Here is a 51392-nt window from a genome sequence, read left to right on the forward strand (position 1 = left end):
GGGTGGGGAGGTAGCCGTGGGATTTCATGGTGTGGTGTCTGCGGCATAGTGCCCAGATGTTGGTTGCGCCAGCGTCCGCGCCGCTGCCTCCAGCTCGCGGGCGACCTCCAGCTGTCGGTGCTGTTCGTTGATTGCCATGAGGGTTCCTAGTCGCCGTAGACGTTGCGGCGTGGGCCTGCTTTGAGTGCGAAGATCACCAGGCGGTCCTGCTGGATGTCGGCAATGACGCGGTATCCGCCGCCGATGCGGTAGGACCACAGCCCTTTGAGGTTGCCGGTCATGGGCTTAGCCGTGGCGGTGGGATCTTCGAGTTCGGCAGCTTCTTCGAGCTTGGCGATCATGCGGCGGACGATCTGGCGGTCCGGGTCTTTCTTGAACGCTTGGAGGACATTGGGCGTGTACTCAATCGTCCAGGCCAAGCTCTGCCTTCATTTCCTCGTGAGAGATGGTCTTGAGCCGTCCGGCGCGCTGGTCCTCCACATCTTTGAGGATGGAGTACTCCCACTCGATGCGGTCGATTTCCCGCTCGATCATCTGGTTGATGTAGAAGCTCTGAGGTCTGCCGGTAGTGGTCGCCAGCTTCTTGATGCGGTCCTCAAGGTCGCCCTTGAGGCGGATGGTTGTGGGCATCTCGCCACCTCCTGAATACCTGTATTCCGTGTATTCATTCTCTCATAGTCTGAGGTGCCTGCCTACCTCTCTGGCGGGCTTGTTCAGGGGTGGTCAGGTGGTTATCCACTTGGGTTGGTCAGGTTGGTCACCGTGGTATTACCGCCATGACGCTAGCTGAACTCGCAGTGGGCCCGATGGTTGCTCACAATGGCCAGGAACGAGCACTGCGCCTGGCCCACCTCCAGCGGGCCGAGTCTGCTTTTTGACCCGATGCCGTTCGACGCCGCCGCAGCCCGGGCTTTCGCCCCGATCGCCGCTGGGCTCCGAGCGTCGGGTAAGAAGCGTGCTGCGCGCGCCCACGACACACTGACCGCTGCAATGGCCATTTCACGAGGCCTGCCCCTTTATACCCACAATCCAGACGACTTCAGCGCCATCAGCGGATTGGATCTGAGATCAGTCTGATCTCGCATATCCTTGAGGGGTTATGTCCGCTGAAAGCTCCGACTCCCCGGTGACCGCTGCTTCAGCCACGGTTGCCCCTCCACTGCCGGCCGCCCAGGCGCTTGCGGCCCACGTTGACACCCTCCGGCAGGCGCGGGGCCCCGGTGCCGCTGCGCGGACAGAAGCGCCGCTGAGCGACTCCCAGCTGTTGGCTCACGCCCTGGCGTCGAGGCGAATCTCCGCCAAGCGAATCACCGAGGGCCGGTGGGTGTTCGAGTTCCAGGGCAATGTGATCGGCGGATTCGCCAACCGGGTGACCACACTGGTCAGCGCCCACTCCCGCCGCCTGCTGCGGAACCGCAGACACCTCATTGCCCACCTGGACCTCATGGAGGTTCCGCACGCCCTTGAGCACGAAGACGCCGCCGAAGAGTTCCAGCCCCCGCTGCCCCTGGAGCTGGAACCGCCCGCCAGAGACAATGACCATGCGGCGGTTCTCCAGGCCTACTGTGTCGGTAAACAAGCAGTCAGCGTGATCGCCGTCGTCCCCAACCCGGAGGTGGCTCAGAAGAACCAGACGGTCGATGTGACCGGCAGAGTTGCTGATGATATCGCTCAGCTGGCCGTTGACGGGCTGCGTGCGGTGCCGGGGCTGCTGGCCGGGGCGGTGAATCTCTGGGTGAAGTCGCTGGACACTGCCGAGGGCGGCGTCGTGATCGGGATCGATGAGTCGGCCAGCCTGGTGCCGCACCACTACCCCGGGCTGGGGCCGGGGCGTCCGGTGGCAGACGCGGTGGCGGAACATATTCTCTTCACCGCAGCCCTGTAAGACTATTGTGAACACCATGGCCGAGACCTACTTTCCCGCAGCTGAAGGCAGCGCCCGCCGCCGCGCAGGCGCCCCGCCGCCTCCCCCTGCGTCCTCGGCAGAACGCCCCAGCGTCGCCCTGGGGGAGGACCCATCGGTGACTTCTCGGTTCATCGCGGAGCAGGTGGAGCCGCAGTATCAGGCGCTGCGCCGGTGGAGCTCGACCATGCCGCATGATGAGCTCCTGCAGCGCGCAGCTCGCCGCCGCCGAATGACCATCAAGAAGATCACCGACTCCAACCAGCTGTTCTTTCTCTCCGGGGTACTGGTGGGCGGCATGGATGGGGTGATTACCTCGCTGGTGAGTCACCAGGCCAGGCGAGTTTCCCGCTCCAAAGCGATGACCAAGCGCTACTTGAACTCCGCGGAGGTCCCCACGCCCAAGGGCAAGGCGATCAACCCCACCGACTTCTCCCGTGCAGTGAAGTACATGAAGGCCCTGGGCAAGCAGGTGGCGGTCAAGCCTTCCGCGGGCCGCGCGGCGAAGGGCATCTCGGTCAAGGTCACCCGTGAGGCAGAGCTTCGCAGGGCGTGGCAGGCAGCGATGGCGGCGCGCTCGGCCACCTCCGAATCCCGGTACCTGATCATGATCGAGGAGTATGCACCGGGCCTGGATGTGCGCTGCTATGTGGTGGGCGGCGAGGTGGTCGGTGCCGTGGTCCGGCTGCCGCTCTACGTGGTCGGCGATGGTGTCTCCACAGTCGGAAGCCTGGCGGATGCGGAGATTGCCCGCCGCCGGCCCAATGAATACCTCAAGCCGCGCCAGCCCGAGGTGACCGATGCGTTCCTGGCACCGATGGCGGTCACCCGCGATACGGTGCTTTCGGCAGGCACGCTGCAGTACCTGACGCCGATCGCAGACACTGCCCGTGGAGGCGGCATCGCGGTGGATGTGTTGGACCTGCTCGGCGATGAGCTCAAGGATCTGGCGGTGGACGGACTCTGGGCGATTCCCGGCCTGGGTGCGGCTGCGGTGGACCTGCTGGTCCCGGACCTCGGCAGTGCTGATGAGGCGGTGGTGCTGGAGGTCAATCCGTATGCCAACATCATGCAGTTCCATTACCCCAGCTACGGGCAACCGCGGAAGGTCAACGACGCGATCATGGAGGAAATCCTGGAGCGCGCTTCCCGGTAGGCGGGGTCACACTCCGGTGTCGCCGGAAGCGGCGTCGGACAACTTATCCACAGATTTCGACCGGGGCCTGGTGCCAGGGTCCGAGTCTGGTTAGTGTATGTGACACAGTTCTTAGCTGAGGTTGGGGGCTGTGGCGTACGGAATAGCTGCGGTGATGCCGTGAGGGGCCGGCCGTGCCGCGCAACAGGGCGAACGGATAAAGGGCTGTGACTGATAAGAGAGTACTGGGGACTCTGCTGGCTGTGGTGGTGGCTGCCAGCGCGGCGGGCTGTGCCGGAGGCGCCGGGGCCGATGACGCTCAACAACCGACTGTTGTGGAGTCTCTTCCCGCTGCGGGGGCGGACGACGGCGCCCCGGGCGGCGGTCAGGAGAACGGGGGACCTGCGGAGGTCGGTTCGGAGAAGCAGGACGCAGAGGAACCAGGCACGGAGCCGACTCCGGTCCCGGCTTCATCCGACGGTCCGGCCCAGAATTGGCCAGTTCCTGAGCCTCCAGAGGAAATCTACGAACCCACCGAGGAAGGCGCCGAGGCGCTGATCCAGCACTGGTTTGACGCACGTCACTACGCCAGAGTCACCGGAGACACAGAGCCCCTGGAGTACTTTTCTCACGAGGAGTGCGTGCTGTGCCAATCCCATCTCGAAAGACTTGATGAGGTGTTCAGCAACGATGGTTGGTACGTCAGTGACCCCGATGATGTTGGAGATACGTACCTTCGGATGGAGTCGGAGACTGTGGCTACCGGACTCCTCGCGCTGCACGAGTCCGACTTCGAGTCGTTCTGGGAAGGTGCTTCCTACGGGGTTACGGAGGCTGAAACTGCGGGTGCGCATCAGTTTCGCGCAGTCCACGAAGACGGACGCTGGCGGGTCGCAGGCATGAGTTTAATCGGTGAATACGGTGCTCAGACGGTCGATCGACGTGAGAGCAACGGAGATGGACTTCGCGAGCCAGAGTCCGCCATCCACACGAACAAGGCTGAAAATCCACAGGAGGACGGTGCCGACTAATGAGCATATCTGAGGCGATGCTCGGGGCGACTCTTCTTTACGGAGGACTGGTAGTTGCTGCATCTGACGAGCAATCTGGGCATGATTTCACGATAGGTTTCGGTGACTATGCGGTCGAAATAGACTTGCAGATTCGGCACCCTGGAACAGAACTGACTGATCTAAATGAGGTCCCAGGCGATGCAGGGGCACTTTTCGATGAGTCGTCTGGTGGGGATTCTCCTGAGGGTGACGGAGCCCAAGCAGATTATGAAAGTGACGAGGCCCAAAGTTCGTTGTACTGCATAGGAGATAACGGCGAAACTGACCTCGATTGCCTGGAATTCTCTTCTGCAGTCACGAACCCATCGACCGGTGAAAGCTGTGTTCTTTTCCAGGATCCTAACGTCCTTGGTGCGCCCGCGTGCCTCGACGATCTGCCTGCGCCGGAGGTGGAGCAGGCGCTGATTGAGGAGTCTGTGGCCGCTGCTGAGTCGCAGTGGGAGCAGATCTTGATTCAGATGCCTGGAGAAGTCGAGCAGACTTTCGCCACGCTCCCCATTGACGGGGGTCAGGTCTCCTTCGAAGAGGAGCTGCGCGGTTTCGGCTATATCAACCGGCACACCAATGTCTTCGTGGACACAGAGCCGCAGACCTTCACCGAAACCCTGCTCGGCATCGAGGTGGAGGTCCGGGCCATACCCGTGGAGCATGTCTTCGACTACGGTGACGGCACGGTTCGCGCCCTCCATGAGCCGGGGGGACCGGCATCAGCTCTCGGCAACTTTGGAGACACCGGCACGCCTGCGGACATCGAGACCCCCACCTCCCACGTGTATCAAGACACTGGTGTTTACCCCGTGGAGGTCACCACCACGTTCATCGGGGAGTACCGGCTTCCGGGCGGAGCTTGGATGCCAGTCAGTGGCTCAACCGATGTGCCCGCCAGCCCAGGGGAGGCGGACATCTGGCGGATCGACCACCGCCACGTCTCCGAAGAATGCCAGCAGTCAGACCATTGGGGATGCTCTGGCCCGGTCGAGCTGGAGCCTGGCGACCAGCCTCCTAGGATCTTCGCTGACCAATACGACGAATGAGACCGCCATATCGGCCCTGAGCCAAGGGCGGGGCAGAAACACCGCGGGTTTGGGCGACAGCGCGGGATATACCCCGCTGCGTTGTTCACAACGCGCTCTGGAAGTGCGGTTAGGGCTTGGCGCCGCCCTCGTTGGTCCAGTCGTCAGTCCCCTTGTGATCGGTGGACGTGAACTCCCCGGCCTTCTCCTCCACGATGTCCTCAGCCTCGTCGACCACGTCTGCGACTGCCTCCTCCGCCTCTTCGGCCTTTTCGGACGCTTTCTTCACCGCATCAGAAGCAGCCGCTGCCGCCTTCTTGGCACCTTCGGCCACATCGTGGCTGACCTTGGTGGCAGTGTCAGTCGCCTTCGAGACGAAGTCCTGCACGTCCTCGCGCTCCCAGGTTTCCTGCGCGGTCCTCTTGACGTTCTCGATGCGGGCGTCAACCTTGTCTCGGCCGGTCTTGGTGCCGATCAGGTATCCGATGGCAACTCCGGCGCCCAGTGAAACCAATCCCATGATGTGCTCCTGTCCTTGAGGTGTAGCTGGTTACTCCCAACCTAACCGGGCATGCTCCAGCTGTCACGGGGGTGATGCCCCTATTCGTCCCTGAGATGGCCCTGATTTTCGTTGCGCGAAACCTAGGGAGAGAATCACCTCAGCTGTACCGACCGGCCCGCGAAGTGCCCACAGACCCCCTGGCACACGGCCAGTACGACGGCGCACCAGAGCACCACATCCCACGAACCCGCCCCCTGATACAGCGCACCGGCGAGCACCGGCCCCGTTGCCGCCAACAGATAGCCCACGCCCTGGGCCATGCCGGAGAGCTTGCCCACTTGGCGGGGAGTCCCCGCGCGCAGGGTGATGAAGGCCAGCCCCAGCAGCAACGAGCACCCGGTGGAGATACCGGCGCACAGCGCCCAGAGCGGCATCAGCTCGGGTGCGAAGATGATCCCGGTCAGGGCCAGCAGCATGAACCCGCACACCACCGCGGAGATCCCGCGTTGGTCGGCCGTGTTCTGCATGATGCGCCCGACGATCAGACTTGCGACCACACCCACCGCCTGGAAGGTGCCCAGCCACAGCCCCGCGGTGGCCTCATTGATGCCGTGTGAAGTCTGAATAGCCGGAAACCAGGTCAGCAGAGTGTAGAACAGGGTGGACTGCAGAGCGAAGAACAGGGTGACCTGCCAAGCCAAGGGCTGGCCCCACACCGTGGTGGGCAGCCCGCCGCCAGACAGCGTAGCCTGGCTGGCCGGGGTCCGGTCTGCCGCCGGAGCCTTCCGCATTGACCAGGCGGCGGCCGCCAGGAGGGCGAACGCCGCCGGTGCGGCGAAGGTCAGCTGCCAGCCCAGCGCGTCGGCCACCGGGACCGCCGTGCCGGAGAACACTGCGGCCGCGCCGACCAGCGCTGCGGTGTACACCCCGGTCATCAGCGGAACACGGTCCGGGAAGTCTCGTTTGATCACTGCCGGAACCAGCACGTTTCCCACACCGATCGCTGCGGAGAGCAGCGCTGTACCCGCGTACAGTGCGACTGCCTGTGGGAGCAGCTCGGTCCCCGGTGCAGAACGGAGCAGCGAACCAGCGGACAGGACCAGCAGCGAGATCAGGATGGTGCGCTCCAGCCCGAAGCGCCGGCTGAACAGATGGACCACCGGGGAGACCACGCCGAAGGCCACAATCGGCACAGAGCCCAGTGCGCCCAAGGCCATCGGGCTCAGCCCGGTGTCGGTTCCCAGCCGCTCGATCAGCGGGCCGACCACAGTGATGGCCGGCCTCAGGTTGGCCGAAACCAGCAGGACTGTTGCCAGCAGCATCAAGCTGCTGGTGGAGCGGGAGGGCATAGGTTACACCTTAGGGGATATTTCGCAATGCGGAATCTGTGTCAGGAGGCAGGTGCGGCGTCGTCTTTCTCCGGTCGCTCCACCAGGGCCAGGTACCCGCGGTGTCCCAGCTCCACCAGCCCGCAGCCCAGCAGGGCGGCCACGAACGTGGCGGCCAGCAGTTCGGCACCGGGCAGGGCGAAGAGGTGGTAGCGCTGGGAGATCGGCACTAACAGCACCAGGCCCAGCAGGAGATACATGGAACTGACCAGCGCCATCCTGGGGACCGTCAGCGGGCGCAGCGCGGTGTTGAGCACCCACAGGCCCACCAGCGATAAGCAGATGAAGCTGGCGGTCTGGATCTCTGCGGCGCCGCTTTCGAACCGGCGGCCGAAGGCCGAGACCACGATCAGACTGATTGCAATGGCCAGCGACGGCGGAATGGCGAACAGGGCCGAGCGCTTGAGGAACCCCCGCCGATAGCGCTGAACATTGGGCATGATGGCCAGCACGAACGCCGGGAAGCCGAGCATGATGAAATCAGCGGAGGAGAATTGGCGCGGTAAAAACGGAAAGGTCCAGAACGCCAGGGCGAAGAACAGGCCAAGGATGATCGCATATGCGGTCTTGGCCAGGAACAGATTGGCCAGCCGCTCAGTATTGGCAATGACTCGCCGGCCCTCGGCCAGCACCGCCGGAAGCCTGGAGAACTTGCCGTCCAGCAGCACCATCCGGCTCACCGCCTTGGTGGCCGGAGCCCCGGAGCCCATAGCGATGCCCAGATCAGCCTTCTTCACGGCCAGCGCGTCGTTGATGCCGTCACCGGTCATCGCCACCACATGACCGTTGGCCTGCAGCGCCTGGACCATCGCAGCCTTCTGCTGAGGCGAGACGCGGCCGAATACGTGGTGAGTGGCCACCGCTGAGCGCAGCACCTCCGGATCTTCGGCGAGGGTGGAGGCGTCGATGCCGTCGCCGTCGAACTCCATTCCCATCTCCCGGGCCACCGCAGCCACGGTCTTCGGATTGTCCCCGGAGATGACCTTGAGGCTGACCTGCTGCTCACGGAAGTAATCCAGCGTGGAGGCCGCATCACGGCGAACATTCTCCTTGAACGTGACCAGGGCAACGGGGCGCAGCCCACCCGGAAGGGCCTCACCGGTGTCCTGGGCAGCGCCGTCGAACGGAGCCCAGCCCAGCAGAAGCGTGCGCAGGCCCTGTGCGGCGATACCGTCAGTGTGCCGCAGCAGCTGGTCCACATCGATCTCCGGGGAGACCGGGGCCTCGCGGAGGATCTCCGGGGCACCGAGCACCCAGTGCCCGGCCAACGGACCGGCGTGCGGCTCGAAAGTGACCGAGGACCAGCGGCGGGCCGAGGAGAACGGCACCTCAGAGGCCGGCCGGTATGCCGGCAGGGAGGTGAAAGGCACAGTGAGCGCCGCGGCGGTGGGGTTGGCGGCCTCGCCGTGGCCGAAGTGGGCCAACACCTGCTGCCAAGGCTTGGCCCGGCCCGCCTCGGCGGCCTGCGGGCCGGTGCTTGGTTCCCAGCCTACCGGCAGCCCGGCCCGGTCCACTGCGGTGGAACCGTGGAAGACAACCGTGCCGTCGGTGAGGGTCCCGGTCTTGTCCAGGCAGACCACATCCACCCGTGCCAAGATCTCCACGGCCGGCTGTTCCTGGATCAGCACCTGCTGGCGGGCCAATGTCACCGCCGCCGCAGCGAAGGCGATAGTCGTCATCAGCGCCAGGCCCTGGGGGACCATGGCGGTCACCGAGGCCACAGCGGTGACCAGGGCCTCACGCCACTGACCGGACTCCCAGGCGGTGCGCCAGCCACCGTGGGCGTGCATCTGGCCGTTGAAGACCACAGCGGTGATCGGGATCAGCACGATCGAAAGCCAGAACGCGATGCGCTCCAGGGCACGGCGGATCTCCGAGTTGATCTTCAGGAACTTTTTGGCCTCAGTGGTGAGTTTGACCGCATGCGCCTTCTCCCCGACGGCGGTGACCACGAAGCGGCCGGACCCGGCCAGCACAGCGGTGCCGGAGAGAATGGGGTCGCCGCGGTGTTTGGACACCGGCACCGACTCACCGGTGAGCATGGACTCGTCAATGTCCAGGTCTTGGGCAGAGAGCACGACGCCGTCCGCTGGGACCTGGTCGCCGGGACGCAGCTCCACCACATCGTCGAGTACCACCTGCTCCCGGTGGATCTGGAGAATCATTGCGTCACGCAGGACCCGGATGTAGTCCTGGTGGAGGAACGCGATGGCGTCCAGCTTCCGCTTGGCCGAATACTCCTGAACCAGCCCGATGATCACATTGCCGACTGCGGCGATCGCGAAGAGCAGGTCCAGCCACCGGCCCAGGAGAATGATGATCAGCGCGCAGATCCCGATGATGAGGTTGAACAGGGTCATCAAGTGGGTGCGCAGGATCTCAGCGATGGAGCGGGAGGTGGTGTGGGGCTGGACATTGGCCAGCTTGAGCTTCAGCCGCTCGGAGACCTGAACCGAGTTCAGACCTTTGGACTCGAGGACGGCCGGATCAGGCGCAGACCGCAGCTCCGCGGGATCGCGGTCCTCGGTCCTTGTTTTAGCCACAACAGGTAAGTCTAAGGTGTGTGCTCCGCTGCCGGGACTACTCGGAGCCGGCCACTGAGACCACCAGGTCCTCGCCGCTGGCCCCGACCTGCACATCCAGGCTGAAGGGCACATCCTCTGTCTCGGTCAGCTGCTCACCGGTGTGAAAGTGGCGGGCCTCAAAGCTGACCTCAGCCACCAGATCCTCAGAGCTGACCTGCCAGCCCTCGGCGTCGAAGCTCAGCTCGAACGCCTCAGGCTCGGGGAAGGTCCAGTCGATGGTGTCGGCATCCACCTGATGGCTGGTCGAGGTACCCACCGGGCAGCCGCTTGGCATGAGCACCTGCTGGTCACACTCCTCGAAGTACTCAGTCAGTTCCTCATGCAGCAGCTGGGTGGCGTCCTCGGAGGCCTCCAGCTCCATGGTCACCAGCTCGGCCGGAGCATCGGAGTCCTCGGCAGCGGTGACCACATGGCTGACTGCTCCGGTCAGCCACTGGGATTCGATGCTGATCTCGGCCACCGTCGGGACAAAGGCTGAAAGCCGGGCGGTCTCCGCATCGAGGTTAACCGGCTCACCGTTGATCTCGATCTGTCCGATCCCGCCCTGAGGGGCACCGGGCACCTCCACCTGGAACCAGGTGAGCCCCGCTGGAGAGATCTCCCAGTTGTCGAAAAACCCCCAGGTGGTCCCAGAGTGGGTCAGCGGCAGCTCGGTGGTGTATTCCTCCTCTGCGGAGGTGAAGCTCAGTTGGGCGCCGTCGCCAGTTTCCGTGATGTCGGGAGATTCAATGAGCTCGGCGGAGCGGGTCAAGGGGTCACCGGTGAGCAGCAGGTGGTCGACCTGCGGCTCCTCGGCGAAGTCTGGCAAGGCGGAGAAGTGTCCGAGTGCCTGACTGCCCTCGCCTTCAGCCAGCGAGTCCCAGTAGGACTGCGCGGTGGCCTCCGGGGCGTAAAGGTGCTCGTTGACCTGCCAGACGGCGAACACGGCGGCCGCGACGGCCGCCACCAGCCCCAACGCCCAGAGAGCCGCAGCCCGGTAGCCGGGCCGTTGGCCAGCCTCTTGATCGGGTGCCGAATGCTCGTCGAGGAAGTCCCGGTTTTCATCGGCAGAGGCCGAGAGGTCCGGAACACGGCGGTGCTGGGGCGGAGGACTTGTCACCCGAATAGATTACCCGTTTGCTGCCATACCGATCTATCAGCACGATCTGCACCCCCAGCGCCTCGCACAAGAGGGGTGAGTCTCCTACGTGGAGAGCGGTTGGGAACTGCTCTGCGCAGAAGTCCTAACTGCTCTAATATCAATTCCTTTCTCCCGTATTGCGTAGAGTGTGGACTCTGGAAGGCCCGCATCGGAGATGATCTGATCGAAGCTTTGGAGTGAGGAGACACGAAAGGTGCCGAACGTGCCGTACTTGGCACTGCTGGCGACGAGTACGCTCAGCGAAGCTGCCCTCATGGCAGCGCGCTTAACGGTCACTTTCATCTCAGAGGGTGTGGTGGAGCCGCGGCCGAGGTCCCATGAGCTGGTAGAGATGAACGCCGTGTCCAGGTTGAACTCAGCAACGGATGCAGCTGCTAGATCCCCGATCGAGGAGCGATTCTCACGGTCAATGCGCCCTCCGACGTGATACAGCTCCACGCTGGGGTGGTCCACGAGAAGTCCAGCTGTGGTGATGTCGTTCGTCACCACAGTCAGATCCTGGACATCCCAAATCAGCGGAACGATCTGCCCCAGGGTGGTCCCGGCGTCCAGATAGATCGTCTGTCCTGGGGTGATGAGCTCGGCTGCAGCTGCGGCCATTGCCCGTTTATTGTCAAGATCTGTGACAGATTTGTCCAGGAATGATGGTTCACTGTGAAGCCTTTCTGCGAGTTTCACACCACTTGGAACTGAATAGACGCGCCCTTGCTGCTCCAGAGCCGCAATGTCCCGGCGCACAGTCATATGGGAGACGCCGAGGATCGGGCAGAGCTCACGAATGCTGAGGACTCCCTTATGGCGCAACTCACGCAAGAGGGCTTCTCTGCGCTCCTCAGGAATCATTCCGCCCTTTCGCTCGTCTTCGTGACCACCATAGTAGCCATTTCGTTGTTCGGATTCTGCACTTGCCTGTGATTCACATCATATAGTATTGTGTGAAATTATCACATAGAGGTGTTCATTTATGAGATGGACGACTTCTGTTGCCATCACATCGAGAAGTCTTGGAGGCATCAATGAGAGCTATGCGGTTCGACAACGACGGCACTGCTGCCGTTGTGGACATCCCCGCACCTGTACCCGGACCTCGGGAGGTGGTCGTCAAAGTACTGTCCACTGGCGCGTGTGGATCAGACCTTGCTGCCCTCCGTGGGACACATCCCTTCCGGTTTCCTCCTCTCATCTCCGGCCACGAGGCCGGTGGCATCATCGAGAAGGTCGGAGCCGAGGTGAAAGATCTTCGGCCTGGGGTCCGAGTGGCCATCGAGCCGCAGAAGCCGTGCCAGGACTGCGAGCTGTGTACGGCGGGGAACTACCATGTCTGCCCGCAAAAGCAGATGCTCGGCATCACGGAATGGGACGGCTCCTTCGCAGAGTACGTCAAGGTGCCTGATTACGCGATCGTGCCAGTCTCTGATGACATCCCCGACTACGCTCTGGCCGTGGTTGAGCCCTTAGCTGTCGCTGCCCACGCTGTACGTCAAGTGAGTCGGGTGCAGAACGGCGATCGGCTCTCTCGCCATCTGGTTCTTGGCGGTGGAACAATCGGCGGTCTCATCACCGCAGTGCTGCAACACCAGCATTCTGGTGAGGTCGTGGTGGTGGAGCCCCGCGAGTACGTTGCGGAGATACTCCGCAAGCTCGGGGCCACAGACGTCCGGAGCCCTGAAGATCCCTGGGGTGAGGATGAGCGCTTCGATGCAGTCTTTATCGCAGCTGGTGTGCCCGAGCTGATTGCTACCGGCATTGCTCGCGTGCGTTCTGGCGGCACCGTGGTCCAGGTCGCGGTCTTCAACAAGGACGTCCCGGTTCCCGTCGGTGAACTGCAGGTGCGGGAGATTACCTTCACTGGCACCGCCATGTACACCCGTGAAGACTTCATCACCGCCTCCGAGATGCTGACCCTCAATCCTGCGATCGCGGAGTCGATCATCACCACCAGAGTCACTCTTGAGGAAGGGGCCCGGCTCATCACACGGATGGCTGCCGAAGGACCCGGCAAAATCATCAAACTGATTATGGAGCCGTGATGCGTCTTCTTACACTGACTCTAGACTGGCTGGAAAAGCTCCTTGCCGTCATTGCTGTCACGGCGCTAGCGCTAATGAGCTTGTCACTCATTTTTCAAGTGATCATGCGCTACGTCTTCGACCGGCCCACCGTCTGGTCTGAGGAGTTCGCTACTCTGAGTTTCGTCGCTCTCGTGATGGCCGCTATCCCCATCGCGCTGCGCAGACATGAGCATATTGCCCTGGAGTTCCTGCTCAACAAGACTCCGCTGGCGATCCGCACAGTCCTCAACGTCGTGGTCGCCCTGCTGACCATCGGGACGTTTGCACTTCTGGCCTACCTCGCGTGGGGCCTGCTGCCTTCGGCAGAACGGCAATTGCTCACCGGTATCACTTTGGCAGTCGGCTTCGATGTCAAGCTCTCCTGGATGTATGCCACCGTACCTGTCGGATTCACCTGTGCCGTCATCTTCGGCGTCGAAAACATGATCAAGGGTCGGCAGAAGGCAGAAGAGGCAGAGGTCCTCAGTCTCGACGATGTTACGAATATCAGAGGAGCAGTCTGATGCCAGCAGTACTTGGCGGCGGGCTCATAGTCCTTCTCATCATCGGTGTCCCTATCGGTATCGCCATCGGGCTGACGTCCATCATCAGTCTGGTGATGTTCACTGACGTCCCACTGGAAATCGCAGCGCAACGACTGATTTCCGGAGTCCGGTCTTTTCCACTGCTGGCGATCCCACTATTCATACTGGCCGGAAGCATTATGAATGCTGGCGGTGTGACCCAGAGGCTCATTGACTTCGCCTATGCCCTCATCGGTCAGATGCGCGGTGCTTTGGCCGGAGTCACAGTGATTACCAATATGATTTTCGGCGGCATCTCCGGCTCCGCGGTGGCTGACGCTTCCTCCGTGGGCCGATTGCTGATCCCTCAGATGCTCAAGCGAGGGTACCCGGCAGGCATGGCTGCCTCAGTCTCCTCGACGGCGTCGACCATCGCCCTTATTCTGCCGCCCAGCATCACCATGATCATCTACGGGGTGACAGCGGAGGTTTCCATCTCCGCTCTTTTCTTCCACGGTCTCTACATCGGGCTGGGTTTCGGCTTGGTCTACATCCTCACCGGGTACATCGTTGCCCGCGTCATGAAGTTACCGTCGGAGAAGCGTGCTAGTGCCAAAGAACTCTGGGTCTCGTTCCGGCGAGCTGCACCTGCGCTGCTCATTCCGGTGGCTGTGCTTGGAGGTATTCGGCTGGGGATATTCACGGCCACCGAAGGCGGAGCTGTTGCAGTGGCAATCGCTCTGTTCTTGGGCCTGGTGGTCTACCGAGAGCTGACCCCGACAACGGTCCACAAAGCCCTGCACGACTCCGCGATTCTGGTGGCGGCCATCATGCTGATCATCGCCATGTCCCAGATCTACTCCTGGGCGCTGACCACAGGCGGGGTTGCCCAGACCATCACTGATGCGGTCTTGGGAATCACCACAGAGATGATCGCCATTCTGTTACTGGTCAACGTGCTGCTCTTGCTGGTCGGAACGGTGGTAGAGGGTAACGCCGCAATCATCCTGTTCACCCCCATCCTCTTGCCTATCGTGACATCGGTAGGCGTGGATCCTGTCCACTTCGGGTTGATCATCGTCATCAACCTGGCCATCGGCCTGATCACTCCACCAGCAGGCATCTGCTTGCTCATCGGGTGCAAGATCGCCGGCATACCCATGGAGAAGTCCCTTCGAGATCTCCTCCCGTGGCTGTTGGTATCCATCGCCCTGCTTCTCACTGTGACCTACACCCCGCTGATCTTCGGGTGGTACTGAGACTCTGAGCGCCGCCGAAGAGACTCGTCATCTTTCTAGAAAACACACAGAGATTCCTCAAGGAGGAGAATCATGAACCACAAAATTCTGACAGGCCTCGCCTGTACCTCGGCTCTGACGCTGGCCCTCACCGGCTGTGGAAATGGAGAAGGAGGGGGCGACGATGGCGCTGCATTGAGCCTCTCTCTCGGCCACTCCTACGGTGTGGACAGTCTCCAAGACCGCGCAGCCAAGGAGTTAGCAGAAAACGTTGCTGATCGCACTGACGGCCGGCTCGAGATTTCTGTGTATCCTGCCTCGCAACTGGGCAGCTGGGAGGAGATGCAGGAAGGCCTCGAGGTTGGCAGTGTCGACCTCGTGATCGAGTCTGTCGGTTCCTTGGAACGGTATACGGATCTTGCTGCCATCGAAGGCATTCCTTTCCTTTACGCCGACGAGGAGCACTTCTTCGAGGTCTGGGACGGGCCACTTGGTGAGGAGATCATTGAGGCTATCCGTGATGACTCAGGGTTCCTGCTCCTTGGCGACATGTACCGTGGACCGCGAGTTCTCAACTCCATTCGCCCGGTCGAAGAACTCAGCGACCTTTCGGGGCTGCGCCTGCGGGTTCCCACGCAGCAGACCTACATCGATACGTGGGAAGCGCTCGGGGCCAGCCCGACTCCGCTTGCGCTCAACGAGGTCTTTTCCGCCATTGAGCAGGGAGCGATCGCCGGTCAGGAGAACCCCATTGACGTCGTGCGCTTCAACTCCTTCTACGAGGTGGCACCGTATGTGACCAACACCAACCATCTCTACGGGAACTTCCACTTCCAGGTGTGGGGAGACACCTACGACAGCTGGGATGAAGAGCTCCGCGAGGTGCTGGATGAGGAGATCGCCGCGATCTCCGAGTGGTACCGAGGGCAGTCAGTCGACGAGCAGGAGGAGAATATCTCCTACCTCGAGGATGAGGGTGTGGAGTTCTTCGACATCGACTATGTCGAGTGGCAGACGCCGACGGACGGTATCGCCGACGAGGCCGACCCGCAAGTCCAGGAATGGGTGGAGCAGATTCTCCACTGATTCCGCCACTGAACAAGCATTCTGGGTGCTCCGGTGCAGAACACAGCTTCTGTGCTGGAGCACCCAACCCGGTTCATCAGGTCAAAGAGAGGTCAGGACGTATGGTACTTCCGATTGGTGTGATTGCTGATGACTTCACCGGAGCGACAGATATAGCAAGTTTCATCGTCGAATCAGGTCTGCGCACTGTACAGCTGAACAACCCCGAGTCGCTGCCGGAGGAGTTGGCAACTGACGTTGTGGTGATCAGTCTCAAGACGCGCTCCATTCCGGTGGAAGATGCGATACAGCAGAGCCTGAAGGCGTTGGAACTCCTTCAGCAGGCTGGTGCCGAACGGGTGATTTTCAAATACTGTTCCACTTTCGACAGCACGCCTCAGGGCAATATTGGGCCTGTCACTGACGCGCTGTTGGAGAAGCTTGACGACAAGTTCACCGTAGTAGTGCCGTCCCTGCCGGTTAACGGACGCACCGTCTACCGCGGTCACCTCTTTGTCCATGAGCAGTTGCTTCAGGATTCCAGCATGCGCCATCATCCTGTGACCCCCATGACAGACTCAAGCCTGGTCCGTCTCATGGAGGCGCAGAGTTCTGGAGCGGCCACGGTTATTTCCTTTGAGGTGGTAGAAAAAGGTGAGGAGGCCGTGCGGGCTGCTCTGGAGGATGCCCGTCGTGGCGGCATCCGGTACGCGGTGATCGACGCGATGACGGATCAGCACCTGGAGATCATCGGCGCAGCGGTGCAGCACCTCAGACTGGTGACTGGCGGCTCCGGTCTGGGATTCGGCATGGCCCAAGCATTGTCAGAACACACGACCGCACAGCAAGGAAATGCCGCCGAGTGGGAGTTCTTGGACGGGCCGGGGGTGGTGCTGTCTGGTTCATGTTCGGAGATGACCAATGCGCAGGTGTGCTTCTACCGAGAGGTCGCGCCTGCTCATGAGATCACTCCCCACCGGCTCTTCTGGGATGCCGAAGCTTACCGCGACCAAGTTGTGGAATGGGTACTCGCCAACAACCGCCACGAGGCACCTCTGGTTTACGCCACAGCGCCAGCAGAGAAAGTCAGGCAGTTACAAGCCGAGTTTGGCGCGGAGCCGCTGTCAGAGGCGATAGAGAGTTTCTTCGGATCAGTTGCTGCAGAGTTGCGCAAGCACGGCGTTCAGCGTTTCATCGCTGCGGGAGGAGAAACCTCCGGCGCGGTGACCCAGGCCCTTGGCATCCCTGGATTCCAGGTAGGGCCGCAGATCGCCCCGGGAGTGCCTTGGACCAGAAGCCTGGACGGGACACTGGATCTTGCTCTGAAGTCAGGCAACTTCGGCAGTGCCGACTTCTTCTCCATCGCAGAGCAAATGGCCGTGGGGGCACGCTGATGCGAGGTTTCGCAGCGAACATTAGCACCATGTTCACCGAACTGCCGTTTCTTAAGAGGTTCCAGGCGGCAGCTTCGGCAGGGTTCTCTGGAGTGGAATGCATGTTCCCCTATGGACACGATGCCTCCGTGCTGGCTCATGCCCGGGAAGATGCCGGGGTCCAGCATGTGCTGATCAACGCTCCCGTGGGGTCAACTGGTGCTACCCATTGGGGATATGCGGCACTGCCCGGCTCTGATGCCGACTATGAGAGGAGTCTGCAGCATGCTGTGGAATATGCCCAGACCCTGGGGTGCCCTCGAATCCACGTGATGGCAGGAGTGACCGATGGCGGCAGCGAGGCCGAGACACGCTATATCCGTCGGCTCCAGCACGCCGGAAGCTATGCGGCCGAATTCGGCATTGACATCCTCATAGAGCCGATCAATACCTTTGATGTTCCCGGATACTTTCTCAGCGACGTTCCCCGGGCACTCTTGATGCTCGAGAAGATCGATCACCCGCATGTGAAGCTGCAGCTGGACATCTACCACGTCCAGATCATGACAGGCGGCCTGACCAGGTTGATTGAGATGGCCGCACCCGTTACTGGACATGTACAGATCGCAGCAGTTCCTGCACGCGATGAACCCTGCGAAGGAGAGATTCATTACCCCTACATATTCACCCTGCTGGACGCCGTTGGATACAACGGCTGGGTCGGGTGTGAATACCGCCCCAAGGCATCCACTGAGGTCGGGCTTGACTGGTTCGAACCATACAGGAGAGGAACAACAGGTGTTATGAACGAGAGAAATTCAGGAGGATGCCGGTAGTGGCAGATGAGCAGACTCTGCGTCAGCAGATCGTCGAATTGGGAACCAGCTTGTTCCAACGCGGGTTTTCTGTGGGAAGCGCAGGCAACATCAGTGCTCGTATTGATGGAGGATACCTGATGACACCCACGAACTCATCCCTGGGGCGCCTGCGTGCTGATGCGCTTTCCGTGCTGAACGAAAAGTGGGAACATGTGGCAGGGCCCAGGCCCTCAAAAGAGGTGGTCATGCATCGTGCGACGTATCAGGCGCGTCCTGCGACTGCTGCAGTGGTGCATCTACACTCGACATACGTCACAGCGCTCAGCTGTCTCAACGGCGAAGCCGCCATACCTCCCCTGACACCGTATTTCATTATGCGCTTGGGCCGGGAGGTGCCCACGGTCCCCTACTACAAGCCAGGATCCGCGGAAATACTCGCCGATATCCTCGACGCGGCGGGCCGGGGGCCGGCGATCATTTTGGCCAATCACGGCTCGATCGTGGCAGGCTCATCACTGGAGGATGCGGTCAACGGTGCCGAGGAGCTGGAAGTCTCAGCCCAATTGGCCTTTCTGGCGGACGGTCGGGATGTCCGCCCCCTGGCCGAAGCTGAAATTCAGGAGCTCCTCAGCTGATCACAGTCCGGTGGAAGTTCTCGTGGCTGCGGCTTGCGGTGGGGCCGCGCTGACCCTGGTAGCGGGACTGGTGCGCCTTCGATCCATACCCCTTGGAGGCCGGGGAGGTCAGCCGGAAGAAGCACAGCTGACCGATCTTCGAACCCGGCCAGAGCTTGATCGGCAGGGTGGCCATATTGGACAGCTCCAAGGTGACCTGACCGGAGAAGCCTGGGTCGATGAACCCGGCCGTGGAATGGGTCAGCAGGCCCAGGCGGCCCAGTGAGGATTTGCCCTCCAGGCGGGCGGCGACGTCGTCGGGCAGGGTGACGGTCTCATAGGTGGCCCCGAGCACGAACTCACCCGGATGCAGCACAAAGGGCTCCTCGGGGTCGGCCTCCACCAGGCGGGTGAGGTCCGGCTGCTCCACCGAGGGGTCGATGTGTGCGTATTTGTGGTTGTCGAACAGCCGGAACATCCGCTCCAGGCGCACATCCACGCTGGAGGGCTGGATCATTGAGTCATCCAGCGGGTCCAGCTGAATGCGGCCGGAGTCCAGCTCGGCGCGAATGTCATTGTCAGAAAGCAGCACGGACCTAAATTACCAGCATGTCCAGCTGGTTGTGATGGGACAGGGCAGATGTCACGGAAGAAGAAGCGGTCACGCGGGAATCCCGTGAAGAGCTCCAGACCCATAGGCAGCCCAGCCAAGAGGATTGACCAGGTGATCAGCGCCTGTGAACGGTGGCTCAGTGAAGGGAACAACACCACCGGCGGGGAGGCGGACCAGGGCATCGCTGAGAGGCACCGGGATTTGGCGGAAATCAGGCTGGTCACCGGGGTGGAGGACTTCCTGGACTGGCTCGGGGAGGGCCGGCACTGTTCTCCCGAGGGCGGGCTGCAGCGCAAAGACATCGCCCCTGTTGCGGCGATGATCGGCCTGAGCGTCAAGGGCACACACACCAAGCACGACGACGCCGGCCACCGCGTTGACCTGCCCGCTCTGGATCGGCTCTTTGATGACGACGTGTCAGCACCGCCTCGGCAGCACCCGGTCATGAGCATGTGGGAGGTGCCGGAGCTGACTGCCTGGTGGCAGGCGATGCAAGCTGTGGGCATCTTCTCCCGCAGCGGAACGCGGGTGCTGCCCGATCAGGGTGCTGAGCTCTTGCGCTCTACCGACGAGCTTGAGGTCTTGGACATCCAGCAGGAGTTCCTGGCCGTCTTCGTCGAGAGGTTCTTCGCGGCCGAGGCTGAGCCCTTCCAACGCGATGACTTCTTCAGAAGCCTCGCGCCGCCGACCATCGCCGCGGCGGCGGCAGAACTGGTCGCTGCACTGTCCCGGGAGGAAGGGGAGCAGCAGCCCCAGCCCAGTGTTCAACAGCATGCCGGGCTCTTTGGTCTTCGGGCACGTATGCTGCTGAGACGTCTGGCTGATGTGGGGCTGCTGCGCGGCCAGGAGAGCGCTTACAGTGTTCCGCCCGGCCTGCGGCAAGCCATCGTGCAAGGGGTGCTCATGACGCGTGATGGGCATCTCGCGGAGGCTGATGAGGATGACGCTGAGGAATAGCTCCGGCAGGAATCCTTGAAAGTCGCATTGCTCGGAGCGGACACCTCCCTGCCGTGTGCACGTTCGGCTGTGCTGAATACTCAGGAGCCGCTTTACTGGGAGACCGCACCGGTGCACTGAGCGCATGCGCGTCGGCGTGCAGGCGTATTGTGGGGGAGGGGCTGAACCCAGGGCCCGGCAAGAAATCAGATACCCGCGGGAGGAGATGCCTATGGCGGCGGTGCTGTCCGGTTTCGCCGTGGTCTGGCTGATCATCGCGGTGGGCTATGTGCTGGGCAGGATCGGTGTCCTGGGCCCCGAGGCCCGGGTGGTGCTGTCCCGGGTGGCGTTCTTCGTGGCCTCGCCGTGCCTGCTGTTCATCACCATCTCTGGCTCCCCGATCCGCGAAGTGCTGGGTCCGCAGTTCGCCGTCGCCGCACTGAGCGCCTTCACCATGCTGGGGCTGTTCCTGCTGCTGGGCCGGTTCCTGCTGCTGCGGGGGCGCTCCGCAGCTGACCTGGTCATGGGCGGCATGAGCGCCTCGCTGGTCAACAGTGCGAACCTCGGCTTCCCGATCGCCGCCTATGTGCTGGGCGACATCAGCCTGGCCGCACCAGTGGTGATGTTCCAGCTGGCGCTCTACACCCCCATCTACGTGGGTCTGCTGGACCAGCTGAGCGCCCGGAAGGGCACGACGCAGCGGGTGCGCCCCCGTGCCCGCACCGAAGTGCTGCGCCGGCTCGCCCAGACACTGGTCAACCCGATGATCGTCGGGTCCGCGCTGGGTCTGCTGTTCTCCTGGCGCAGCTGGGAGCTTCCGGAGCAGCTTCATGAGTCGGTGGAGCTGCTGGCCGGGGCCTCCATCCCGCTGATGCTGCTGGCCTTCGGGCTTTCGCTGGTAGGCGCCCGTCCCCTCAACAAGGCGTCGGGGCGGCGTCGTGATGTGCTGATCGCCGCGGTGATCAAACTGCTGATCCACCCGCTGCTGGCCTATGTGATCGCGGCATTCCTGTTCAGGCTCGACGGGGTGATGCTGCTGGCCGCGGTGGTGCTGGCCTCGCTGCCCACCGCACAGAACGTGCTGGTGGCCGCCGTGCGCTACAGCACCGGCGAGACCATTGCCCGCGACACCGTGCTGGTCACCACCATCCTGGGCATCCCCTCGATGGCTGTGGTCGCTGTGCTGCTGGCCTAACCGCTGAGCCGGTGCTCACGCATCTTGGCCGGCCCCTCCGGATCCTTGACCTTCAGCAGCAGAAGCAGCCCACAGATCAGCACCACGACGATGCCGACGATCAGCGCCTTGTCGGCATCCTCGATCTCAGCCTCCCGGCCCAGCATCACCGTCAGCAGGATCGCTGAGATTCCAGAGGTGAGGAAGCCGACCGAGCGGCCGGCGGTGGCGTAGAGCCCGAAGAGCTCGGCGGCCCGGTCCGGCGGGGCCAGCCGGCCCAGGAACGCGCGCGAGGAAGCCTGGGCAGGGCCGACGAACAGACACAGCGCCAGACCGAACACCCAGAACGCCGCCGTGGGAGTGACGGTGAGGCCCAACAGCTCACGTTCGACGTCGAAGAAATACATCACCACCCCCAGGACCACCAGTGAGGTCACCGAGAAGCGGATCACCGCCCGAGGGCCGAAAAGGTCGTCCAGGAATCCGCCGGCGATCGCGCCGGCTGCGGCCACCACGTTCCCGGCGATGCCGAAGAGCAGGATGTCAGCACTGGTGAACCCGTAGATGGTCACCCCCAGGATAGCCCCATAGGTGAACACCGCTGAGAGTCCGTCACGGTAGACGGCGGAGGACAGCAGGAACCAGAAGGTGTTCCGGTCCTCCTTCCACAGGCCGATGATCACCCGGACCAGGCGGCGGTAGGACTCGGCGATACTGACTTTTTCCGAAACATTGGCCTGATCGGCGGTGCGCACCTTGGTCAGCAGCAGCGGCAGCGACCAGATCAGGAACCAGACCGCGCCGACCACCGCGACCAGGCGAATATTGAAGGCCTCGTCGGTGGGCAGGCCCAGCAGTCCTCCCTCGCCGGCGACCATCCCGAAATAGGCGATGGCCAGCAGGAAGATCCCGCCCAGGTAGCCTGCGCCCCACCCGATTCCGGACACCCGGCCCATGCGCCGATGGTCGGAGATGTCGGTGATCATCGCGTTGTAGTTCAGGCTGGCGAACTCGTCGAACAGCGTCATGGTGGCCATCAGGGTCACCCCCAGCAGCAGGTAGCCGGTGTCCGGCTTGACGAAGAAGTGTGATGCGCACAGGACGATCACCAGCAGGGTGTTGACCCTCAGCCACAGCTGGCGCCTCCCGGCCTTGTCCGCGCGCTGGCCGATCACCGGGGCGGTGAGCGCGATGATGACTCCTGCGATGAGGTTCGCTGTGGTCAGGTACTGTGAACCCTGTCCGCCCGGGCCCACGGCGTCGGCGATGTAAGTGCCGAAGACAAAGGTGACCATCAGCGCTGAGACCGTGGAGCTGCCCCAGCTCCACAGGCTCCACTTGACGATCAGCGATTTGTTCAGCGGCGCAGTGCTGGTCCCGGCGGCGGGCGCAGGTCCCGCTCGCCTCTCGGCGGACTCGCGTCCGCCTTCGCGCCCTAAAGGGGCTCCATCGGCTGCTGAGGCGCGGCTCATGAAGCGAATCGTACCCCGGGCCTGTTAACATGGAGGGAACCTCCAGGAACATGGCCTAACTTTTGCCTTCTGCACCGGCCGCGTGCAAGGTAGTGCTTCGACCGTCCGTCCGTTGTTGTCAGAACGTTGAAAGGGTACCTCTATGCTCACCGTGCTCGCTGTGCTCTTTGCAGTGAGCATCCTGGCCCCGGTTCTCTACTCCTGGTGGGGGCGGAACACCTTCTACGTCCTTGCGGCGGTGTTGGTGGGTGCCTTCGTCTGGACCCTTGCCTATGTTCCGGAGGTGATCGGGGCCGATCAGGCCGCTGCGATCGGTGAGCCGAACGCGCCGCCGGCAGAGGTCGTCGAATGGATCACCCAGCTCGGTGTTGAGCTGGCCTTCCGCATGGACGCTCTGGCGCTGGTGATGTCCATGCTCATCACCGGTGTGGGCGCGGCGGTCATGCTCTACTGCGCCCGCTACTTCGCCGCAGATGAACGTGCCGCCGGTCCTTTCGCCGCCCAGCTCTTCGCTTTCGCCGCCGCCATGCTGGGACTGGTGCTCTCCGATGATCTGGTGATGCTCTTCATCTTCTGGGAGCTCACCACCATCTTGTCCTTCCTGCTGATCGGCTATTCGGCACACCGCATCTTCGCCCGCCGCTCCGCCATCCAGGCGCTGGTGGTAACCACCTTCGGCGGCTTGGCCATGCTGGTGGGCCTGCTCTGGATCGGTGAGCTCGCCGGCTCCTACCGGCTCTCCGAGATCCTGGCCCAGTCCTCCGAACTGAGCGGGACTGCGGTGGATCTGGCCATGGTGCTGATCCTCATCGGTGCGATCTCCAAGTCCGCACTGGTGCCCTTCCACTTCTGGCTTCCGGCCGCGATGGCCGCCCCCACACCGGTCAGCGCCTATTTGCACGCCGCCGCCATGGTCAAGGCCGGTGTCTACCTGGTGGCGCGCTTCGCCCCCGGTTTCCACGACACCGCCTTCTGGCTGCCGATCGTGCTCATCCTGGGTCTGGCCACCATGCTCGTAGGCGCCTACCGGGCCCTGCGGCAAACCGATATCAAGCTCGTGCTCGCCTACGGCACTGTCTCCCAGCTGGGCTTTCTGATCATGGTCAACGGCCTGGGCACCGAGGACGCCGCCCTGGCAGGCATCGCTATGCTGCTGGCCCACGGGCTGTTCAAAGCCGCGCTGTTTATGGTGGTCGGCATCATCGACCACAAGACCGGCACCCGAGACCTGCGCAAGCTCTCCGGGGTGGGGAAAAGCCAGCGCCCGCTGCTGATCATCTCAGTGGTCGCCGCTGCCTCCATGGCCGGGCTGCCCCCGCTGTTCGGATTCGTGGCCAAAGAGGTGGTCTTCGAGTCCTTCTACGGCTACGCCGAGGTCAACGGTTTCTGGGGCTGGCTGGTCCTCGCCGGCGTCGTGCTGGCCTCGGCGGTCACCGTGGCCTACTCAGCACGTTTCCTCTGGGGCTCCTTCGCCACCAAGCACAAGGAGCCCACCACCTTCCACGGCCGGCCCGACGCGGTGTTTCTGGTCGCCCCGGCCGGGCTGGCTGCCCTCACGCTGATCTTCGCTCTGGTGCCGGGACCCCTCCAGACCCTGATTGAACCTTTCGCCACCCTGTTCGAACCAGCGGATCCAAACATCGACCCCACCTACCTGGCCCTCTGGCACGGACTGACCCCGGTGCTCGGGCTCTCCGTGCTGGCCTGGGTGCTCGGCCTGGGAGCCTTCTGGCTGTTCGGGCGGATCCCGGACCCCCAGCGGACGGTGCCGGAGTCGCTGGACGCCGAACGGATCTACCGCAGCTCAATCCGCGGCCTGGACGACACCGCTGCCTGGTTGACCGCCAAGACACAGCGCGGTTCGCTGGGTTGGTACCTATTCATCATTATCGCCGTCGCCACGGCCTTCCCTACTGGGGTGGTGGCGCTGACTGGCCAGACCGTCCCGGACCACGTGATTCTGGCCGAGGAGCCGCTGCAGGCGATCCTCGGGGTGCTCATCATCGCCGGTGGGCTCGGTGCCATCTGGGCGCCCAAGCGTTTTATGGCCGTGCTGATGGTCAGCCTCTGCGGCTGGGGCATCGCCGGGCAGTTCGCCCTGCAGGGGGCACCGGATCTGGCGCTGACCCTGCTGCTGGTGGAATCCATTGTGCTGGTGGTCTTCGTCCTGGCGCTGCGCACCCTGCCGGCCGGAATCTGGACCAAGAACCCGACCCGATTCCGCGCTGGACGTGCCCTGCTGGGTGCGGCGTTCGGGCTCATGGTGATGACCGCCGCGGCCCTCTCCATGGACCAGAGGGTCGAAGAGCCGGTCAGCGTGGAGTACCCCTGGATGAGCTACGACGTCGGTCACGGCACCAATATCGTCAACGTCACCCTGGTGGACATCCGCGTCTGGGACACCTTCGGCGAGATCACCGTGCTGGCAGCTGCCGCCACCGGTGTGGCCAGCCTGATCTTCGTGAAGCGGCGCGACGTCCAACGCCGCCAGCTCCACGAGGTGCCCACCGGATCGGTCGGCCGGGTGCTCTCGGACAAGGCGCTGTCGCCGAGCCAGGTCAAGGAGATCCAGGTGGCGCGCAGCTTCGCCACCGTGGCCCGCGAGGCCTGGCTGGTGGCTGGCCGCACTGTGGCCCCCGAGCACCGCTCGATCATCTTCGAGGTGGTCACCAGGCTGATGTTCCACGCGATCATCCTCCTTTCGCTCTACCTGCTGCTGGCCGGGCACAACACCCCAGGCGGCGGTTTCGCCGGAGGCCTGCTGGCCGGACTGGCCTTCGTGCTGCGCTACCTGGCCGGCGGCCGCTACGAGCTTGAGGCTGCCATCCCGTTCTCCGCAGGTGCCCTGATGGGCTGGGGGCTGGCAGTGGCCTGCTTCACCGGCGTGGTGCCGCTGCTCTTCGGCGGGCAGATCTTCCAGAGTTTCATTGTGGACCTCAGCATCCCGGTGCTCGGCGATCACCACCTGGTCTCCTCCGTCCTGTTCGACGTCGGCGTCTACCTGGTGGTTGTGGGGCTCATCGTGGATGTGCTGCGCAGCCTCGGCTCTGAGATCGATGTTCGCAGCGAGCAGGAGAACCGTGCAGATACCTCGATGGGACACGACATTCACTCCCAGACCTCTCTGGGGGTGGCGCGATGACCATCAACCTGACCCTGCTGATCGTCATGGGCGTGATGTTCGCGGTGGGGATCTACCTGCTGCTGGAGCGCTCGCTGACCCGCGTGCTGCTGGGCATCATCCTGATCTCCAACGGGGTGAACCTGCTGCTGCTGCAGAGCGCCGGCCGTTCCGGGCTGCCGCCGATTGTCCGTGATGGGCTGGTGGCCGAGGACTACTTCGACCCATTGCCCCAGGCGCTGCTGCTGACCGCGATCGTGATCGCCTTCGCGCTGGTGGCCTTCATGCTCGCGCTGATCTACCGCTCCTGGGTGATGGGCCGCCAGGACGAGGTCGCTGACGACGAGGAGGACCGCCGGGTGGCCGCTGCCGTCGGAGCCTATGATCCGGAGGAGGACGCCGAGGTCGGCACTGAGACCTCCGAGTTCATTGACACCGTGGATCCGGCCACAGGCTCGGTCAGGGTGGTCGACGCCGCTGAACGCAACAGTGAAAACGCCGCTGAGGACCACGGCGTTGATCACAGCACCGGAGAGGGGGAGCGCTGATGGAGGTTGACCTCATCGAGTTGGTGCCCCTGGCAGTGCTGCTGCCGCTGTTCGGCGCCGCCTTCGCCTTCGCGTTCTACCGGAACCAGTCCACCCAGAAGACCATCACCATTGCCACTCTGGTCGCCACCGCGGTGCTGGAGATCCTGTTGCTCTCCGAGGTCTGGGTCAGCGGCACCCATGCGGTGCACCTGGCCGGCTGGCCCGCCCCCTTCGGCATCTCCATGGTCATCGACCGGTTTGCCGCTCTGATGCTGGTGGTCTCCTCCCTGATCACCATGGCGGTGCTGTTCTACGCCGTCGGCCAGGGCGCGGCCGAGGAGAAACAGGACTCCGGCCCGGTCTCGATCTTCTACCCCACCTATCTGATCCTGGTGGCCGGAGTCTCCAACGCCTTCCTGGCCGGCGACCTCTTCAACCTGTATGTGGGCTTCGAAATCTTCCTCACCGCGTCGTACGTGCTGCTCACTCTTGGCGGGGGTGAGGCCCGCATCCGGGCCGGTGTGACCTATGTGGTGGTCTCAATCCTGTCCTCGATGCTGTTCCTGATCACCATCGGGCTGATCTACTCGGCCACCGGCACGGTGAACCTGGCCGATATGGCGCTGAAGCTCTCCCAGCTGGACGAGGGCACCCAGCTGATGCTGCACGTGATGCTGCTGGTGGCCTTCGGCATCAAAGCAGCAGTGTTCCCCCTGGCGTTCTGGCTGCCGGACTCCTACCCCACCGCCCCGGCACCGGTCACCGCAGTCTTCGCTGGTCTGCTGACCAAGGTCGGCATCTATTCGATCATCCGCACCGAGACCCTGCTGTTCCCGGGGGAGCAGCTCAGCACAGCGCTGATGATCTTTGCCGGACTGACCATGATTGTGGGCATCCTCGGCGCGCTGGCGCAGACGGACATCAAACGTATGCTGTCCTTCACCCTGATCAGCCACATCGGATACCTGGTGTTCGGGCTGGCGCTGAGCAGCGTGATCGGTATGGCGGCCACCGTGTACTACGTGGCCCACCACATCACCATCCAGACCACTCTGTTCCTGGTCACCGGACTGATCGAACGCCGCTCCGGGACCTCCAATGTGGACCGGCTGGGCGGGCTGGCCAAGATCTCCCCGGTGTTGGCGCTGCTGTTCTTCGTTCCCGCGATGAACTTGGCGGGCATCCCCCCGTTCTCCGGCTTCGTGGGCAAGCTGGGCATGATGCAGGGCGGGATCGCGGAGAACACCTGGATCACCTGGACGCTGGTGTTCGCCTCTGTGCTGACCTCCCTGCTCACCCTGCTGGCGGTGGCACGGATCTGGTCCCGCGGATTCTGGCGCAAGACTGAAGACGCCGAGGATCCCGGAGAGGCTCTGGCGCACAAGACTCTGGCTCATGCCCGGGCGGCCAATAAGCGGCTGCTGCCGGTGCAGATGATCGCTCCGACAGCCCTGCTGGTGGGCATGTCAGTAGCCTTCACGGTCTTCGCCGGGCCGTTGATGGACTTTTCCCGGGACGCGGCCCAGGACATGTACGAACGCACCCCGTATCTGGAGGCGGTTCTGGGCGAGGAGCGTGTGGACGGTGTGCGCGAAGAACTGGTGGAGTTCACCACACATCATGTGATCGACCTGGAGACCGACGACGACGGCGCTGCCGAGTACGCGCCCGTGCGCACCTCGCTGGAACCGGACAGCGCCGAAGGAGGGGATGACTGATGCGCCGGCCAAGAACCCCGTTCAGGCTGGAACTGCCGCTGATCCTGTTCCTGGGCTTCTTCTGGATGGCGGTGTGGCAGAGCTTCGATGTCGGCACCTTCATCCTGGGGCTGATCTACGCCACGGTCGTGGTGCGGGTCTTCTACCTGCCGCCTCTGCGCGGCACCGGACGGTTCAACCTGTTCTGGGGACTGGTCTTCGCCGTCCGGTTCCTGGTCAAGATGGTCTTCGCCAGCTTCCAGGTCTCCTGGATGACCGTGGCGAAGGGACCGCGGGTGCGCAACTCGATCATCTCTGTGCAGCTGCGCAGCCACGATGACCTGATGATCACTCTGGTCGGCCATGCCCTGGCCCTGGTCCCGGGTTCTCTGGTGCTCGAGGTGGACCGCACCACCGCTACCCTCTACCTGCATGCGCTTAACGTCTCCGACGAGCCTGCCGCCGAGCGGATCCGCCAGGATGCCCTGCGCACTGAGGCGCTGCTGATCCGCACCCTGGGCAACCCCTCAGATGTGGCGGTGGTCAAGGCTGAGGCCCGGCTCGGCCGGATGCCCGGGCTGTCCACGACCGAGCGGGAGATGCCGGTTCCCGCACGTCCCGAGGCAGGTGAGCAGGCATGAGCATGTTGGACTACGCCTACTGGATCACCCAGGTCCTGCTGGCCATCGGTGTGATGTGCTCGATCTACCGGGTGTACAAGGGCCCCTCCGTGCTGGACCGGGTGATCAGCGTGGATGTGATCCTCATCATCGTCGGCTCGGTGATGCTGGTGGACATGATCTACCACCGGCATACCGACCACATTCTGTTCGTGGTGGTCACTGCGGTGATCGGCTTCCTCGGAGCGGTGGCGATCGCCCGTTACGTGGCAGTGCGCGAGCCGGGCACTGAGGAGGGCCATCGTCATGCCCAGGCCATCGGCGGCGGTCGTGCCCCGGAGCCGGAGACCCCTGCCTCGGCCTCCGGGCTGGCGGCTGCCAACAGCGGCCGCTCCGCGGCTGGTCAGCTGGAGGACGAGTCCACCTCCTGGTTCGCCGACCTGGCACGTTCCGGCTTTGTGCCCAAGCGCAAGAACGACGACGAGAGCACCGGTCAGGGCTCCGGCGGAGGTGGAAGAGCATGACCCTGGATGCGATTCTTGACGGGACCGCCGCGGTCTTCATGGTGATCGGCGGACTGATGTCCCTGGCCGCCGGAATCGGACTGCTGCGCTTCCCCGACCTGCATTCGCGGATGCATGCGGCGACCAAGCCCCAGGTGCTGGGACTGCTGATGCTGGTGCTGGCGGCCTCGATCATGTGGCGAAACTGGCACTGGGTGCCGATCGCCCTGCTGGCCTGGGGCCTGATGATCCTTACCGCGCCGGTGAGCGCCCACGTGGTGGGCCGGGCCGGATACCGCACGAAGCATATGCGGGCTGATCTGCTCGCCGACGATGAACTGGCCAGTGCGGTCGACCGGCTCTCCCAGCCTGGAGGGGTGCGCCGCGAGATCAAAGACGAATAAGCCGCCCTTCACGCCTCAAGCGCCGATTCAGCAGATAAGCTTAGAGACATGCTTCAGAAGATTGCTTTCGGTGCCATCACGATTCTCGCCGTTGTGGCGGGCATCATCATGCTGACCGGCGACCCGGTGGTGGCCGCCTCCTTCGCCTTCGGCGCTGCTGTCCTCTCCGGGGTCAGCCTGGCCTACATCATTGGCCGGGACGGCAAAAAGACCGCATCTTCCTGAGGCGCGGCACTGGCTTCTTCAGGCGTGAAGGCCGCGGTAACGCGGCCGAGAGGCGAGCGGGGTTTCTCCGCCCCCGGGAGACCCGATTGAGCCGAACGGAATGCTGCGCTTGCGCACGTATTTCCGAGGCGATTGAGGGTTGGCGCGCCGAAGGCGCGACACCAACTCAGACCTCTGAGCTCTTGCCGTAGGAGGCCCGGAGCTTAGCGGTGGCCTGCTTAGCTCCGCGCTGGGAGAGCACCTGGACGGCAGCGGAGATGGCCGCGGAGGTCACCGCGAACACCAGAGCCTTCTTGATCGAGACGGCATCGATCTGGTCATCCTTCGGCGCGTTCTCACCGGTGACCTGCTTCCAGCCGATCTCGAAGATCTTGGAGGCCACGAACCCGCCAGCCATCGATACACCGATCGTCACTGCCTTATCCATCAGCTTGTCCATGGTCCCAGCCTAGCCCAGGCTGGCCAGGACTGCACCGCAGTAGAGTGAGAGCATGAAGATTGCCGCAGCACAGATCGTCACCGGTGAGGACCCGCAGGCCAACCTGAAGCTCGTCGAAGAGTGGACCGCCCGGGCCGCTGAGGCCGGTGCGGAGCTCGTGGTGTTCCCCGAGGCCGTCCAACGAGCCTTCGGCTATTCGCTGACACCCATCGCCGAGGAGGTCTGGGGGCCCTGGGCAGATGAGGTCCATATGATCGCTCAGCGGCACGGCGTCGTCGTCGTCCTGGGCATGTTCACTCCCGGGGAGCCCAATGACCAGGGCAAGCCGCGGGTGAAGAACACGCTGCTGGCCGCCGGTCCCTCGGTGTTCGTCAGCTATGACAAGCTGCACCTCTATGATGCCTTCGGCTTCCAGGAGTCACGCACCGTACAGCAGGGGGAGCGGGTGGTGCGCTTCGACACCCGCGGGCTGCGGTTCGGCCTGGCCACCTGCTACGACATCCGCTTTCCGCAGCTGTTCCAGGCCCACGCCGCCGCCGGGGCCCACGTCACCATTGTCCCGGCGTCCTGGCAGGCAGGACCGGGCAAGGTGGAGCAGTGGCGGACCCTTGCGGTGGCCCGGGCCCTGGACTCCACCCAGTACGTCATCGCCTGCGGCCAGGGCCTGCCCTCAGCCGCCGGCGTGGATGCCCCTCAGGGCGCTCCGAGCGGGGTGGGGCATTCGCTGATCGTCTCACCCACCGGCCAGATCCTGGCAGAGGCCGGAGAGGAACCTGAGCTGCTGATCGCCGAGATCGACGCCGAGGCTGTCGAGGGAGCTCGCAAGACCATCCCGGTGCTGGTCAACGCAAGGACTGACCTGGATCTGTGAGGACTGCAGCGTAGCGGCCGGTCCGACTTCAGGCGTGATGGCCGGCGTCAGCCGGCCGAGGGCCGAGCGCGACCTGCGCGCGCCGGCGGGACCAGCTCAGCCGACCCAGACCACGTTCCAGGTGCCGGCGGCGATCGCCGCAGCCGTTGCCGATGCGGCGATGACAAAACCGCCGAGGACCACCGCGGCATCGGCCCGGGTGAAGCTGGCCTCGCGGGCCCAGGTCCGCGGCCCAGCCCTAAACCCCCGGGACTCCATGGTGACCGCCAGCCGGGTGGCCATTCGGATCGCCTGGACCAGCAGCCCAAAGGCCTGGGAAAGGAACCTGGTGCCCAGTCCGCGGGCTCTCCGGGCATGGCCCAGAGTGGTCCAATGCTCGGCCAGCAGCCCCAGCAGTCGCATCGCGGCCAGCGCGCCCAGCACAAACCGGGCTGGGAGCTTCAGCTGCTGGGCCAGGGCATCGGCCAGGTCGGTGGGGTCCGTGGTGGAGAAGATCAGCACGCTGGGCAGCACGATCGCAAACGCGCGGGCTCCCAGGGCCAGACCCATCTCCAGTGAGCCGGTGGAGATGGTGGTGATCCCAAGATCCACCAGCACCCGCCCAGACTCCTCCGCGGCGATGGCCGCTCCCCAGACCGCCATCAGTGCGGCTACGGCGAAGATCCAGATCCGCTTCAGAAAGGTCAGCAGGCGAATATCGGCCACCGGAAGCAGCGCGAAGCTGGAGGCAGCCACCACCGCTGCGGAGACCGGATCGATGGTGGAGATCAGGGCGACGGTGATGAAGGCCAGGGCGATCAGCTTCGCCATCGGCCCCCGCCGGCCCAGCCAAGAGATGTCCCGCACAGCGCTCAGCAGCGGAGTACCGGCTGGCACTGGCTGGTCCTCCCCGGCTGTGGCCTGGTGGTCTTCTGCATTCGTCGTGGGGCTTTCGACTCTTCGCGTAGCTATAGCGGCACGATCTTTCGAAAGCTCCGCGACAAATGGGCTGGAGGGGCGGGGGAGGGCAGGTGGTGGGGAGGTGACGTCGTACTCTTGGGCATTCAGGGCGTGGAGGAACTCGCGGTCGTGGGTGACCGCCAGGACGGTGCCCCCGGCATCCAGATGCTCACGCAGCAGCCCGATGAGCTCGGTGAAGGTGTGGGCATCCTGGCCGAAGGTCGGCTCATCGAGCATCAGCACCTCCGGTCCTGCCGCCAGGGCGGTGCCCACCGAAAGCCGGCGCTTCTCACCGCCGGAGAGGGTGAAGGGGTTGGCCTCCACCAGATCGCGAAGCCGCAGTCTGTCCAGCAGCCGGTCCACCCGCTCGGTGACCTCCTCCCCGGTGAACAGCGGCTGCTGGGTACCGGGTACCCGAGCCTGCTCGGCCGAGAGCCGCAGCTCATCCTCCACCGTGTGACGGACGAACTGATGCTCCGGCTCCTGGAACACCGTGCCGATGCGCGAGGTCAGATCGGCTGAGCGCCACCGGTGGGGAGAATCCGGCAGGTGGGCACCGCGATCGCCCTTCAGATCCGCCCCGGCGCTCAGCACCCCGCCATGGGGCTCCAGCAGCCCGCCGAGGGTGAGCATCAGGGTGGACTTCCCCGCCCCGTTGCGTCCGGTGATTCCCTTCGCGGTGCCGGGGAAGAGGCTGATGCTCACCCCGGAGAGCACCGGTACCGGCGGCGGGGCCTTGCGCCAGGACTTCCGCGGGCTGCGCCGGTGGACGGCCAGTTCGCGACCCTTCAGCAGAGCCTCCCTGGCTGCTCCAGTGTTTTCTCCCACCTGGCCGAGCAGCTCAGGGGTTGAAAGCGATGAGAACCCTCCGGGCAACCCTGGGGAGGGGGTGAACGACGCGGCTGGGCTCCAGGGCGGCAGCGAGCCCACGGGGTCATGGTCCGGAACCCAGAGTCCAGCCTCGATCAGTTCGGCCCGCAGCGTGTGGTCGGAATGGATCGCTTGGGCCGGGACCCGGTGCCGGACACCACCGCCGGGCTCCAGGACGACCAGCGTGTCGACATGATCCACCCAGGTGGCCAGCCGGTGCTCGACCACCAGCAGGGTGGCGGAGGTGGCCCTCACCGCCTCGATCACCGAGTCGCGGACCTGCTGGGTGCCCTCAGGATCGATATTGGCCGTGGGCTCATCCAGCAGCAGCAACCCAGGCTGCATGGCCAGAATCCCCGCCAGCGCCAGCCGCTGCTTCTGGCCCCCGGACAGAGCAGCACTGGGGCGGTCCAGCCGAAGATGCCCCAGGCCTACCGCCGCGAGGGCTCCGGAGACCCGGGCGGGGATCTCTGCGGGCGGGACTGCCAGGTTCTCGCAGGCGAAGGCCACATCGTCACCGATGCGGGAGAGCACCACCTGGGACTCCGGGTCCTGCTGCATCAGCCCGGCCCGACCACGGGCCTGCTCCGGGGGAAGCCCGTCGAGCAGAAGCTGGCCAGCGGAGTCGGCGCCGTCATTGTGCAGAACCCCCGCCAGGGCATGGAGCAGGGTGGACTTCCCGGCTCCGGAGGCACCGGCCAGCAGCACCTTCTCACCGGGTGCGATCTCCAGGTCGAGCCCGGACAGCGCCGGCTGCTGACGGTCTGCGTGCTGATAGGTGAACTCTTCGGCGATGACCCGGGTGCCCATGGCCAGGGCCGTATGCGCCCTCGTCATCGGTGCAGGGCGCGCTCACGGTGCGCCTTGCGGGACTTCAGCGGTCCCAGGACCCCGGTGGCCGCGAGCCCCCGGGTGGCCAGCCAGGGGAGGACACCGGCAATCACCGCCCCGGAGACGGCAAAACCGGTGATGTGCACCGCCGTGCCCGCGGCGTCGTACTGATAGTAGGCGGCGATGAAGTTCTCGTTGATGCCGCCGGCCAGGCCCGCTGCCGCGCCGGCCAGCACCGCCACGTCCAGGGTGAACCGGCGGTAGAGGAAGATCAGCAGGATCACTTCGGCGCCCACGCCTTGGACGAACCCGGAGAGCAGCACGCCGAGGCCCCACTGCGAGCCCAGCAGTGCGGACACCGCCGCGGCGACCATCTCGCAGTAGATCGCAGCACCGGGCTTGCGGATGATCAGTGCGCCCAGCACCGCGGGGAAGAGCCACATTCCCGCCACCAGGGAGGCAGTGGGCGGGTAGGCCACAAAGAGCGTGCTGACTGCGTGGTAGGAGAGGTTCCAGCCCCAGAAGATCACCCCGGAGGCGACGGCGAGGGTGGAGACGACGACGATATCGCTGACGGTCCAGCGAGCGCGTGAGGGCGCATGTGCAGAGATGTTCATACTCGACTTCCTTCGCAGGTTCTAACCTGTGCAGGTTCTAGGGTCAGGGCCTTGGGCCCACTCTCAGCGCCTCATGCAACGGACGCTCCCCTGTCGGACATATTCAGTTCTGCCGGCGGGGGAACCCCGCTCGGCTCTCGGTCAGCTGAAGCTGGCCTTCACGCCTGAAGTCGACCCGTTCGTTTCACGCGGACCTCAGCGTATGGACCAGCCTACACCTCTCGGGGGTAGGTCAGCGCCAGATCTTCGGCTAAGAACTCCATCAGCTGCTGGGTGTAGGACTCGCTGACCTGCATCTGAGCCTCGTCGATCTGCCGGATCGGCGAGGCCAGGCGGACTGAGGAGATCAGCCACGCGTGCTCTGCAGACCTCAGCTGCTCCGGGGTGATCGGCCCGTAGCGCAGACCCCACCCCTTCCGCTGCGCCGCAGCGAAGATGGCCCCCTGACTGGTGCCCGGCAGGATCCCGGTCCTCAGGGTGGGGGTGGTCAGCTGCGGCCTGCCGTCCTCGGCATGGCTGAGCATCAGCAGGGTGGAGGTGGGCGCCTCAAGCACTTGGCCGTCACTGGTGTGGAAGACGACGTCGTCGTGCCCGTGCTTGGCAGCCCACCGGTAGGCGGCCATATTGACCGCGTAGCTGAGAGTCTTTGCCGAGAGCATCAGCCAGGGTGCCCGCGCGGAGGCGGTGGAGTCGTAGCCGCGGTCCAGAAGCATCACCGAGATGGGTTTACCGCGGGCAGCCTGCATGGACTCCGAGACCGGGGTCAGCAGCACCCAGTAGGTGCCCGACCAGCGGGGGTCCTCACTGGCCGGCTCACCGTCGACGCCGCGGGTAGCGGTGAGCCGCACCGAGATCTCCTCCGGCAGGCCACGACGGGTGCGGAACTCCTCCAGGCCCAGCTCTACGGCAGCGCGCCAGGACTCCTCAGGAGGCAGTCCGATCTCAATGATCTCGGCCGAACGGCGCAGCCGGTCAAGGTGCGGGGCGAATTTCCGGACCCCACCGCTGACCACCAGCATGGTCTCGAAGATCCCGTCGCCGCGCACGGCGCCCAAGTCGGTGACGCGCAGCTGCGGCTGGTGCGGATCGAAGATGATTCCCTTAGGGTGCTCCGCGTCGATCCGGACCCCCACTGCGCGCAGCGCGTCTTCCTCAAAGCGTTCAGCCATGCTGCAAGCCTATACCCGCCGCCGGAAGTCATTAGGATGGTGATAATGGACGCGATGGGTGGGATGACATGCTGTGGCCTTTGAGCGGGCTGGGCATCGAAGGCCTGCCCTTCTGGATCTTTGTCATCGTGGTGGTGATCGAAGTCGGTATCCGGGTGGCCGTCCTCGGCATCATTCCGGACAACCGGCGGCCGAACACCGCCATGGCCTGGCTGCTGGCGATCTTCTTCATCCCGATCGTCGCCCTTCCGCTGTTCCTGCTCATCGGCCGCAATAAGCTCTCCTCCCGCCGCCAGGAGCGGCAGCGCAGGATCAATGAGGCGCTGCTGGAGGCCACCAGCCATATGGACCTCTCGGATCAGCTGCGCGGATACGACGAACAGCTCGGAGCGACTGCCGTGCTGAATCGCAACCTCGGGGCCTTCCCCCTCCAGGAGGGCAATCACATCACCTTCCTTGCTGACTACAAGGAGTTCTTCCTCAGGGTGATCGCCGAGATCGACAGCGCCCAGGAGTACGTCCATGTGCTCTCTTACATCGTGGGGGAGGACCCTGAGTACACCGGTCCGGTGCTGGACGCTTTGGAGCGTGCCGCCGACCGTGGGGTCACCATCAGGTTCCTCTTCGACCATTTGGGAACTATGCGGGTGCGCGGTTACAGGCGGCTGCGACGGCGCCTGGAGGCGGCCAGCAGGACATGGGCGCACTTCGAGTGGTACCGGGTGCTTCCCATCCGACCGCTCAGGCGCCGGTTCTCCCGGCTGGACCTGCGTAACCACCGCAAGATCATCGTGGTGGACTCCGAGGTGGCCTTCACCGGCTCGGCCAATCTCATCGAACCCCATTACCAGCGCCGCTCCGCGATCAAGATGAACCGGAAGTGGGTGGAGCTCAACGCTAAGCTCACCGGCCCGGTGGTGACTGAGCTGGACATTGTCTTCGCCTCCGACTGGTACGCCGAATCCGGGGAGAACCTGGGGCCCCGTCTGCTGGTGGACCTGGAGGCTGATGAGGCCGCACGGGGCGGCTCGCTGGCCCAAGTGGTGCCCTCCGGGCCCGGCTTTCCTGATGAGAACAACCTGCGGCTCTTCAACGATCTCATCTACCAGGCCGTTGACCGGCTGATCATCTGCACGCCCTATCTGGTGCCCGATGACTCCCTGCTCTATGCCGTGACCAATGCCGCACACCGGGATGTGGACGTCGTGGTGCTGGTGACCCGGCAGGCCGACCAGTTCACCGTCCAGCACGCCCAGCAGTCCTACTACCAGCAGCTGCTGGAAGCCGGGGTGCGGATCTTCCGGTACCCGGGACCTGACGTGATGCACGCGAAGTTCATGGTGGTGGACCACCGGGTGGCAGTTCTCGGCTCATCCAATATGGATATGCGCTCCTTCTCCCTGAACCTGGAAGTCACACTCATGCTGGTCGACGACGCCAAAACAGCTGAGCTGGCCCAGATCTTCGAGGCCTACCGCAGCATCTCAGAGGAGCTTCACCTGGAGGAATGGACATCCAGACCATGGCACGTCCGGTATTTGGACAACGTCTTCAGGCTCACCTCAGCCCTGCAGTAAGAGTCCTGGAAGTACACGTTGCTGAAAAATTCAACTATTCTGGCCTACGTGCTTTCCCCCAGTGCGAGGTCAGGAACCCAGAACCGCTGCTGTGCTGCAGCGTCTCTCTGTGCCGTGGCCTCGCTGGTGCTGGTCACCGGATGTGGGGGACCGGCACCTGATTCAGCAGACCAGGCCGGTGCCGGGACGGACACCGTTGAGCCCGCGGGGACCGCGGCGCCGGAGGAAGATGCCGAAGGCGCCGAGGGTGTGGCCGAAGGGCAGGACGAGACTCCCGAAGAGCCTGCCGCCCTGGATGAGGAGCAGAAGATGCAGCTGCTGCTCAGCACCGAGGATCTGCCGGCCCGGCCCGAGGGCCACTCCACACATTCCGGAGTCTCCTACTTCCAGGAGAGCATCGCCGTGGAGTACACCCAGTACCAGGACACCTTTGGCCAGACCGAATGCGCCCAGGCGATGGACCAGATCAACGTCAACCTGGTCGGTGAGGATCCGCTGGGCGGTCTGGCGCACGCCTACCGGCTGCCGGCGGTGGAGCGCGAAGGTCAGGAGTACTCCCCGCAGGTCTACGCATGGGTCCTTAGCTACGGCCAGGAGGTCGACACCTCAGGGATCTGGGAGGTCATCCATGAGCACTGCTCCGGAACCCAGCTGCAGGCCGGGGATGAGTATGTGGAGATTGAACCCCTCGACCTGGAGGATGATCACAGGCTGGACCTTGAGGGTATCTCCATGGTGATCCACAGCGGCGATGAGCCCACCGGCGCCGCGGCCGCAGTGCGCCATTCGATGAGTGTGGACTTCGGCGAGAATCTGGTCATGCTCTCAGCAGTGGGGCTGGACACGGAGGGATTCGGCGAACTGGCCGGTGCCCAGGCCCATAAGCTGGCCCAGTTCCAGGATTCGCTGGCCGAGGACGCCGGCTAGATCCCAGCGCCCTCGGAGTCTTTCGCGGCCTTCCGTTCAAGCTTCGCCCCTTCGACGTCCACATCCGGCAGCAGCCTGTCCAGCCATTTCGGCAGCCACCAGGAGGCGGGACCGCACAGGTGCAGCAGAGCCGGCACCAGCAGCAGGCGGACCACGAAGGCGTCCAGCAGCACTCCCATGGCCAGGGCCATGCCGATCGAGGCGATCATGGGGTCAGGGGTGAAGATGAATCCGGCGAATACGCTGGACATGATCAGGGCCGCGGCGATCACCACCGAACGGCCGGCGTGCAGGCCCTGCCGCACAGCGAGTCTCGGGGCGGAGCCGTGGACATAGGCCTCCCGCATCCCGGAGGCGGTGAACAGCTGATAGTCCATGGCCAGCCCGAAGAGGATGCCGATGACGATCACTGGCAGGAAGGTCAGCACCGGCCCGGGATTGGAGATGCCGAAGATCTGCGAGAGCCACCCCCACTGGAAGACCGCCACCACAGTGCCCATGGCGGCGGACACCGACCCGATGAATCCCAAGGTGGCGATGACCGGCAGCAGCAAGGAGCGGAACACCATGATCATCAGCACCAGGGAGAGTCCGACCACCAGGCCCAGGTAGAGCGGCATCGCATCGGCGATGTGGGCCGATATATCGATATTCGCCGCGGTCATACCGGCCACCGAGAGTTCCACAGGCTCAGAGAGCTCACCACTGAGCACAGTGCTGTCGCGGAACTCGTGCACCAACTCATCGACCGCTTCTGATGACGGGCCTTCGGTGGGAATGACCTGGTACACCGCGATGCTGGCATCGTCGCTGGTTCCAGCAGGTACCGCAGTCTCGATGTGTTGATGCTCAGTCAGAGACTCCGCCAGCTCGATCTGCAGCTCCTCCGCCTCTGCGGGGGACAGTTCTGCTGGAAGATCGGCAACCACCACCAGCGGTCCGTTGTGACCCTCGCCGAACGCCTCCTCAGTGGCGAAGTAGGCCTGGTAGCCGGTGGAGTCCTCAGCCTCCGAACTGGCGTCGGGGAGACCGAGGCGCATGGAAAAGGTGGGCACGGCCAAGACCGCCAGCAGCGCGATGGCGCCGGCGGCGATGAGCAGCGCCTTGCCAGTGTGCATTGGGGCGGTGATCTTCTCATTCTCGAGCTGGCCGATGTAGCGGCGCTCCCTGCGGCGCAGGATCCGGTAGTCGACCAGCTTCAGCAGGGCCGGGGTCATCGTGACGGCGATCATCACAGCAATGGCCACGCAGGCTGCGGCCACAGTGCCCATCAGGGCGAGGAAGGGCAGGCCGGAGACATTGAGGGCGAGCAGGGCAATCACCACAGTCGCTCCGGCGAAGACCACCGCATTGCCGGCTGTGCCGTTGGCCATGGCGATCGACTCGCGCAGCGGCATCCCGTCCTTGAGCTGACGCCGGTGCCGGTGGATGATGAACAGCGAGTAGTCGATGCCCACGGCCAGGCCCAGCATCAGGCCCAGAATCGGGGTCATCGACATCATCTCCACCACCGCGGAGAGCGAGAGCGCGCCGGCCACGCCGACCCCGACCCCCACCACGGCGTTCAGAAGCGGCAGCCCGGCCCCGACCAGGGTGCCCAGCATGATGATCAGCACCGCTGCGGCGATCATCAGGCCGATGGCCTCGGCCACGGAGAACAGATGCGGCATCTCCATATTCAGGTCGCCCGAAGGCAGAGTCTCCACGCCATCGATCTCCGCGGCGGTCAGCATCTCAGCGACCTCATCCAGGTCCTCAATGCCCACCTGCTCCAACGGTGCCTTGAAAGTGATGATGCCGATGGCTGTACCGCCGTCATCGGAGACTGTGCTGATCCCGGAGCTGAGCTCCAGCATGCGCTCGCCGCGATCAAGACCTTGGCGCGGATCCTCGCCATCGGCGAAGGCCTCCTCCAGCTCCGCGAGACCTTCCTCGGCCTCGTCGAGCTCGTCGAGCCCCTCCTGGTACTGCTCTTCGCCGGCCCGGAGTTCAGCCGCGGCACCCTCCGCCTGCTCCACCTGGGCCAGTGCGCTCTCCAGCTGGCTGCGCTGAGCCACCACCTCGGCCCGGGCGGCGTTGAGATCTGCCTCCACTGACGGCCAGTATCCGCCGGCAAGTGCCTGGTTCACCTGGGCATCGATCTCAGCATCGGCGGCCTCGAGGTCCTCCAGCCCGCCTTCGATCTCAGCGCGGGTGCTCTCAAGCTCCTCGAGGGCCAGACCGCCGGCTTCCAGGCCGGCCTCCAGCTCAGCCCATCCTGCGTCGAGCTCATCGCGGGCCTGCTCCAACTCAGACTGTCCGCTCTCCAGCTCCGCGCGGGCGTCGTCGATGTCGAAATCCTCCGGCAGTTCGGCCAGCTGCTCGCGGGCGCTCTCCAGTTCCTGGCGCGCATCGGCGAGCTCCTGCTCCATCTCGAAGGGGCTAGTGGTGGAGCTGACAGCGTCCTGCTCACTGACCTGGTCCAGCAGACTCTCGATGCCCTCGATCTGGCCCTCGGTGAAAGGCTCCCCGTCCGTGGTGCGGAAGACGGTGTTGGCCGCACCTCCGGAGGCATCAGGGAGTTCCTCGGCCAGCCGGTCAGCCACCTGGGTGGTCTCCAGGTCCGGCAGGTTGATCTGGTCGTTGAGCTGCCCGCCGAACCCGGCGAACGCGGCCACAGCCGCCAGCAGCAGCACGAACCATCCGGCGATGACGGTCTTTGCGCGGCGGGCGGCGAATGTGCCGAGGCGGTAGAGCAGTCTGGCCATGGGGCGGCGGTCCTTCTGAGCGCTAGGGATCTGGGTGGGGCAAGGCCTCTATCATATATGGAACGCGACGTCTCGCAATGGGGTCTGAGAGGCGGGGAGCTGAAGTGTGGCCAATCTCACGCATCCCCGGGTGCGGCGACGCCGCTGATCACGATGTTCACCAGCTCTTGGCCCCATTCGGCGGTGCGCACCTTGCCGGTGATGATGTGGAAGATCAATGGATCTGTCAGGGCGGAGGCGGCCACCTCCACCTCGGTGTCGGCCGGGATCTCGCCGCGCTCAGCGGCAGCACGCAGCCGGTTCAGCAGGGCCCCTGAGTCCCAGCCGCCACCTTGCTGGATGAGTTCTGCGGTGGTGGGCAGCCCCTCCAGTCCGGCGGTGATGAGGCTGCGCGCCATGGCGATGTGCTCCTCCTGGAAACACTCTGCGATGGTCTCACGCATCCAGGTGTGGAGATCTCTGCGCAGATCTCCAGTGTCCTGAACAGGAGTCAGGTCAAGCTGAGCGCTGCCGGTCAGCACCGCCTCCAGCACCACCTGCGCCTTGTTCTTCCACCAGCGGTAGATAGTCTGCTTGCCCACCCCGGCCTCGGCGGCGATCCCCTCCACCGTGATGCTGTCATAGCTGGTGTGGGCCAGCAGCCGGGAGGTGGCCTCCAGGACCTTCTGGTGGGCTGTCTCACTGCGGGGCCGGCCCCGTCTGGGCTCTTCCCTGTCCGGGGTGGGCTGTGCCTGTGCTGACATAGGGACCATCGTAGTAGCCTCATATGGGCTCATAGGATGGAGACTATGGTCGAATCCGTGGTCCGCACCGTGGTGCCGTTCTCCGCGGAGGAGGACGCCGCTGCGCAGCTCTTCGGTGTGCTGCTGGAGGTCCTCGGCGATGCGGTGCCGGCGGCATTCCTGGACAGCAGCGACCACGGGTCCACTCCTAGACCGGCGCGCAGCCGGTACAGCATTCTCGCCTTCTCCCGCGGAGCTGAAGCGCAGGCGGTCCGTTTGGACTCCGGCGCGTTCGGCTGGCTTGCCGAGCACTGGCCGCACCGCGGAGCAGCGGAGAGCGATGACGGCTCTGAGGCTGAGGGGTCCCGCGGTCCGTTCCAGCTCGGCTGGGTGGGCTGGATCGGCTATGAGAACCAGGGCCGGCTCTTCGCTGCGACCCACGCGGTGGTGATCGATCACCAGCGCTGTACCGCGGAGATCCAATCCCAGGGCCAGGACCCCGGCTGGGTGGCCGTGGTGACCGAGGCGGTCACCTCCACCCCCGCATCAAAGCTGCCTCAGGCTCAGCTGCAGGACCTGGCAGTCCGGGACCCCCGTGAGCACTATCTGGCGAAGATCCGCGCGGCTCAAGCCCATATCCGGGAGGGCAACTCCTACGAAGTCTGTCTGACCACCGCGGTCACCGGCGGGCTCACGGGAGACCCGTGGGCCGCCTACCAGCGGCTGCGACGGCGCAACCGGGCCCCCTTCACCCAATTCTTCCGCTTTCCCGCCGGGCAGCACGAAGCCGCCACCGCCGTCCTGTCCACCTCGCCGGAGCGCTTCGCGTCCATCTCTGCAGACGGGCTGATCCGTTCAGAGCCGATCAAGGGCACCAGGCCCCGGGGGGCGACACCGCAGCTGGACGCCGGGCAGCAGAAGGACCTTCGGTCCCATCCGAAGGATCGGGCAGAGAATGTGATGATCGCAGACCTGGTGCGCAACGACCTCTCCATCCATGCGGTGCCGGGAACGCTGCGCACCGAGCGGCTCTGCGTGGTGGAGACTTATCCCAGCGTTCACCAGATGGTCTCCACCATCAGCGCCCAGCTGGAGCCCGAAGCACTGCGTGCCCGTGCGCTCAGCGATGCGTTTCCGCCCGGATCCATGACCGGTGCCCCGAAGATCTCCACCATGAACATCCTTGCCGGCCTGGAGTCCGCACCTCGAGGACCGTACTCGGGGGCGGCCGGCTGGTTCAGCGCCACAGGTGCCTGTGACCTCTCGGTCCTGATCAGGACCGCAGTGCTCACCCAGCGCGAATCCGAGTCCTGGAGTTTTCACCTAGGTGTGGGCGGGGCGATCACCGCAGATTCAGTACCTGAGGCCGAATGGGAGGAGGTCGTCACCAAGTCACAGGGTGTGCTCAGGGCACTGGGCGCAGATTTTCCGCAGTCCTGACCCACCCGGTACAGTGCAATGAGAAAAACGTTGCAGATTGTTGACAATAGGGAGGCTGCTGCCCGTGACCGCCACTGCTGATGCTGGCGCCGCAGTACAGAGGGATTCTGCCGACCTGGTCTCCGCCCTGCGCCGTGCCGGGGTCTCGGGGGTGGACTCCTCTGCGCTGGCGCGCGGGATGTACTCCGCCGATGCCAGTCTCTACCGTGTGGTGCCGCAGGTGGTGGCCCGCCCGCAGCACATCGACGAGCTGCATGCTGCCCACCAGGTCTCGCGGGAGCTGGGCGTGCCGCTGACCATGCGCGGGGCCGGCACCTCGATCGCAGGAAATGCGGTGGGGGAGGGCATAGTGCTGGACACCCGGGATCTGAAGCGCATTATCGAGATTGATCCCGAGTCGAGAACTGCTCGGGTGGAGCCCGGGGTGGTCCATGCCGATCTTCAGCGCGCTGCGGCACCTCACGGGCTGCGTTTCGGACCCGATCCCTCCACCCATTCGCGCTGCACGATCGGCGGGATGATCGGCAACAACGCCTGCGGCTCCCGGGCCCTGGGGTATGGGCGCACCGCAGACAACGTCGAAGCCGCCACAGTGCTCTTCGGCAACGGGGAGACCGGGCACTTCGACGCCCGGGCGGGCAAAGCCGCCGGCCGAACCGCAGAGCAGCTGCTGGAGCTGGCGAACACGAATCTGGCCCATATCCGCACGCACTTCGGCCAGTTCGGGCGCCAGATCTCCGGCTACAGCCTGGAGCACCTGCTGCCGGAGAACCGCGGGCGCATTGAGAAGTTCATGGCCGGCACCGAAGGCACCTTGGGCACGGTGCTGGAAGCCACTGTCAGACTGGTCCGCGATGACCCCGGCCGCCGCCTGCTGGTGCTGGGCTTTCCCACGGTGGCAGAGGCCGCCGATGCTGTGCCGCATATTCTGGCCGCCGGATCCGGCCGGCTGATCGCCTGCGAAGGCATGGACTCCCGGCTGGTCGCTCTGGTCCGCGGTGCCGGCAAGCGAGTGCCCGTCCTGCCCACCGGCGAGTCCTGGCTCTTTGTGGAGACAGCCGGCGACGGCGCCCTCGACGTGCTTGATCAGGTCAAAGCCGCCTCGGGTGCGGTGGGGGACCGGCTCATCGACGCCGCCGCAGAGGCTGCCGCGTTGTGGAAGATCCGCGAGGACGGTGCGGGTCTGGCCGGGGTCAGTCTACCCACTCCGGCCCACTCCGGCTGGGAGGATGCCGCGGTGCCGCCCGAGCACCTGGGCTCCTGGATGCGTGAGTTCGAAGCGCTGATGAAGGAGTACGGACTGCAGGGTTATCCCTATGGGCACTTTGGTGACGGCTGCATCCACTGCCGGATCGACTTTCCCTTCATCCACGGGGATCCCGCAAGCACCGGGGTTTTCGCGGAGTTCATGGGCGCCTGTGCCGAACGGCTGGCCCACTACGGCGGATCCCTCTCCGGTGAGCACGGTGACGGCAGGGTCCGTTCCCATTTGCTCCCAGCGATGTATGACCAGACATCGATCGCCCTCTTCGCCCAGGTCAAGGCCATCTGCGACCCTCAGGACCTGCTCAACCCGGGAATCATCACTGCCCCGGATGGCTCCGGCCCGGTCCCGCACACTGAGAACATCAAGCCCACCCAGCCGAAGCGGGACCTGCCGTGGCCTGGGATGCTGATGAGTCACGACGCCGGAGACTTCGGAGCCGCGGTTCACCGCTGCTCCGGGGTCGGCCGTTGTGTGGCGCCCAAGGCCAACGGCGTGATGTGCCCCTCCTACCTGGCCACCCAGGAGGAGAAGGACTCCACCCGGGGCCGCGGCCGGATTCTGCAGGAGGCCATGGACGGCACTCTGGTGCATGGTCTGGCCGACCCGGCGGTGCATGAGGCACTGGACCTCTGCCTGTCCTGCAAGGGCTGCGCCAGCGACTGCCCGGCCGGGGTGGATATGGCCACCTATAAGGCCGAGGCGCTCTATCAGACCTACGACCGCGATGCTGAGGGAAAACCCAGGCGCCAGCTGAGGCCGCGCAGCCACTACATCCTGGGCCGGCTGCCGTTCTGGGCCAAGCTCGCTGCACCTGTGGCCCCGGTTGCCAATCTCTCGATGAGGATCCCCCCGGTGGCCGCACTGGCCAAATGGGTGGCCGGGATCGACCAGCGGCGCAGTGTCCCCCAGTTCGCGAGGAGGACGCTGCGCCGTGCAGATGCTCAGCAGAACGCCGGCTCCCCCGATGTGTGGGTGTGGGCGGACTCCTTCACCAACCACTTCTTCCCGCAGTCAGGGCTGGCCGCCCTGGAGTTCCTGCGCGGACAGGGCCTGGAGGTGCAGATCATCGGCAAACAGGGCTGCTGCGGCCTGCCGTGGATCAGTACGGGCCAGCTTGACCAGGCCAAGCAGCGGATGGACCAGGCGATCTCCGCCCTGGAGCCCTACGTGAGCTCCGGAGTGCCGGTCATCGGCCTGGAGCCCAGCTGCCTGGCCACCCTGCGCTCAGATGCGGTGGAGCTCTCACCGCGTCCGGAGGCGCACACTGTGGCTGACGGTGTGCTCACCTTCGCCGAGCTGGTGAACCGGCTGGTGGACGAAGGCAGGGTGGAGCTGCCGGACCTCAGCGACCTCGAGGTCCTGGCTCAGCCGCACTGCCATCAGGCATCGATCATCGGCTGGGACGTGGACAGGGCTCTGCTGGAGATGGCTGGAGCGCAGGTGACATCAGTGGCCGGATGCTGTGGGCTGGCCGGCAACTTCGGCGTGGAGAAGGGCCACTACGAGGTGTCGGTGGCAGTCGCAGAGACTCACTTGCTGCCGGCGGTGCGCGCGCAGGCTGAGTGGGATTCCGGCACCCGCGGCACAGTGGTGCTGGCCGACGGGATGTCCTGCCGGATCCAGCTCGATGACCTCGCCGATGTCCCCGCGATCCACATCGCCGAACTGCTGGCGGGACGCTCGGCTCAGTCGGCCGTGTAGTCCTCGACCAGCTCGTGGACGCCGTCGATGATCGTGTTCGGGCGGAACGGGTAGTGGGCGATGCTCGCCTGGGAGGAGACTCCGGACATCACCAGGATGGTGTGCATGCCGGCCTCCATGCCGGCGACGATGTCGGTGTCCATGCGGTCGCCGATCATCGCGGTCTGCATCGAGTGTGCGCCCAGATGGTTCAGGGCCGAGCGGAACATCATCGGATTGGGTTTGCCGACCACATAGGGGTCTGAGCCGGTGGCCTTGGTGATCAGCGCGGCGATGGCTCCGGTGGCCGGCAGCACGCCTTCTGGGCTGGGACCGGTGGCATCCGGGTTGGTGACGATGAACCGCGCTCCATTGTTGATCAGCCGCACCGCCTTGGTGATGGCCTCGAAGCTGTAGTTGCGGGTCTCCCCTACCACCACATAGTCGGGATCGGTCTCGGTCATGATGAAGCCGTTCTCATGCAGAGCGGTGGTCAGCCCTGCCTCCCCGACCACATAGGCGCTTCCACTGCCCGTGGCCGCATCGACCTGCTGGGCCAGGAAGGTGGCGGTGGCCAGCGCAGAAGTCCAGATCCGGTCTTCAGGGACCACCAGTCCGGAATTGCGCAGCCGGGCGGAAAGATCGCGGGCGGTGAAGATCGAGTTGTTCGTCAGCACCAGGTACGGAAGGTCCTTGCGCCGCCACTGCTCCAGAAGTTCAGCAGCCCCCGGCAGCGCCTCATGCTCGCGGACAAGGACGCCGTCCATATCGGTCAGCCAGCATTCGATGTTCTCGCCGTTCATGCTTCCATTCTACGGCTCCGCGGGGGGTGTGGACTTGACGGCGTCGTCGTTACATGGTTCATTAGTAGAGTAATGAACCACTGAGGTAGTGGAGTTGATAGGCTGGCGTGGTTTCCGCAACCGATGAAGGAGGTGAGCTCGTGGACGAGGGGCGCCCGCTCTTTGTGCAGATCGCCGAGGAGATCGAGGGATCTGTGCTCGACGGTTCGCTGTCAGAGGGTGAACGTGCCCCATCCACCAATGAGCTCGCCGCCTTCCACCGGATCAATCCGGCAACTGCTGCCAAAGGCATCAACCTGCTGGTGGACCGGGAGATCCTCATCAAGCGCCGCGGACTGGGCATGTTCGTGGCAGAGGGTGCCGCCGATCGGCTGCGAGCCGAACGCCGGCAGCGCTTTGCCGATCACTACCTCACACCGATGCTTGCCGAGGCCCGCCATATTGGGCTTTCGGTGGAGACCGTCATTGAGCTGCTGCGCGAACAGGCGCAGCAGAATGCACACCGCAAGTGAGAGGAGAGTGCTGATGAGTGGGAACACTGCCAGCACGGCGATACAGGTCAGCGGGGTCAGCCGCCGCTACCGGAACACCACGGCACTGGACGAGGTGACCGTCAGCTTCGCCGAAGACCAGATCCACGGACTGCTGGGCCGCAACGGGGCCGGCAAGACCACCCTGATGTCGATCATCACCGCACAGGCATGGCCCAGTGAGGGTCAGGTGAGGGTCTTCGGACAGGCGCCGTATGAGAACGAACAGGTGCTGCCGAAGATCTGCTTCGTGCGTGAAGATCAGCGCTACATCGATGATTCGCTGGCCAAGCACGCCTTCAAGGCCGCCGCCGCAGCCTTCCCGAACTGGAGCTGGGATCTGGCCGAGCGGCTGATCGCTGATTTCAAGCTGCCGCAGAAGACCAGGATCAAGAAGATGTCCCGCGGCCAGCGCTCTGCGGTGGGGGTGATCATCGGGCTGGCCTCCCGGGCGGAGATCACCTTCTTCGATGAGCCGTACATGGGGCTCGACGCCGTGGCCCGCCAGCTCTTCTACGACCGGCTGCTTGAGGACTACGCCGAGCATCCGAGAACCATTGTGCTCTCCAGCCACCTCATCGATGAGATTGCTCACCTGGTGGAGAACGTGGTGGTCATCGACGCAGGCAAGATTCTGCTGGACGAACCGGTGGAGGACCTGCGAGGACGGGCAGTGACCCTGGTGGGCAAAGCCGAGGCAGTGGCTGAGATATCCGCCGGACGTGAGGTGCTCCAGCATGAGGAAATGGGGCGCATAGCGCGCAGCACAGTTCTCGGAGCGCTGAGCGAGGCCGAAAGGCAACGGATCAAGGACCTGGAACTGGATATGATCCCGGTCTCCCTGCAGCAGTTGGTTATTCACCTGACCACGCGCCAGGCTGCTGACGGAAATGCGAATACTGCCTTGACAAGCGCAGAGGAGAATGCACGATGAGCACTGCACAACAGACTGTAGACGCCCGTTCCAGCTACGCCCGCATCCCGGCAGCCTTCAAGCTGCAGTTCACTGTCCCCTCCATGCTGATCTGGGTGCCGCTGTTGGTATTCGCTGCTGCCTGGGTCATCGCCGTCGGCATCGGCGTATGGATTCACGCTGTCGCCGGCGGGCAGACAGAGCCCATCTATACTGGGGCGGCCAACGCGCCCCTGTGGACTCTGGTCGCTATGGCCGCCTACGCGGCATCGCACACCTTCCCCTTCTCCATGGCGCTGAGCTACAGCCGAAGAGTCTTTGTGATTGGTGTCTTCCTTGCCTTCGGGCTGGTCTCGCTGGCTTTTGGAGCAGCTTTCGCCCTGGGAGCCGGGGTGGAGCGGCTTACGGGGGGCTTCGGCTTGGAGGTCTATGTCTTCGACCTGCCGTACCTGACACAAGGCGCAGGTGGTGTGGCCTCTGCAGGGGCGCTGGCCGCTGGGCTCTGCCTGTTCCTGATGATGTTCGGCTTCTTCTGGGCGATCCTCTACCGCCGGGTGAGCATCACCATGGTCTGGGTGGTCATCATTGGACTGGTGATTATCCTGCTTGGAGCAGCCATGCTGGTGACTCAGAACAGCGGGTGGGCCACTGTGTGGCGGTGGTTCGTGGAGCAGTCAGCGCTGTCGCTGGCAGGATGGATGGTGCTGCCGGTCATCGGTATCACCGCGGTGAACTATGCGGTGATCAGGAGGGCGACGCCGGGCTGAGTGGTTCGGGCATGAGAAAAGCTCCCCGGGTGGTCGCGTGAGGGGGACGCTTGATGACCAACCCGGGGAGCTTTGAATCACTCGCACCTTGATGAGGTAGTTACTAATATAGGGGTCTACCTTGGAGAACCCCCCTATATTCGCTGGACATTTTCTGTGAGTTTTTCGCGAAGTGTCTGCATAGCTTGCGCGGTCCTCTGCCACTGCAGGAGTCAGTTGAGTCTCAGGCCTCGGGGTGCGGGGTCCCTGGATGGAGTATGAGGTCCCCGTCCTCCACTGTGACCAGGTGGGTTCTGACAGGCTCGAAAGCCGGCGGGGTCTCTGGGACCCCGGTGCGCAGGCAGAAGGCGGAGGCGTGCATGGGGCACTCCAGAGTGTCCTCTTCGACGAATCCCTCGGACAGGGACACCGATTCATGGGAGCATTCATCATCGAGTGCGTAGAACCCGCCGTCCTCGGCATGGACCACGGCGATAGCTTCTGCAGTTCCGGCCCGCTTCGCCGGAACCTGCATCGCTCTGCCTTCGCGGAGTTGGTCGGCTGGGCCGAGATTCACACGCTGTGTCATGGTCAAAGCCTACCGGTCAGCGGTCTTTGGTGTAGCCCCGCAGGATCTCAAGCTGCCGGCGTTCTCGTTTGGTGGGTCGGCCTGTGCCGCGTTCACGCATAGGAAGCCCCACCTCTGATGGCTTGATCTGCTCAGGGGAGTGGTCCTTATACGCCTGCCGAGCCACCGGTGCGCCGACGCGCTTGGGGTGAGTATGCACGACTTCGAGAATCACCACGTATCCGGGACGGCTGATCTGCAGGCGCGTGCCCGGCGAGACCTTCGTGGAAGGTTTGACCGGGTCACCGGCACTCTTGATCTTGCCTGCGCGGCAGGCCTCTGTGGCCGCGGAGCGCGTCTTGAACATTCGCACAGACCATAACCATGCGTCGGCGCGCACTGGCGCTGTTGGCCCATCACTCATAGAGCCCAAGTCTAAAGGTGGCCGGACTGGCCACGAGAAAAGCTCCCCGGGTGGTCGCGTGAGGGGGACGCTATGATGACCAACCCGGGGAGCTTTGAATCACTCGCACCTTGAAGAGGCACTATCTAAGGTACTCACCTTTCTGAACGGAACACCCTATAGAGGCTGGAAGTTTCCTATGAATCTTCTCGCCGCAGATCCGGTAACGGTCTGATCACAATGTCGGCACTGCGGTGGGGCAGCCGGTACGTCGAGAGGAGATACCTGGAATAGTGGTCTCCGAGGGAGCAGTGCGGCGCTTCGGTTGATGTCCTGCGGTAGTGATATCAGCCGCTTGCGCGGCACTGCTTCTCTTCCTTCAGGGTCCGGACCGTCTCTCACAGGTTCGGCACAGCTTCAACCCCCGGTCGAACGCCGCTCTGCCGCAGGCCGTCACCAACTCGTTACCCTTGGGTCGAGCTGACCGGGGAGTTCGTTGAGTTTCCCACCGCTGGCTTCCCCTCGCGGAAAGCCCCGGGCAGTCCTGCAGGTCTCGCCGCAGTATGCCGGTTGAGCCTGAGGAGACGTGCCATTGGACTAGTGAGGATTGACCTGTGCCGAAGAAACTCCCCGCGGCCGCAGTCGGCGCCTTGGCTGCCGGCTTGACCATGCCCTTCGCCGCCTCCGCCGCTGAGGCCGCCCCCGCCCCCGCCGCGCCCCCGCCGATGACCGGCTCAGCGGCGGCTGGGGCGCCGTCGTGGTCTCAGCCCACGGTGATCACCGCCTCCCGGAACTCGGGGCAGTTTGTCCAGCCGCTCACCGGCGCCTACACCTTCAGCACCGGCTACGGGCCGCGGTGCAGCCCGAACCCAGGGGCGTCGTCGTACCACATGGGCCAGGACCTGGTGGCGCCGGAGGGCACGCCTTTCCAGGCGATCGCCGCCGGCACGGTGGTCAGCACCCAGGATGGCACTGCCAGCCGGGCCGGGCATGTGATGATCCGGCACAATGTGGGTGGCAAGACCTATCACTCCAGGTACCTGCATGTATGGGACGGGACCTCCCACGTGCGCACCGGCGATACGGTGCGGGCCGGTCAGACGATCGGACTGGTGGGCAACTCGGGACTCAGCTCCACGCCGCACCTTCACCTGGAGATATGGGAGGGCGCCTGGCATTCGGGCACCGCCCTGGACCCCCAGACCTTCATGTCTGAGCGCGGTGTGAACCTCAGAGCTGCGGCCGCCCGCGAGTACTTCCCCAGCCAGTGCGACGATTCCTCGGACTCAGGAGGTTCCGAACCAGCAGGTGGATCGTCGGGGTCGGGATCTTCGGGTCAGACACGGCAGGTCACCCAGGGGTTGAATCTGCGCTCCGGTGCCGGTAACACGCACAGCGTGATCGGCGGGATGGCGGCCGGTGAGCAGGTCACGGTGCGTTCGACCAGCGGCGCCTGGGTGCAGGTGCGGCGTTCGAACGGTCAGACTGGTTGGGCCCATAGTGCGTATCTGCGCGGTGGTGGTTCCTCGGCGTCGTCCTCTGGTTCAGGGTTTTCCGGCTCTGGTTCCTCGAACTCCGGGTCGTCGGGTTCGTCCAGCGCGGGTTCGTCTGGGTC

General features: G+C 64.3%; 48 protein-coding genes and 1 riboswitch. Of the genes, 30 read left to right on the forward strand and 18 right to left on the reverse strand.

What is annotated here, in order from left to right:
* Nucleotides 1-146 precede the first annotated feature (146 nt).
* Nucleotides 147-419, reverse strand: a complete 273-nt coding sequence (locus DVO78_RS03965) for a type II toxin-antitoxin system RelE family toxin (protein ID WP_120003522.1) — start codon at nt 417-419, stop codon at nt 147-149.
* Nucleotides 403-630 (reverse strand): type II toxin-antitoxin system RelB family antitoxin, encoded by a 228-nt coding sequence (relB, locus tag DVO78_RS03970; RefSeq protein WP_120003523.1) that lies wholly within the window; start codon nt 628-630, stop codon nt 403-405. The genes DVO78_RS03965 and relB overlap by 17 nt, the downstream gene beginning before the upstream one ends.
* A gap of 189 nt (nt 631-819) precedes the next feature.
* On the opposite strand from relB, the gene DVO78_RS17455 reads away from it, so the two are divergent.
* From DVO78_RS17455 to DVO78_RS03995, 5 genes are all read left to right on the forward strand, one after another.
* Nucleotides 820-1077 (forward strand): PIN domain-containing protein, encoded by a 258-nt coding sequence (locus DVO78_RS17455; protein ID WP_157983858.1) that lies wholly within the window; start codon nt 820-822, stop codon nt 1075-1077.
* 22 nt (nt 1078-1099) lie between these two features.
* A complete protein-coding gene (locus tag DVO78_RS03980) occupies nt 1100-1885 on the forward strand; it encodes a hypothetical protein (RefSeq protein ID WP_120003525.1) in 786 nt (261 codons plus the stop codon).
* Between the two features lie 16 nt (nt 1886-1901).
* On the forward strand, nt 1902-3059 hold the full coding sequence (locus tag DVO78_RS03985) for a hypothetical protein (protein WP_157983859.1): 1158 nt from the start codon (nt 1902-1904) through the stop codon (nt 3057-3059).
* Nucleotides 3060-3265: 206 nt separating this feature from the next.
* Nucleotides 3266-4069 (forward strand): DUF6318 family protein, encoded by an 804-nt coding sequence (locus tag DVO78_RS03990; RefSeq protein WP_120003527.1) that lies wholly within the window; start codon nt 3266-3268, stop codon nt 4067-4069.
* Nucleotides 4070-4527: 458 nt separating this feature from the next.
* The gene (locus tag DVO78_RS03995; RefSeq protein WP_157983860.1) at nt 4528-5145 is read left to right on the forward strand and encodes a hypothetical protein; all 618 of its coding nucleotides are present in this window, start codon (nt 4528-4530) and stop codon (nt 5143-5145) included.
* 109 nt (nt 5146-5254) lie between these two features.
* Here DVO78_RS03995 and DVO78_RS04000 read toward each other — a convergent pair whose 3' ends face one another.
* The 5 genes from DVO78_RS04000 to DVO78_RS04020 all read right to left on the reverse strand — a co-directional run bounded on the left by DVO78_RS04000 (nt 5255) and on the right by DVO78_RS04020 (nt 11583).
* Nucleotides 5255-5644 (reverse strand): YtxH domain-containing protein, encoded by a 390-nt coding sequence (locus DVO78_RS04000; protein WP_120003529.1) that lies wholly within the window; start codon nt 5642-5644, stop codon nt 5255-5257.
* 134 nt (nt 5645-5778) lie between these two features.
* Nucleotides 5779-6975: a CynX/NimT family MFS transporter gene (locus DVO78_RS04005; protein ID WP_120003530.1), complete on the reverse strand. Its 1197-nt coding sequence runs from the start codon at nt 6973-6975 to the stop codon at nt 5779-5781.
* A 41-nt stretch (nt 6976-7016) separates the two neighbouring features.
* Nucleotides 7017-9557, reverse strand: a complete 2541-nt coding sequence (locus tag DVO78_RS04010) for an HAD-IC family P-type ATPase (RefSeq protein WP_120003531.1) — start codon at nt 9555-9557, stop codon at nt 7017-7019.
* Between the two features lie 37 nt (nt 9558-9594).
* Nucleotides 9595-10698 (reverse strand): hypothetical protein, encoded by a 1104-nt coding sequence (locus DVO78_RS04015; protein ID WP_120003532.1) that lies wholly within the window; start codon nt 10696-10698, stop codon nt 9595-9597.
* A gap of 84 nt (nt 10699-10782) precedes the next feature.
* Complete coding sequence (locus DVO78_RS04020) at nt 10783-11583, reverse strand: DeoR family transcriptional regulator (protein ID WP_120003533.1); 801 nt, start codon at nt 11581-11583, stop codon at nt 10783-10785.
* A 182-nt stretch (nt 11584-11765) separates the two neighbouring features.
* Here DVO78_RS04020 and DVO78_RS04025 point away from each other — a divergent pair, with 182 nt between their 5' ends.
* From DVO78_RS04025 to DVO78_RS04055, 7 genes are all read left to right on the forward strand, one after another.
* Nucleotides 11766-12770 (forward strand): zinc-dependent alcohol dehydrogenase, encoded by a 1005-nt coding sequence (locus tag DVO78_RS04025; protein WP_162301561.1) that lies wholly within the window; start codon nt 11766-11768, stop codon nt 12768-12770.
* An 80-nt stretch (nt 12771-12850) separates the two neighbouring features.
* Nucleotides 12851-13315 carry a TRAP transporter small permease gene (locus tag DVO78_RS04030; protein WP_157983861.1) on the forward strand — a complete coding sequence of 155 codons (465 nt, stop codon included), beginning with the start codon at nt 12851-12853 and terminating at the stop codon, nt 13313-13315.
* Nucleotides 13315-14574: a TRAP transporter large permease gene (locus tag DVO78_RS04035; protein ID WP_120003536.1), complete on the forward strand. Its 1260-nt coding sequence runs from the start codon at nt 13315-13317 to the stop codon at nt 14572-14574. The genes DVO78_RS04030 and DVO78_RS04035 overlap by 1 nt, the downstream gene beginning before the upstream one ends.
* A gap of 72 nt (nt 14575-14646) precedes the next feature.
* Nucleotides 14647-15639, forward strand: a complete 993-nt coding sequence (locus tag DVO78_RS04040) for a TRAP transporter substrate-binding protein (RefSeq protein ID WP_120003537.1) — start codon at nt 14647-14649, stop codon at nt 15637-15639.
* Between the two features lie 101 nt (nt 15640-15740).
* The gene (otnK, locus tag DVO78_RS04045) at nt 15741-17012 is read left to right on the forward strand and encodes a 3-oxo-tetronate kinase (protein ID WP_120003538.1); all 1272 of its coding nucleotides are present in this window, start codon (nt 15741-15743) and stop codon (nt 17010-17012) included.
* A 29-nt stretch (nt 17013-17041) separates the two neighbouring features.
* Nucleotides 17042-17827 carry a hydroxypyruvate isomerase family protein gene (locus DVO78_RS04050; RefSeq protein ID WP_274380732.1) on the forward strand — a complete coding sequence of 262 codons (786 nt, stop codon included), beginning with the start codon at nt 17042-17044 and terminating at the stop codon, nt 17825-17827.
* Nucleotides 17818-18444, forward strand: coding sequence for a class II aldolase/adducin family protein (locus DVO78_RS04055; RefSeq protein ID WP_238385131.1), 627 nt, complete (start codon nt 17818-17820; stop codon nt 18442-18444). The genes DVO78_RS04050 and DVO78_RS04055 overlap by 10 nt, the downstream gene beginning before the upstream one ends.
* Here DVO78_RS04055 and dcd read toward each other — a convergent pair.
* Entirely contained in the window at nt 18437-19015 is a 579-nt protein-coding gene (dcd, locus tag DVO78_RS04060) for a dCTP deaminase (protein WP_120003541.1), read from the reverse strand. The genes DVO78_RS04055 and dcd overlap by 8 nt on opposite strands.
* Before the next feature lie 132 nt (nt 19016-19147).
* Here dcd and DVO78_RS04065 point away from each other — a divergent pair, with 132 nt between their 5' ends.
* Both DVO78_RS04065 and DVO78_RS04070 read left to right on the forward strand, forming a co-directional pair.
* Nucleotides 19148-19993: a hypothetical protein gene (locus tag DVO78_RS04065; RefSeq protein ID WP_120003542.1), complete on the forward strand. Its 846-nt coding sequence runs from the start codon at nt 19148-19150 to the stop codon at nt 19991-19993.
* 211 nt (nt 19994-20204) lie between these two features.
* Complete coding sequence (locus tag DVO78_RS04070; RefSeq protein ID WP_120003543.1) at nt 20205-21167, forward strand: AEC family transporter; 963 nt, start codon at nt 20205-20207, stop codon at nt 21165-21167.
* Here DVO78_RS04070 and DVO78_RS04075 read toward each other — a convergent pair.
* Nucleotides 21164-22618, reverse strand: coding sequence for an MFS transporter (locus tag DVO78_RS04075; protein ID WP_120003544.1), 1455 nt, complete (start codon nt 22616-22618; stop codon nt 21164-21166). The two genes, DVO78_RS04070 and DVO78_RS04075, sit on opposite strands and share 4 nt — an antisense overlap.
* A gap of 142 nt (nt 22619-22760) precedes the next feature.
* Between DVO78_RS04075 and DVO78_RS04080 the strand changes: the two genes are divergently transcribed.
* Genes DVO78_RS04080 through DVO78_RS17460 form a run of 7 tightly spaced genes read left to right on the forward strand, consistent with a single transcriptional unit; the run spans nt 22761 to nt 29718 of the window.
* A complete protein-coding gene (locus tag DVO78_RS04080; protein WP_120003545.1) occupies nt 22761-25760 on the forward strand; it encodes a Na+/H+ antiporter subunit A in 3000 nt (999 codons plus the stop codon).
* Complete coding sequence (locus tag DVO78_RS04085; RefSeq protein ID WP_120003546.1) at nt 25757-26287, forward strand: Na(+)/H(+) antiporter subunit C; 531 nt, start codon at nt 25757-25759, stop codon at nt 26285-26287. The genes DVO78_RS04080 and DVO78_RS04085 overlap by 4 nt, the downstream gene beginning before the upstream one ends.
* A complete protein-coding gene (locus tag DVO78_RS04090; protein WP_120003547.1) occupies nt 26287-27987 on the forward strand; it encodes a Na+/H+ antiporter subunit D in 1701 nt (566 codons plus the stop codon). The genes DVO78_RS04085 and DVO78_RS04090 overlap by 1 nt, the downstream gene beginning before the upstream one ends.
* Nucleotides 27987-28607 carry a Na+/H+ antiporter subunit E gene (locus tag DVO78_RS04095; RefSeq protein ID WP_202912081.1) on the forward strand — a complete coding sequence of 207 codons (621 nt, stop codon included), beginning with the start codon at nt 27987-27989 and terminating at the stop codon, nt 28605-28607. The genes DVO78_RS04090 and DVO78_RS04095 overlap by 1 nt, the downstream gene beginning before the upstream one ends.
* Nucleotides 28604-29110, forward strand: a complete 507-nt coding sequence (locus DVO78_RS04100) for an MrpF/PhaF family protein (protein ID WP_120003549.1) — start codon at nt 28604-28606, stop codon at nt 29108-29110. Before DVO78_RS04095 ends, DVO78_RS04100 begins: the two co-directional genes overlap by 4 nt.
* Complete coding sequence (gene mnhG / locus DVO78_RS04105) at nt 29107-29493, forward strand: monovalent cation/H(+) antiporter subunit G (RefSeq protein ID WP_120003550.1); 387 nt, start codon at nt 29107-29109, stop codon at nt 29491-29493. The genes DVO78_RS04100 and mnhG overlap by 4 nt, the downstream gene beginning before the upstream one ends.
* A 48-nt stretch (nt 29494-29541) precedes the next feature.
* On the forward strand, nt 29542-29718 hold the full coding sequence (locus DVO78_RS17460) for a hypothetical protein (protein WP_157983863.1): 177 nt from the start codon (nt 29542-29544) through the stop codon (nt 29716-29718).
* Between the two features lie 166 nt (nt 29719-29884).
* On the opposite strand, the gene DVO78_RS04110 is transcribed toward DVO78_RS17460, so the two are convergent.
* Nucleotides 29885-30157 carry a DUF4235 domain-containing protein gene (locus DVO78_RS04110; RefSeq protein ID WP_120003551.1) on the reverse strand — a complete coding sequence of 91 codons (273 nt, stop codon included), beginning with the start codon at nt 30155-30157 and terminating at the stop codon, nt 29885-29887.
* Nucleotides 30158-30209: 52 nt separating this feature from the next.
* Between DVO78_RS04110 and DVO78_RS04115 the strand changes: the two genes are divergently transcribed.
* Nucleotides 30210-31028 carry a carbon-nitrogen hydrolase family protein gene (locus DVO78_RS04115; protein ID WP_120003552.1) on the forward strand — a complete coding sequence of 273 codons (819 nt, stop codon included), beginning with the start codon at nt 30210-30212 and terminating at the stop codon, nt 31026-31028.
* Between the two features lie 96 nt (nt 31029-31124).
* Here the strand turns inward: DVO78_RS04115 and DVO78_RS04120 are convergent, their stop codons facing one another.
* From DVO78_RS04120 to DVO78_RS04130, 3 genes are all read right to left on the reverse strand, one after another.
* Complete coding sequence (locus DVO78_RS04120; protein WP_238385132.1) at nt 31125-33674, reverse strand: ATP-binding cassette domain-containing protein; 2550 nt, start codon at nt 33672-33674, stop codon at nt 31125-31127.
* On the reverse strand, nt 33671-34285 hold the full coding sequence (locus tag DVO78_RS04125) for an ECF transporter S component (protein WP_120003554.1): 615 nt from the start codon (nt 34283-34285) through the stop codon (nt 33671-33673). Before DVO78_RS04125 ends, DVO78_RS04120 begins: the two co-directional genes overlap by 4 nt.
* Nucleotides 34276-34387: riboswitch (TPP riboswitch) on the reverse strand. It overlaps the preceding gene by 10 nt.
* Nucleotides 34388-34497: 110 nt before the next feature.
* Nucleotides 34498-35454 carry an aminotransferase class IV gene (locus DVO78_RS04130; RefSeq protein ID WP_120003555.1) on the reverse strand — a complete coding sequence of 319 codons (957 nt, stop codon included), beginning with the start codon at nt 35452-35454 and terminating at the stop codon, nt 34498-34500.
* A gap of 68 nt (nt 35455-35522) precedes the next feature.
* Here DVO78_RS04130 and cls point away from each other — a divergent pair, with 68 nt between their 5' ends.
* Nucleotides 35523-37031: a cardiolipin synthase gene (gene cls / locus DVO78_RS04135; protein ID WP_120003556.1), complete on the forward strand. Its 1509-nt coding sequence runs from the start codon at nt 35523-35525 to the stop codon at nt 37029-37031.
* A 114-nt stretch (nt 37032-37145) separates the two neighbouring features.
* Nucleotides 37146-37958 (forward strand): hypothetical protein, encoded by an 813-nt coding sequence (locus DVO78_RS04140; RefSeq protein ID WP_120003557.1) that lies wholly within the window; start codon nt 37146-37148, stop codon nt 37956-37958.
* Here the strand turns inward: DVO78_RS04140 and DVO78_RS04145 are convergent.
* Nucleotides 37955-40705, reverse strand: coding sequence for an MMPL family transporter (locus tag DVO78_RS04145; protein WP_120003558.1), 2751 nt, complete (start codon nt 40703-40705; stop codon nt 37955-37957). The genes DVO78_RS04140 and DVO78_RS04145 overlap by 4 nt on opposite strands.
* Before the next feature lie 116 nt (nt 40706-40821).
* Nucleotides 40822-41448 (reverse strand): TetR/AcrR family transcriptional regulator, encoded by a 627-nt coding sequence (locus DVO78_RS04150; protein WP_162301562.1) that lies wholly within the window; start codon nt 41446-41448, stop codon nt 40822-40824.
* Nucleotides 41449-41493: 45 nt separating this feature from the next.
* Between DVO78_RS04150 and DVO78_RS04155 the strand changes: the two genes are divergently transcribed.
* On the forward strand, nt 41494-42867 hold the full coding sequence (locus DVO78_RS04155; protein WP_157983864.1) for an anthranilate synthase component I family protein: 1374 nt from the start codon (nt 41494-41496) through the stop codon (nt 42865-42867).
* 64 nt (nt 42868-42931) lie between these two features.
* Nucleotides 42932-45835 carry an FAD-binding and (Fe-S)-binding domain-containing protein gene (locus DVO78_RS04160; RefSeq protein WP_238385133.1) on the forward strand — a complete coding sequence of 968 codons (2904 nt, stop codon included), beginning with the start codon at nt 42932-42934 and terminating at the stop codon, nt 45833-45835.
* Here DVO78_RS04160 and DVO78_RS04165 read toward each other — a convergent pair.
* On the reverse strand, nt 45820-46617 hold the full coding sequence (locus DVO78_RS04165; RefSeq protein ID WP_120003561.1) for an HAD-IIA family hydrolase: 798 nt from the start codon (nt 46615-46617) through the stop codon (nt 45820-45822). The genes DVO78_RS04160 and DVO78_RS04165 overlap by 16 nt on opposite strands.
* Nucleotides 46618-46757: 140 nt before the next feature.
* Here DVO78_RS04165 and DVO78_RS04170 point away from each other — a divergent pair, with 140 nt between their 5' ends.
* Genes DVO78_RS04170 through DVO78_RS04180 form a run of 3 tightly spaced genes read left to right on the forward strand, consistent with a single transcriptional unit; the run spans nt 46758 to nt 48827 of the window.
* Nucleotides 46758-47129, forward strand: coding sequence for a GntR family transcriptional regulator (locus DVO78_RS04170; protein WP_120003567.1), 372 nt, complete (start codon nt 46758-46760; stop codon nt 47127-47129).
* 13 nt (nt 47130-47142) lie between these two features.
* Complete coding sequence (locus DVO78_RS04175; RefSeq protein WP_120003562.1) at nt 47143-48081, forward strand: ATP-binding cassette domain-containing protein; 939 nt, start codon at nt 47143-47145, stop codon at nt 48079-48081.
* On the forward strand, nt 48078-48827 hold the full coding sequence (locus DVO78_RS04180) for a hypothetical protein (RefSeq protein ID WP_120003563.1): 750 nt from the start codon (nt 48078-48080) through the stop codon (nt 48825-48827). Before DVO78_RS04175 ends, DVO78_RS04180 begins: the two co-directional genes overlap by 4 nt.
* Nucleotides 48828-49050: 223 nt before the next feature.
* Here DVO78_RS04180 and DVO78_RS04185 read toward each other — a convergent pair whose 3' ends face one another.
* Together DVO78_RS04185 and DVO78_RS04190 are read right to left on the reverse strand one after the other, a co-directional pair.
* The gene (locus tag DVO78_RS04185) at nt 49051-49395 is read right to left on the reverse strand and encodes a Rieske 2Fe-2S domain-containing protein (protein WP_120003564.1); all 345 of its coding nucleotides are present in this window, start codon (nt 49393-49395) and stop codon (nt 49051-49053) included.
* Between the two features lie 16 nt (nt 49396-49411).
* The gene (locus DVO78_RS04190; protein ID WP_120003565.1) at nt 49412-49798 is read right to left on the reverse strand and encodes an RNA-binding S4 domain-containing protein; all 387 of its coding nucleotides are present in this window, start codon (nt 49796-49798) and stop codon (nt 49412-49414) included.
* Between the two features lie 593 nt (nt 49799-50391).
* Between DVO78_RS04190 and DVO78_RS04195 the strand changes: the two genes are divergently transcribed.
* The coding region (locus DVO78_RS04195) for a peptidoglycan DD-metalloendopeptidase family protein (protein ID WP_157983865.1) at nt 50392-51392 on the forward strand (1001 nt) is incomplete at its 3' end.

This window comes from Nesterenkonia muleiensis (assembly GCF_003600155.1).
Taxonomy (GTDB): domain Bacteria; phylum Actinomycetota; class Actinomycetes; order Actinomycetales; family Micrococcaceae; genus Nesterenkonia; species Nesterenkonia muleiensis.

Excerpts from the sequence above, each read along its gene's own strand:
- relB (WP_120003523.1), bottom strand. The coding sequence starts at position 630 with ATGCCCACAACCATCCGCCTCAAGGGCGACCTTGAGGACCGCATCAAG.
- DVO78_RS17455 (WP_157983858.1), top strand. The coding sequence starts at position 820 with ATGGCCAGGAACGAGCACTGCGCCTGGCCCACCTCCAGCGGGCCGAGT.
- DVO78_RS03980 (WP_120003525.1), top strand. The coding sequence starts at position 1,100 with ATGTCCGCTGAAAGCTCCGACTCCCCGGTGACCGCTGCTTCAGCCACG.
- DVO78_RS03985 (WP_157983859.1), top strand. The coding sequence starts at position 1,902 with ATGGCCGAGACCTACTTTCCCGCAGCTGAAGGCAGCGCCCGCCGCCGC.
- DVO78_RS04000 (WP_120003529.1), bottom strand. The coding sequence starts at position 5,644 with ATGGGATTGGTTTCACTGGGCGCCGGAGTTGCCATCGGATACCTGATC.
- DVO78_RS04005 (WP_120003530.1), bottom strand. The coding sequence starts at position 6,975 with ATGCCCTCCCGCTCCACCAGCAGCTTGATGCTGCTGGCAACAGTCCTG.
- DVO78_RS04020 (WP_120003533.1), bottom strand. The coding sequence starts at position 11,583 with ATGATTCCTGAGGAGCGCAGAGAAGCCCTCTTGCGTGAGTTGCGCCAT.
- DVO78_RS04025 (WP_162301561.1), top strand. The coding sequence starts at position 11,766 with ATGCGGTTCGACAACGACGGCACTGCTGCCGTTGTGGACATCCCCGCA.
- DVO78_RS04035 (WP_120003536.1), top strand. The coding sequence starts at position 13,315 with ATGCCAGCAGTACTTGGCGGCGGGCTCATAGTCCTTCTCATCATCGGT.
- DVO78_RS04040 (WP_120003537.1), top strand. The coding sequence starts at position 14,647 with ATGAACCACAAAATTCTGACAGGCCTCGCCTGTACCTCGGCTCTGACG.
- otnK (WP_120003538.1), top strand. The coding sequence starts at position 15,741 with ATGGTACTTCCGATTGGTGTGATTGCTGATGACTTCACCGGAGCGACA.
- DVO78_RS04050 (WP_274380732.1), top strand. The coding sequence starts at position 17,042 with ATGTTCACCGAACTGCCGTTTCTTAAGAGGTTCCAGGCGGCAGCTTCG.
- DVO78_RS04055 (WP_238385131.1), top strand. The coding sequence starts at position 17,818 with ATGCCGGTAGTGGCAGATGAGCAGACTCTGCGTCAGCAGATCGTCGAA.
- DVO78_RS04070 (WP_120003543.1), top strand. The coding sequence starts at position 20,205 with ATGGCGGCGGTGCTGTCCGGTTTCGCCGTGGTCTGGCTGATCATCGCG.
- DVO78_RS04075 (WP_120003544.1), bottom strand. The coding sequence starts at position 22,618 with ATGAGCCGCGCCTCAGCAGCCGATGGAGCCCCTTTAGGGCGCGAAGGC.
- DVO78_RS04080 (WP_120003545.1), top strand. The coding sequence starts at position 22,761 with ATGCTCACCGTGCTCGCTGTGCTCTTTGCAGTGAGCATCCTGGCCCCG.
- DVO78_RS04085 (WP_120003546.1), top strand. The coding sequence starts at position 25,757 with ATGACCATCAACCTGACCCTGCTGATCGTCATGGGCGTGATGTTCGCG.
- DVO78_RS04090 (WP_120003547.1), top strand. The coding sequence starts at position 26,287 with ATGGAGGTTGACCTCATCGAGTTGGTGCCCCTGGCAGTGCTGCTGCCG.
- DVO78_RS04095 (WP_202912081.1), top strand. The coding sequence starts at position 27,987 with ATGCGCCGGCCAAGAACCCCGTTCAGGCTGGAACTGCCGCTGATCCTG.
- DVO78_RS04100 (WP_120003549.1), top strand. The coding sequence starts at position 28,604 with ATGAGCATGTTGGACTACGCCTACTGGATCACCCAGGTCCTGCTGGCC.
- mnhG (WP_120003550.1), top strand. The coding sequence starts at position 29,107 with ATGACCCTGGATGCGATTCTTGACGGGACCGCCGCGGTCTTCATGGTG.
- DVO78_RS17460 (WP_157983863.1), top strand. The coding sequence starts at position 29,542 with ATGCTTCAGAAGATTGCTTTCGGTGCCATCACGATTCTCGCCGTTGTG.
- DVO78_RS04110 (WP_120003551.1), bottom strand. The coding sequence starts at position 30,157 with ATGGACAAGCTGATGGATAAGGCAGTGACGATCGGTGTATCGATGGCT.
- DVO78_RS04115 (WP_120003552.1), top strand. The coding sequence starts at position 30,210 with ATGAAGATTGCCGCAGCACAGATCGTCACCGGTGAGGACCCGCAGGCC.
- DVO78_RS04120 (WP_238385132.1), bottom strand. The coding sequence starts at position 33,674 with ATGACGAGGGCGCATACGGCCCTGGCCATGGGCACCCGGGTCATCGCC.
- DVO78_RS04125 (WP_120003554.1), bottom strand. The coding sequence starts at position 34,285 with ATGAACATCTCTGCACATGCGCCCTCACGCGCTCGCTGGACCGTCAGC.
- DVO78_RS04130 (WP_120003555.1), bottom strand. The coding sequence starts at position 35,454 with ATGGCTGAACGCTTTGAGGAAGACGCGCTGCGCGCAGTGGGGGTCCGG.
- cls (WP_120003556.1), top strand. The coding sequence starts at position 35,523 with ATGCTGTGGCCTTTGAGCGGGCTGGGCATCGAAGGCCTGCCCTTCTGG.
- DVO78_RS04145 (WP_120003558.1), bottom strand. The coding sequence starts at position 40,705 with ATGGCCAGACTGCTCTACCGCCTCGGCACATTCGCCGCCCGCCGCGCA.
- DVO78_RS04150 (WP_162301562.1), bottom strand. The coding sequence starts at position 41,448 with ATGTCAGCACAGGCACAGCCCACCCCGGACAGGGAAGAGCCCAGACGG.
- DVO78_RS04155 (WP_157983864.1), top strand. The coding sequence starts at position 41,494 with ATGGTCGAATCCGTGGTCCGCACCGTGGTGCCGTTCTCCGCGGAGGAG.
- DVO78_RS04165 (WP_120003561.1), bottom strand. The coding sequence starts at position 46,617 with ATGAACGGCGAGAACATCGAATGCTGGCTGACCGATATGGACGGCGTC.
- DVO78_RS04175 (WP_120003562.1), top strand. The coding sequence starts at position 47,143 with ATGAGTGGGAACACTGCCAGCACGGCGATACAGGTCAGCGGGGTCAGC.
- DVO78_RS04180 (WP_120003563.1), top strand. The coding sequence starts at position 48,078 with ATGAGCACTGCACAACAGACTGTAGACGCCCGTTCCAGCTACGCCCGC.
- DVO78_RS04185 (WP_120003564.1), bottom strand. The coding sequence starts at position 49,395 with ATGACACAGCGTGTGAATCTCGGCCCAGCCGACCAACTCCGCGAAGGC.
- DVO78_RS04190 (WP_120003565.1), bottom strand. The coding sequence starts at position 49,798 with ATGAGTGATGGGCCAACAGCGCCAGTGCGCGCCGACGCATGGTTATGG.